Here is a 49,664-nt window from a genome sequence, read left to right as displayed (position 1 = left end):
TCCAACCTCTCAAAGCCTTTTGTTCGTTCAAAAAATATTTGCTGATGTCAATAAAGAAATAAAAGTAATTGCTAATACCGAGAAAAAAGCAGAAAAAGCGGGTTATGGTTATAGTAAAAGGATGTAGGCATAAGAAAATAAGAACACCATAAAATCGTTTTTAGCTTATTTATAGTATTTTAAAAACTCTATATTATCCAATTAGAACAGAGCCTTTTTTAAACTCCTTATCAGAAATTTTAATCGTTTTTAGCGTTTGAGCGTTTCACAAAATACAAGCGGTTGCAATTTTTAGCAGTGTCTTATTAAAAATGATTTTTATCTCTCTCTTTTCAAAAGAGAGAGTTTTTAATTTTAGCGGATCTTTAGTGGGTCTCAGCTGAACTTTTAATAATCACGGTGTTGTAGTCAGGCTGGACGGGGCGTTGGTTAGGCGAATTTTTCATGCGTTTTTTGATTTCAGCCAATTGTTTGGCAGAGACTTCCAAAGGCTCTTCTATGACAAACCATGCCACCCCCTCTGTGCAAGGAGGAGCGGTGAGAGAGCCGTTAAAATGGTAGTAATTGATGCTTTTAGGCAAGAAAGCGTCTAATGCCACCTCTTTAAAATTTTGTTTCTTTTGAATGCCTTCTAAAATAGGATCAAGGTTGGGGTTTTCTTTCCCTTCTTCAAAACCAATCGCCAACACTAACAAACGCCCTTTAGCGTCTTTATGCACGAAATGCGCGCTCAAAGGCCTATTTTTATTATTGATTAAAAACTCCATAGGGGCGTGGAAATGCACATTATCCAGCACATAGTCATGCCCTCTATAATTGATGTGGTTAGTCGGCTCAAACGAAGCCTTTAAAGTGTGATGAGTGAAAAAGATCGCTTTAGGTTTAGAAGCGGCGTATTTGAATTGCAAATCGGCTTTATCTTGCGTGTGGTAGTAATGCTCAATGTTGATGGGCGATTGGCTTTTACCGCTTTTGCACACTTCAAAATCTTTGTGCAATTTGTCCCAGCGGTGCGGGCCGTTTTCTTTATTTTTATAATCCCATTTGGTATTTTCAGCGCCTATAAGAGAAGTTGCCAGTGCTAAAGCGATCAAAAAAGTTTTTTTCATTTTAATTATCCTTTATTCTAAAATTCTAAAATATTAAAAAGCAATTAATTCTAGCGCTCAATAAACAATGATCGCAGTTACAAAAAATAGATTGGTTAAAAGTTGGAAATGATTTTAAATTCTGTTTTATATAGTAACAACTCCATTAAATTAATGCTCCTATGGAGCGGAAATATTTGTTTTAACCACCCCCCAATTTACAAGCGATTAAAATTTTTGTCCTATACTCCAAGCTTTCAAATTGAATAAAATTTAACCCCTTAAGATTTAAATGATGATAACCAAACAATCGTATCAAAAGTTCGCTTTAATGCGGGTTTTTGTGTTTTCGCTTTCGGCGTTTATTTTTAACACCACGGAGTTTGTCCCTGTCGCGCTCTTATCAGATATTGCGAAAAGTTTTGAAATGGAGAGTGCAACAGTGGGGCTTATGATTACTGCTTATGCGTGGGTGGTGTCTCTTGGCTCATTGCCCTTGATGCTGCTTAGCGCTAAAATTGAAAGGAAACGCTTATTGCTTTTTCTTTTCGCCCTTTTTATTCTCAGTCATATCCTTTCAGCGTTAGCGTGGAATTTTTGGGTGCTTCTCATTTCTCGTATGGGTATCGCTTTTGCCCACTCTATTTTTTGGTCCATCACGGCTTCTTTAGTCATTCGTGTCGCTCCAAGAAATAAAAAACAACAGGCTTTAGGGTTATTAGCGTTAGGGAGTTCGTTAGCGATGATTTTAGGGTTGCCGCTTGGGAGGATCATTGGGCAAATCCTGGATTGGCGCTCTACTTTTGGCGTGATCGGGGGCGTTGCGACTCTTATAATGCTGCTGATGTGGAAATTGCTCCCGCATTTACCGAGTAGAAACGCAGGCACGCTCGCAAGTGTCCCTATATTAATGAAACGCCCGCTTTTAATGGGGATTTATTTGCTTGTGATCATGGTTATCTCTGGGCATTTCACCACTTATAGCTATATTGAGCCTTTTATCCTTCAAATCAGCCAATTTTCTCCTGACATTACGACGCTAATGTTGTTTGTGTTTGGGTTAGCAGGCGTGGTGGGGAGTTTTTTATTCGGCCGTTTGTATGCGAAAAATTCAAGAAAATTTATCGCTTTTGCAATGATTTTAGTCATTTTCCCGCAACTCTTGCTTTTTGTGTTTAAAAACTTAGAGTGGGTGGTTTTCTTACAAATTTTTTTATGGGGGGTTGGGATCACTTCGCTTACGATTTCCTTGCAAATGAGGGTGTTGCAATTAGCGCCTGATGCTACGGATGTTGCGAGCGCGATTTTTTCGGGGAGTTATAATGTGGGGATTGGATCAGGAGCGCTGTTTGGCAGTATTGTGATCCACCAATTAGGGCTAGGGTATATTGGCTTTGTGGGTGGGGCTTTGGGTTTGTTGGCGCTGTTTTGGCTTAGATTCATTACGATAAAGTTTAAAAAAACTTAAAGGGCGTTAAATGGACTACCCAATAAAGAAAAATCCCTTTTGTGTTAAAAACCATTTTTTAAACTTTAATGGTGCTGCTTAAATCCAATTGCGCGAATGGGTAGATTGCCTCTCTTTTTATGTTAAAATAAAAGAATTTGTCATGGATTTTAAGCGGTGTGGGGTTTAAATGCTCAAAAAAAAGATTGATTTGCATAAAGATTCTATTAGAAAGCTCTTTTTTTATTACTTCATCCCTTTAGCTTTTTCTATGATCTCACTTTCTACTTACTCTATGGTAGATGGCATGTTTGTGGGCAAGAAACTGGGTAAAGAAGCTATCGCTGCGGTCAATATCGCATGGCCTATTTTTCCAGGACTCATTGCGTATGAATTGCTTTTTGGTTTTGGGGCAGCGAGCATTGTGGGGTATTTTTTGGGTCAAAATAAAACCCATAGGGCTAGGCTTGTGTTTAGCAGCGTGTTTTATTTTGTCGCTATAAGCGCCTTTATTTTGAGCATGGCGCTACTGCCTTTTAGCGAAACTATCGCGCGTTTTTTTGGGAGCAATGACGCTTTATTGAGCATGTCCAAACGTTATATTGAAATCATTTTAATGGGCTCTGTTTTTATGGTTTTGCACCCTTTAGCGGATGTCTTTGTGGTGAATGACAAACGCCCCGTTTTAGCGATGGTGGCGATGTTGATTGGCTCGTTAGCGAATATCTTTTTCAATTATTGGTTTATTTTTGTGTTGGAAGTGGGGGTTCAAGGCAGCGCGATAGCCACCGTGATAGGGCATGCGATAGGGGTTTTAGTCTTAATGCAGCATTTTTGGCGCAAAAAAGGGCAATTGTATTTCATCAAACGATTTTCTTTGTCTTCGGTCATTTCTTCAGCTAAAAGCGGTGTGCCTCAAAGCACGGCGGAATTTAGCGCTTCTATTATGATTTTATTGTTTAATACCGCTATCATGCACACGGCTGGGGAAAGGTTTGTGAGCATGTATGGGATCGTTATGTATAATGCGATTATCTTTTTTACGACTTTGTTTGCGATTTCTCAAGGCATCCAACCGATTGCGAGCTTTAGCTATGGGGCTAGAAATTTAGAGCGCGTGAAAGAGGTGTTTGTTTTTGGTTTGAAAGCGGCGTTTTGTATAGGGATTTTTTTCTATGGCGTTTATTATTTTTTAGATGAATTTTTAATCAAGCTTTATTTACAGCCAAGCGAACAAGACGCGCTCTTTATGCAAGAGACTAAAAGAGCGATGAATATTTACTACGTTGGCTATGTTTTTTTAGGCATGACTTTGTTATGCGCGGTGTTTTTCCAATCTATTCAACGCACTAAAAGTTCGTTTATCATCACCCTTTCGCACACGCTAGGGTTTATTATTGTCCTATTGCCGATTTTAAGTTATTTCTATGGGATTGATGGGGTTTGGGTAACTTACCCTATCGCGCAATTTTTAGCGTTTTTAGTAGCGTTAGGGGTAACTTATTGTGAAATCAAAAAAGGGGTTTTCACCACTTATAAAGAGCAAAATCTCGTTATTTTGAAAACTTAATCAATAAATAAGGTAAAATTAAGACATGCATGCAGAATTTTTCACTTTCGCGCTCATTATGCTTTTAATCGTGATAGCCCCTTATGTGTCTAGAATCTCTCGTTTGCCTATCACGGTCGTGGAGATTTTATTTGGGTCTGTTGGGGCGTATGTGGGTTTTATTGAGCCTACTAAGGGCTTTGAAATCATGTCCGAAATTGGCTTTTTATTTTTAATGTTTTTGTGCGGTTTGGAAGTGGAAATTTATTTGTTTAAAAAATTAGGGGTTTCTCTTTTAAAACGCATTTTTGCTTATCTGTTGATTTTATACATGCTTTCATTCATCCTCACTTTTAGCCTTAATTTAGAGCCTATTTTTATGGTGATTTTCCCTATTATCAGTTTGGGCATGATCATGACTTTAGTCAAAGATTATCGTAAAGAGATTTTGTGGCTTGATTTGGTTTTGAAAGTGGGCGTTATTGGGGAATTGTTAAGCATTTTTGGTTTGGTGGTCGTGGATGGGGTGTATTCGCATGGTTTGGGCATGGATTTGATTAAAGATTTAGGCATTCTTATTGTTTTTTTAATCTTAATTATCGTGGCGTTTCAAATCTTTAAGACTTTGTTTTGGTGGTTCCCGCATTTAAAGCTTTTTGTGATGCCTAAAAGCAGTCAGTTTAACCAAGATGTGCGTTTTTCGCTCATGCTCTTTTTTTCCTTAGTTGCGATCGTGGTGTGGCTCAAAATAGAAATGGTTTTAGGGGCGTTTCTAGCAGGGTTAGTCGTTTCTACTTTTTTCCCTCACAAATCAGAATTGATCCACAAGCTCAATGATGTGGGGTTTGGGTTTTTTGTGCCTTTGTTTTTCATCCATGTAGGCTCTACTTTAGACTTAAAATTAGTGTTTTTAAACCCGCATTTGATTCTCCAAGGGATATTGATTGTCATAGCGATGTTGAGTTTGCACTTGATCACTTCAACCTTATTGTGGCGTAAATACTTTAAAGAAGCTAAGCATTTATTTTCATTCGCCTTAGGGGCTTCTATGCCTTTAACTTTTTTAGTAACCACCGCAGCAGTGGGTTTAAAAGCGCAAGCGATCTCGCAAAACACCTACTACGCATTGCTCATGGCGGCTATTTTTGAAGGGGTGTTATTCACCATTGCGATCAAAATACTCAACAAAAAAGCTTAAATGAAAGCTTAAGCGTCTAAATATCTAGCGTCGCTAAAGCTGCTCGCTTGGACATTATTGAACGCATTCTCTAAGCTATCAAAGAAACGAGGGTGCAAGTTTTGCATTTCTTTTAAGAAATTTTTAGTGGCTAATCGCGCGATAGGTGGCTTATCAGAGGTGGGCTGTTTGGCCGGGCAATTGCAATCAGGAGCGACGGGGATATTTTGAGAAGTGACAAAATGAATGCTACTAGCTTCTCGAACCTTAATCAAAGGGCGGATCACCAACAAGCCGTTTTCAGCCCTATAAATGGGGGGCATGCTCCTTAAACTCCCGTTATAAGTGAAATTCATAAAAAAGCTCTCCACCGCATCATCTAAATGGTGCGCGATAGCGATTTTATTATAGCCTTCTTCTAAAGCCTTAGAATACAAAGTCCCTCTCCTCAAACGAGAACAAAACGAACAAAACGAGCTTTTTTCACGGCGTTTTTCGTTGATGGTGGCAGCGATTTGGGTGTAAATGATCTCATGCTCAATGCCTTGCTCTTGGCACAAATCACTCAACCATTTCAAATCTTCGCCCAAACCATAATGCACGGTAACCGCTTTAAAATCAAATTTGAAAGGGGCATGTTTTTGCATCCTGGCTAAGATGCAAGCGAGCATGATAGAATCCTTGCCCCCACTCAATCCTAATAAGATTTTATCGCCTTCTTCTATGAGTTTGTAAGTGGCGTTGGTCTTGCCCACAATGTGTAAGACTTTTTTAGAAATTTCATAGGCCATTTTTGATCCTTGATTGTTTTATTTTCTAAAGTTTTGCACTAAGCGAATGATTTCTTCTTCGCTAATGTGATCGGAATTATATTTCACAATAATGATTTCTTCGCTAATATTAACATACCATTCAATGATTTTGTCCTCTAAAGTTTCAAATTTTTCCTCATTATAAGCGTCTAAGGGGAAATAGACATTTTTTTGCTTGGAAGGGTTGTTGAGTAAAAAGAGCGATAGTCCCCAAATAAGCCCTAAAGCTACAACGATTAAGCTTGTGTTAGAAACGCCTAAATGATGATAACTCAACCCCCCACTCACGCCCCCAACAAAGCTCCCCAAATAGCCAAAAGTAGTGAATTGCCCTAAAACCTTGCCTTTTTCATGCGCTCTGGCGAATTTGGACGCTAAAGATTGCATGATAGGCTCTAAGGTGGCAAAGCCAATAAAGAAAAACGCCACCCCAACAATAAAGAGCCATAAATATTTTCCTAAAAAGCTAGAGTCGGCTAAAAACAAGCACAAATAACTCACCACAAACAACAGCGCACCAGAAAGAATCACCCCTTTAGGCTTGTTGTATTTTTCAGCCATAACGCTCGCTATCCCCATGCTTAAAACCCCTAATAAGGCTCCAGGCACATACACAAAAATTAAAAAGCTTTCATCTTTATGAAATTCATTCACTAAAGCTAAAGGGATCAGCACAAAAATAAGCGTCATGAACGCTTTTTCAAAAAAAGAGCTTAGATACAAAAGATACAAGGCTTTAGAGTTGGGTTGGTAAGCTTTGATGTTTTTGATCTGGTAAGAAATTTTAGAGGCGTCTTTGACTTTTAAAAGCATCAATAAACTCAATAAAGTTAAGATCGCCGTGAGCAAGAAGAGCCATTTTGCCCCCCCAAAGAACGCCACAACCCCAGGACCTATGGCCATGCTTATGGTGAAGCTAATGAAAATAAACGCTCCCATGATCGCCATCGCTTTGGTGCGCTCTTCTTCTTTCACTTCATCCGCCACCATCGCGCTAACAACCCCCCCTAAAGCCCCCATGCCTTGAATGAAGCGCCCTATAACGAGCCAAACAATATCATTTGCTATGAAGCACACTAACGAGCCAGCTAAAAACAACAACAAGCACACCATAACCACCACTTTACGGCCTATCTTGTCGCTAAGAATGCCCATGGGGGTTTGAAAAACAATTTGCGTAAGATACGCTCCGCCCACAGCCAACCCCACGAGTAAGGGACTGCTTGAATGGAAACTATCCGCATACAAACTAATGACCGGCAAAACAATAAAAAGCCCTAAAAACCGCAACGATGACACTAACGCTAATGGAAAAATTTTCTTAAACATGCGACTTATTTTACAAGAAAATATCTAATTTTTATCATTAATTTAGGGAAGTAGGATTGATAATAAAAGTTTAATGTAATTTTAATGGATTTTTAAGAAAATTTTTTGTATAATCTTATTCTTTTATTTTTTTGTCAAGGTAGCTCAGCTGGTTTAGAGCGCTGGTCTCATAAGCCGGAGGTCGGGGGTTCAAGTCCCCCTCTTGACACCATGATTTTGATTTAAACTTCATTTAATATTCATTTAATCTTTTTTTTAGCAAACCTAAACTACAATAACTCTGCATCTTTTAATTTCTTACATTAGGGATTTGACGATGATTTTTAGCTCTCTTTTTAGTGTTGTAGGGATGGCGGTGCTTTTTCTTATTGCTTGGGTGTTTTCTAGCAATAAAAGGGCTATTAATTATCGCACGATTATTAGCGCGTTTGTGATTCAAGTGGCTTTAGGGGCGTTGGCTTTATATGTGCCTTTGGGTAGGGAAATGTTGCAAGGCTTAGCCAGCGGCATACAAAGCGTGATTGGCTACGGCTATGAGGGGGTGCGTTTTTTATTTGGCAATCTCGCTCCAAACGCTAAGGGCGATCAAGGGATAGGAGGCTTTATCTTTGCGATCAACGTTTTAGCGATCATTATCTTTTTTGCTAGCTTGATTTCACTTCTATATTATTTAAAAATCATGCCTTTATTTATCAATCTCATCGGTGGGGCGTTGCAAAAATGCTTAGGCACTTCTAAAACAGAAAGCATGAGTGCAGCGGCTAATATTTTTGTAGCGCACACCGAAGCGCCCCTAGTCATTAAACCTTATTTGAAAAGCATGAGCGATTCAGAGATTTTTGCGGTCATGTGCGTGGGCATGGCTAGCGTTGCGGGGCCTGTGTTAGCCGGGTATGCGAGCATGGGCATTCCTTTGCCTTATTTGATCGCTGCTTCGTTTATGTCCGCTCCTGGAGGTTTGTTGTTCGCTAAAATCATTTACCCGCAAAACGAAACCATTTCTAGCCATGCAGATGTTTCGGTAGAAAAGCATGTCAATGCCATAGAAGCTATCGCTAATGGGGCAAGCACAGGGCTAAATTTAGCCTTGCATGTGGGAGCGATGCTTTTAGCCTTTGTGGGAATGCTTGCGCTCATTAACGGGCTTTTAGGGGTTGTGGGGGGGTTTTTGGGCATGGAGCATTTGTCTTTAGGGTTAGTTTTAGGCACGCTTTTAAAACCCTTAGCTTTTATGCTAGGCATTCCGTGGAGTCAGGCTGGGATTGCTGGAGAAATCATAGGCATTAAAATCGCGCTCAATGAATTTGTGGGCTATATGCAATTTTTGCCTTATTTGGGCGATAACCCTCCTTTAATCTTGAGCGAGAAAACTAAAGCGATCATCACTTTTGCGTTGTGCGGGTTTGCTAACTTAAGTTCAGTCGCTATGCTGATTGGGGGGCTTGGCAGTTTAGTGCCTAAAAAGAAAGATCTCATTGTAAGGCTTGCTTTAAAAGCGGTGCTTGTAGGCACGCTTTCTAATTTCATGAGCGCGACTATCGCTGGGTTATTCATAGGGCTAAACGCTCATTAAAAGGACAAAACATGCAAAAAAGAGTGGTAATCTTATTATTGGATTCTTTTGGTATAGGGGCTAGCGAAGACGCTAGAGATTTTGGCGATTTGGGGGCGAACACTTTAGGCAATATCGCTAAGGCTTGTTTTAACAACTTGGCTGATTCTAACGATCGCCATGGGGCTTTGAAACTGCCTTATTTAGAAAGTTTGGGTTTAGGGTTGAGCGCTTTAAAAGCCGCAAATGAATTGCCCTTAGGCTTTGAATCCCAACCTAATTTAATAGGGGCTTACGCTTACGCCAAAGAACTTTCTAGCGCTAAGGATACGATTTCTGGGCATTGGGAGATGATGGGCGCGCCCGTTCTTTTTGAGTGGGGGTATTTTAAAGACAAAAATGATTCGTTTCCTAAAGAGATTTTAGATGAAATTGTGCGTAAAACTAAGATTAAGGGCTATTTAGGGAATTGCCACGCATCAGGGACAGAAATCATTAAAGATTTAGGCGAAAAGCATTTAGAAACTTTATACCCCATTTTTTACACTTCAGCGGATTCGGTGTTTCAAATCGCTGCGCATGAAGAAAAGTTTGGGCTTGATCATTTATACGCTCTTTGTGAAGAAGCGTTTCAAATTCTAGAGCCTTTAAAGATCGCTAGAGTGATCGCACGCCCCTTTATTGGCACCAATAGAGAGAATTTCAAACGCACCGCCAATCGCAAAGACTATGCGATAAAGCCCCATAAAAAATTGCTTTTTGAAACATTCATTGAAGAAAAGCGAGGCGAAGTCATCAGCATTGGAAAAATCGCTGATATTTACGCTCATGTGGGGATCACTCAAAAGTTCAAAGCCGGTAGTTTGATGGAGCTATGCGATGTTACTTTAGAGCAGGTCAAAAACGCCCCAAATAACAGCTTGATTTTTACGAATTTTGTGCATTTTGATAGCGATTATGGGCATCGGCGCGATATTAGCGGGTATGCTAACGCTTTAGAGTATTTTGATACGCGTTTAAAAGAGGTTTTAGACAATTTAAAAGAAAACGATTTGCTCATTCTTTGCGCCGATCATGGGTGCGATCCCAGCTTTAAAGGCACCGATCACACACGAGAATACATTCCTGTTTTGTTCTATCACAAGGATTTACAACCAGCCTTTTTAGGCAAGAGCGAGTCGTTTGCGGATATTGGGCAGAGTATCGCTCACTTTTTGGGATTAAGCCCCTTAGATTATGGCAAAAACTTATTAAACTTTAAAGGACAACCATGACCCCTCACATCAACGCCAAAATCGGCGATTTTTATCCTCAATGCCTTTTATGCGGCGATCCTTTAAGGGTGAGCTACATTGCGAAAAAATTTTTACAAGACGCCAAAGAGATCACGAATGTGCGTAACATGCTAGGCTTTAGCGGGAAGTATAAGGGTAAGGGGATTTCTTTAATGGGGCATGGCATGGGCATTGCGTCATGCACGATTTATGTAACCGAACTCATTAAAACCTATCAGGTTAAAGAGCTTTTAAGGATTGGCACTTGCGGGGCGATTAGCCCAAAAGTTGGCTTGAAAGACATTATCATGGCCACTGGAGCTTCAACGGATTCTAAAACCAATCGGGTGCGTTTTTTAAACCACGATTTGAGCGCAACGCCTGATTTTGAATTGAGCTTAAGAGCGTATCAAACAGCAAAGCGTTTGGGCATTGATTTGAAAGTGGGCAATGTTTTTTCAAGCGATTTTTTCTATTCTTTTGAAACGCATGCCTTTGATTTAATGGCCCAATACAACCACTTGGCTATTGAAATGGAAGCGGCAGGGTTATACGCCACGGCGATGGAATTGAGTGCTAAGGCTTTATGCTTATGCTCGGTTTCGGATCACTTAATCACTAAAGAAGCCTTAAGCCCTAAAGAAAGGGTGGAAAGCTTTGATAACATGATAATTCTGGCTTTAGAGATGATGACGCAATGACGATTGAAAATAAGTTTAAAGAGCAAAAACTCATTCGCTCTACTGAGTAAAATCATCAAATTTAGCTCTTTATATTATAGCTTTAGTGTGGAGATTATTTTTGACCATACTTTAAAAAACATATGTAATGTATAAAAAATATTCTTTTTAAGTCTGTGTGCATCCGATAGGTTTTTTATTATGATTTTTAATAAAATTTTCTAAAATCACATTCTCAGCCCTTTTAGAAGTTGAAAAACTATCTTGGTAAGTTTTACCAAATAGGGTATAGGTAGGTTGTTCTGGAAAAAATGCATACACTTGTACGATTTTATTAATCTTTAAGAGCGATTGCAATACAAAATAATTTGTTGTGTTGCAAGTGCCATTTTTACGATATTCTATTTTGCCACAATTATAAGATTGTATTCGCTTCGTGATGGGTGTAATGCTATGACCGATTTTAAAAATTTTACCTTGAATAACAAACACATATACAAGTCCTTCGTTTTTCATATTCTTTTCATCAATGGCGTTGATTTCTAATTTTTCCAAACTATTATTGGGGACTAATTCGCATAACAAATTAAAATACTCTTTGTATTCAAAGTCCTTGTAATCAATTTCATCTTTTAAATCATTAACACTCTTTAAAATTATATCGCTCTTTCTTTTTGCCATAATACGCCCCATTAAATTTTTGGATAAATTCTAATTCTTGCTTGTTTAGAACAATACTTTCCAATAAAGGTAAATGCTGTAACACTCTAATGTTATTAAAATTTCCATAACGAGTGAGATTATTAAGAAATAAATAAATTTCATTATCTAATTCGGTTTTAATTTTTAAGGCCTCTTCGTAGTTTTTGCAACGCACAAACGCAATGCTTTGTGTCATACCGCAATTATCAATAAATGTGCTGTATTGATTAGTTAAAGATAAAAAGACTTTATAGCCTTCTTGATATTTGTGAGAGATTTTACTATATACGACTTGACTAGGGGTATGGATAAGCTTATAAGGATAGTCCTTATTTTGAATGGGCGATAAAAATTCCTTTTTGGTTGTTCTGTGTAGAAAGCTTGTTGTTTCTATTTTGTAGGTGGGTAAATGAGTGTTATTGATTGTCTTATCTAAAATGCTACAAACCAATTCATTTAAATATAATGGAATAAAATTCAAACGAGTTTTAAGAGATACTCTTTGTTTGTCTTTTAAGGTGTAATGATTTTCAACAATAAAACTTTTTTGATTAGGGATTTTTTGTAATAAAAACCAAGTGAAAGATGATCCGACTTTTTTAAAGTATTTTTTAGCTCCACCAATATTAAGATGGATAAATTGATATTGTGAGAGTAAGTTGGGTAAAACATTCCTATCTGAAAAACTCATCCAATGATTAGGCACAATAAATAAAATATAACCCCCATTTTTTGTAAGCTCTAAGGCTTTTTTAATAAAGTCTCTTGCCAGATTATGATTTTTAGAAGTGCGACCTAGTGCATTAAATTTAGCAAAAGGCGGATTAGCCACGATTAAGTCATAAAGAGTAGCCCTATCAAATTTTAAAAAATCCTTACAGCTTAAATGGATATTGTTCCCAAAATATTTTTTAACATGCTCAATGCGTTTAGGGTTAATCTCATTAAAATACAGATTGCTTAAAGAAGTCTTAGTCTCTAAATAAGCAAAAAAATTCCCATTCCCACAACAGCAATCTAAAATTTTTAAATGTTCTTGTTTAAAAAAATCGCTTGGGATAGCGTCTATCATTTCTTTCACACAATCTAATGGGGTGCAAATATCATTAGAATTAACAAAATGACTTGTGTCAAAATTGAGTGTGTCAAAATACGCTTTAATTTGCGAAAAACTATGTAATTTGATGCGTTCGTGATTTAAAAAAGGGCGTTTTTCTATCAAAGGGAGAGCTAACACTATTTTTGAACCTTTTTAATTTTATTGGCGTTTCCTAAGTCCATTATATCATATCCACCTTTATAATTTCATTAGCGTTTATTTTCTATTTTTTAAGAAATAAGCTTTTGATTTTCTTTTATAAAAAAATCTATCGTTTTTGGCGGAGTTTTTTAAAATCTAGTATTCCGAGCAAAGAGTGCTAAAAAGAATATTGGGGCTAATTTAAAGAGTTTTATAACCCCATAAGTTAAGGATAAAATTTAAAGGAAAACCCTTAAAGCTAAAAGCCTTAAGGGAACTTTTGAAAAACAAAAGCTATCGTTTTACAGAAACTTCGTTTGACAAAACTACCGCTTCAATAAAACAACAACTTTACACCCCAAAAACGAAATTTCAAGGTATAATGTTTTCCAAGAGTTTTTGCCATGTTTGGTAGCCATGACAAACTCCTTTTATGGATTTATCCCCATAATCCGACTTATGGGGGTGTTTATTTTACAACAATCTTTCTAAAACCAAATCCCAATTAAATCAAAAACACTCTTACAAGCTTGATTGAACGCATCAAAACACCCTAAAACTTTTTTTGAAATCCAATAAATTTATGATAAAATTAAACGCATTGTAAATAAATTCTCATTTTGATACATTTTGCAATAAAACATTACTTTAAGGAACATTTTATGAAAAAAACGAAAAAAACAATTTTGCTTTCTCTAACTCTTGCGTCATCATTGCTCCATGCTGAAGACAACGGCGTTTTTTTAAGCGTGGGTTATCAAATCGGTGAAGCGGTTCAAAAAGTGAAAAACGCTGACAAGGTGCAAAAACTTTCAGACGCTTATGAAAACTTGAACAAGCTTTTGGCTAATCATGGCCATTCCAATCCAGAATCGATTAACGCAAACAGCGCCACAGCGATCAATCAAGCGATTGGTAATTTAAACGCAAACACGCAAAATTTAATTGATACAACAGACAATTCCCCTGCCTATCAAGCCACGCTTTTAGCGCTAAAATCCACGGTGGGGTTATGGAATAGCATAGCCTATGCAGTCATATGCGGAGGCTATACGGATAAACCCAATCACAACACCACGGAAACTTTTTACAACCAACCAGGACAAGGTTCAAATTCGATCACTTGCGGTAGTAATGGTTTAGGGACTCTTCCAGCGGGCAAAAATTCTCATCTGTCCATTGAACAATTTGCAACGCTCAATAAAGCGTATCAAATCATCCAAGCCGCTTTGAAACAAGGTCTCCCTGCTTTAAGCGATACAAAAAAAACGGTGGAAGTAACCATTAAAACAGCAACCAACGCTCAAAACATTAATGTCAATAATAACAATAATAATGCTGCTGATGCTACAATTGAAACAAAGAATACTTATATTAACGATGCGCAAAATCTTTTGACCCAAGCGCAAACCATCATCAACACCCTTCAAGACAATTGCCCGATGTTGAAAGGGAAATCTTCTAGTAGTAATGGTGGAACTAATGGTGCAAACACCCCTTCATGGCAAACAAGCGCTAACCAAAATTCGTGCAGTGTTTTTGGCACGGAATTTAGTGCTATTTCAGACATGATTAGTAACGCTCAAAACATCGTTCAAGAAACCCAACAGCTTAATACTACCCCACTAAAAAGCATCGCGCAACCCCATGATTTCAACCTCAACTCCCCTAATAGTATCGCTTTGGCTCAAAGCATGCTCAAAAACGCTCAATCTCAAGCAACGGTTTTAAAACTGGCCAATCAAGTGGGGAGCGATTTCAATAGAATTTCTACAGGAGTTCTTAAAAATTATATAGAAGAATGCAGCGCAAGCGCTTCAAATGAAAGCGTTTCTAATGACACTTGGGGGAAAGGTTGCGCGGGCGTGAAACAAACTCTAACTTCGCTAGAAAGTAGCAACGCTTCTTTTTCTAGCCAAACGCCTCAAATCAATCAAGCGCAAACCCTAGCTAACACCCTTATTCAAGAACTCGGTCATAACCCTTTCAAACGAGTGGGCATCATTAGCTCTCAAACCAATAACGGGGCGATGAACGGCCTTGGGGTGCAAGCGGGCTATAAGCAATTTTTTGGAGAAAAGAAAAGATGGGGGTTAAGGTATTATGGTTTCTTTGATTACAACCACGCCTATATCAAATCCAATTTCTTCAACTCGGCTTCTGATGTATGGACTTATGGGGTGGGTAGCGATTTATTGTTTAATTTCATCAATGATAAAAACACCAACTTTTTAGGTAAAAACAACAAGATTTCTTTTGGGCTTTTTGGAGGCATCGCGCTAGCAGGGACTTCATGGCTTAATTCTCAATTTGTGAATTTAAAAACCATCAGCAATGTCTATAGCGCTAAAGTGAATACGGCTAATTTCCAATTTTTATTCAATTTGGGCTTGAGAACCAATCTCGCTAGACCTAAGAAAAAAGATAGTCATCATGCGGCTCAACATGGCATGGAATTGGGCGTGAAAATCCCTACCATTAACACGAACTACTATTCTTTCCTAGACACTAAACTAGAATACCGAAGGCTTTATAGCGTGTATCTCAATTATGTGTTTGCTTATTAAAAACCCTCTTTTTAAAAAAGGGGGGGGTTAAACTTCTCAAAAATCTCTCAAGCTAAAAATTTTTAAAAAACGATGATTAAACCCTAAAAAAGAAACTTTAAGGTATAATGTGTTTGCCATTTTCAGTTTTCCATGGCAAACTCCTTTTTAGAATTTATCCCCATAATCGCACTTATGGGGGCGTTTGTTTTACAACAATCTTTCCACATTTAAAAAACGCTCCCTCAAAAACCATTAAAGAGTGGAATTACCTTACAAGATGAGCTTTTTTGCGGTTTTTATTAAAAAATTTTTTAGCGGAGTTTTTCTAAAAAAAGGGTTTTTTTACTCACTTCTCTTGATTTAAACAACACAATCAAGCGTCTTAAGGCAATTTAAAATAAAATAGTGGTAGCATAGCTCTAAAGCCCCTTATTAAATTAATCTATACCAAATAGTAAGGAGTTATCTAACATGGGGTTTTTCAAGCTTAAAGAGCACAACACTAACATTGCCACCGAGTTTAGAGCGGGTTTAACGACCTTTATCACCATGATTTACATCGTGCCCTTAAACGCTCTTATCCTTTCTCACGCCAACATGCCTTATGAAGCCCTTTTAAGCGCAACGGCCATTATCACTATCTTATCGAGCGTGTTTAACGGGTTATGGGCAAACACCCCCATAGCCATGAGCGTGGGCTTAGGGTTGTCAGCTTATTTTAGCTTTGGATTGGTTCAGGGGCTAAAACTCCCTTGGCAGAGCGCTTTAGGCATCGTAGCGCTCTCGGGAGCGATTTTTGTGATTTTGTCTTTCACTAAATTTAGAAGTTGGGTCATGCGAAGCATTCCTAGCGATTTAAGGCGTGCGGTGAGCGCGGGGATAGGGGCTTTTATCGCGTTTATTGGCCTTAAAGAAATGCATATCGTCGTTACCCATAAGGCTACGCTTGTAACCTTAGGCGATTTTGGCGATCCGCATGTGTTATTGGGGGTTGTGGGGATCATTCTAACTTTTGCGCTCTACACACTCAAAATCAGGGGTTCTTTTATCATAGCGGTCTTAATCACTTCCATTCTCGCATGGGTTTTAAAGCTGGCTCCTTACCCTAGCGAATTTTTTTCCATGCCCGCTAGCATTAGCCCTATCGCCTTTCAATTAGATTTTAAGGGCATTTTTTTTGATGCGAGCGGGGCTTTCACTTTAGCGTTAGTGCCAGTCATCATCACTTTTTTTGTAACCGATTTGTTTGATTCCTTAGGCACGCTTGCAGGGATTGGCCACAAGACTGATTTTTTCAATGATGAAGAAAAAAACAAGGAATTAGAAAGGACTTTAGAAGCGGATGCGGTGGCTTCTTTAGGGAGTGCGGTGGTGGGCGTTTCTACCACGACGGCTTTTATAGAAAGTGCAAGCGGGGTTGAAGAGGGCGGGCGCACAGGGCTTACGGCGGTTTTTACCGGGCTATTTTTTGTTTTAACGCTCTTTTGCTTACCCCTTTTGAAAGCCATTCCTGGCAATGCGATTTATCCGGTGCTAGTGATAGTGGGGGTTTTGATGTTTAGCGTGCTAGAGGGGGTGAATTTTAAGGACATGGCCATTAGCGTTTCCACTTTTTTAACCGTGGTGATGATGCCTTTAACTTTTTCCATTACTGACGGCTTGGCCTTTGGCTTTTTATCTTATGGTATCATCAAATTAGTTCAAAAAGACTTCAAAGCCATCAATTCCGGCATTATCATTCTCTGCATCATTTCTGTTTCTGTATTTATCTTTCGTTAAGCTCTTTTTAAAGAGCTTGGCATTTTTTACCCATTTTGTGGCTCTTTTCCTTGATTTGAATCGTTTATTATCTCAAAACAATTACAATAGCATTATTATTATTGTATCAATTCAATAAAAGGAAATGGTATGCAAAAAACTTCTAACACTTTGGCGCTGGGGAGTTTAACAGCGTTATTCTTCTTAATGGGTTTTATCACGGTTTTAAACGACATTCTAATCCCGCATTTAAAACCCATTTTTGACTTGACTTATTTTGAAGCTTCTCTCATTCAGTTTTGCTTTTTTGGGGCGTATTTTATCATGGGAGGAGTTTTTGGGAATGTGATCAGTAAAATCGGCTACCCTTTTGGCGTGGTGCTTGGCTTTGTGATCACAGCGAGCGGGTGCGCGTTGTTTTATCCAGCGGCGCATTTTGGCTCTTATGGGTTTTTTTTAGGAGCGTTGTTTGTTTTAGCGAGCGGGATCGTGTGCTTGCAAACCGCCGGTAACCCTTTTGTAACCTTGCTTTCAAAGGGTAAAGAAGCCAGAAACTTGGTTTTAGTCCAGGCGTTCAATTCGCTTGGCACGACTTTAGGGCCTATTTTTGGGAGCTTGTTTATTTTTAGCACGACTAAAATGGGCGATAATTTAAGTTTGGTGGATAAATTAGCGGACGCTAAAAGCGTTCAAATGCCTTACTTGGGCTTGGCGGCGTTTTCGCTCCTTTTAGCGCTCATCATGTATCTTTTGAAATTGCCTGATGTGGAAAAAGAAATGCCCAAAGAAACGACGCAAAAAAGCTTGTTTTCGCACAAACACTTTGTTTTTGGGGCTTTAGGGATCTTTTTCTATGTGGGAGGCGAGGTTGCGATTGGCTCATTCTTGGTGTTGAGCTTTGAAAAGCTTTTGAATTTAGACCATCAAGCGAGCGCGCATTACTTGGTGTATTATTGGGGAGGCGCGATGGTAGGGCGTTTCTTAGGCAGTGCGTTGATGAATAAAATCGCTCCTAACAAATACCTGGCTTTCAACGCTTTAAGCTCTATTGTTCTCATCGCTTTAGCCATTCTCATTGGAGGCAAGATCGCTCTATTCGCTTTGACTTTTGTGGGCTTTTTCAACTCTATCATGTTCCCTACCATCTTTTCTTTAGCCACGCTCAATTTAGGGCATCTCACTTCTAAGGCTTCTGGAGTGATTAGCATGGCGATTGTGGGAGGGGCGTTAATCCCCCCTATTCAAGGCGTGGTTACAGACATGCTAACAGCAACCGAGTCAAATTTGCTCTACGCTTATATCGTGCCGTTGTTGTGCTATTTTTATATCCTTTTCTTTGCTCTTAAAGGGTATAAACAAGAAGAAAACTCCTAAAAAAAGGAGGGGGTTTCTCTTTTATTTTTTGTTTTCCTTTTAGCTTGTTTGTAAAAATTTAAAAATACTAAATTAAATAAGGTTTTATTTGTCAGTATTTGATGAGGACAGAGCTTTTTTAACAACTTGAGACAAAAACACAAACAGGGTTTTTAAAATTTTTAAGATGCAATCACAAACACTGCTAATGAATAAAAAAATCCCCTAATTACAAAAGATTAAGAGATTTTAAGAACGAAGCAAAGAATAAAGACTAGTAAATGGGTTTAGCGTCTTTAAATTTATATTCCGTAAGAAACCCAGTGCCATCAAAATTACCCACCAAAGAGATCTTTGCAATATCACCCACTTGGCAATCGGTTTCTAAAATAAGATAAGGCACTTCATCTTTACCGATTAAAGTGATCACTCGGCCCTTTTTTTCACGACTTTGCTTGGGGAACTCTTTAGAATCAAGGCCTGTGGTATTATCGCCGGTTTGGAGCATTCTAAAAGCATAGCACATGCCATCATTGATTTGAGCGCTATAAATTTTGCCTTTTTTAACTTCTTTTTTAACCCCCGGTTTAACCGCAATGCGTATTTCTGAGTGGATCTCAGCTTCTTGCATTTTGCCCTTATAATCTCGCACCTGAACCTTATGCACGCCATTAGGGTCTCCCTTTTTAAGCAGAGAATCCTCATAGCTGAATTTTTGAATGTCTAAATCCCCATCAACAAAACTCCTAGCATCAAGCTGAACGCTCAAAAGCCCTAGCAACCCAATTACTGAAAATTTCAAACAACGCTTATAAAAACAACTCATCAACAAATCCTTTCAATGTAAAATCAAACAAATATATCTCAAAATTAAAAACAAAAAGATCACAAAACCGCTCATTTAGCAACAAAAACGCACTCTATTAAGAATTCAAAGCCTAAAGAAATCATTCAAAAATAATTTCTTCCGGTTTGATTTCATCGCCATAAACAGGCTCTAAAGTTTCCTTGTAAGCTTCTTTTAAGAAGTCGCTAGAAATGAGGGAATCAATTTCGTTGTTCAACCATTCTAAAAGCTTAGGGTTGCCTTTTTTAATCGCTGGAGCGATCACATCCTTATCGCCAAGGCTTGTAATGCCTAATTTAAACTCAGGGTGTTGTTTCGCCCAAGCGAGCAACAAAGTGTTGTCATGGGCTAGAGCGGTAGCCTTATTATTTAAAAGGGCTAAAAAAGTCTCTGTGTTTTGCTCAAATTTCAAAAGTTTGATATTGGGGTAATTTTTAGTGAAATAAAAATCCGCTGTCGTGCCTTTATTCACAATCAACTCTTTATCCTTCAACTCTTCTATATTTTTAATGACCCCATCTTTAGAAATCACCCCCAAAGCGACTTTCATATACGGCTTAGCGAAATCCACGACTTTTTCTCTTTCTTTAGTGCGCGTGAAATTAGCCATGATAATATCCACTTTATTGGCTTTTAAAAATTCCACCCTAGCTGAAGCTTCTACAGGAATAAACTCAATCTTATTTTCATCGCCCAATAAATCAAGGGCCATGCGTTTAGCAATGACTACATCATAGCCTTGATATTGTCCCTTAGAATCCACAGATCCAAAAGGAGGCTTATCGCTAAAAACCCCCACTTTTAAAACCCCTCTTTGTTTAATAACTTCTAAAGCGTCCTTTTTTTCTTTATGGCTATCAGAGCATGCATTAAAGACTAAAGCGATTAAAACTAAAAATAGCCCCCATACCTTAAAAAGCCCATTCGTTTTCATAAAAACACCTTTTTTTGAAATTAAAATCATCTTTTTAGCAAACTTTATTTAACAGCTCCCTAAAAAATGGAAAGTTTCTAAAAATTTTTGCGCTCTTTGAGATTTCGGGTGGTTAAAAAATTCTTTAGCGCTGTTTTCTTCAGCGATTTTACCGCTATCAAAAAACACGATTTTGCTAGCGATTTTTTGCGCGAATTTCATTTCATGCGTTACAATCACCATGCTCATGCCCGTTGTGGCTAATTCTAAAATCACTTCTAAAACTTCTTTAACCATTTCAGGGTCTAATGAGGCGGTTACTTCATCAAAAAGCATGATTTTTGGCCGCATGCACAAAGAGCGCACGATCGCTACTCGTTGTTTTTGCCCGCCGCTCAATTCTTTAGGGTAAGCTTGTTGTTTATGCTCCAAACCCACTCGTTTTAAAAGCTCTACGGCTTGAGAAATGACCTCATCTTTGGATCGTTTTTGCACTTTCATAGGAGCGAGCAAGATATTATCCAGCACGTTTAAATGCGGGAACAATTCATAATTTTGAAACACCATACCTATTTTTTGGCGCATTTGATTCCAGTTAGTGGCTGGCGTATTAAGGTTAGTGTTTTCAAAAAGGATTTCACCCTCATCAATCTTTTCAAGCCCGTTTAGGCATTTTAAAAAAGTGCTTTTCCCGCACCCGCTAGGCCCTAAAACCACTGCCACTTCACCCTTATTTAAAGTGAAATTGATGCCGTCTAAAACCAAATGGTTTTGATAGGTTTTTTTTAACCCTTTGGTTTCTAAAATCACGCTCATTTTACCCTCTAATGTGTTGGAATTTTTTTTCTAAATAGGAACTATACAGGCTCAAACTATAGCATAAACTAAAATAAAACATTAAGATAACGCCATAAACCACAAAGCTCGCATTGGGCATGCGTAAGAGGTTAAGCTCTATGATTTGCTGGCCCACTTTTAACAAATCAATCGCTCCAATGAGAGAGACTAAAGCCGTGGTTTTAATCATGCGCGTGAATAAATTAAGGCTTGAGGGCAATAAAGACAAAAAGCTTTGGGGGAAAATAACATTAAAAATCACCCTTTTTGAATCCATGCCTAAAGCCAGAGCGCTTTCTACTTGGTGTTTGCTCACGGAAGTTAAAACCCCTCTAGTCAAATCCATCATTTCAGCACCACCCCACAAGCTAAAAACAATAACGCTTGCCAAAACAGCGCTAATATGCAAATCAAACCAGCTCGCTAACCCAAAATACACAATAAAAAGCCATGCTAAAAGCGGGATAATGCGAATGCTTTCTAAATACACACGACACGCCAAAACCATTATTTTAGAACCAAACGCCATCAAACTCCCCAAAAGCATTCCAACAATGATTGAAACAACCGCAGAGCTAAGAGCGATCAAAAGAGTGATCTCAAACCCTTCTAACAAACGCTTAAGGTTGTCTAATTCTAACAAAACTCCCATTTTAAGCCACTTTCTTTTTAAAAAAACGCTCTAAGATCACAAACAAAACGCTTAAAGGGAGTAAAGCGATCAAATAAGTGAGGCTTAACATCAAAAGGCTTTCAGTCGTTTTATAATAAATGCCAATAAAATCTTTCGCCACAAACATGATATCGGTTAGGGCTATCGCGCCCACCACCGAAGTTTCTTTGAGTAAAAAAATCACATTCGCCCCTATAGAAGGCATAGAAACGCTTAAACTTTGAGGCAGAATAATATAATACATCATTTTCAAAGGGCCAAACCCCAAACTCAAAGCACTTTCTCTTTGAATGGAAGCTAAGCTTTTAAACCCAAGCAAAAAACTTTGACTCATATACCCCCCACCCAAAAACCCTAACGCTAAAATCGCACACTCTAAAGCGCTCAAACCGATTTCATTCAACCCGTAATACAAAAAGAAAAGCTGGATGAGTAGGGGCGTGTTCCTAGCGATTTCGCCATAGGTATAGACAATAGGAGAGATGAAGCGCGTTTTAAAATACAAAACGATCGCACACAAAAACCCCACCAAAAGAGAGAGTAAAATCCCAAAAAAAGAAATATAAAGCGTGAGTTCTAACCCCTTAAGAAACATAGGGATGGAGTGAAACATAAAATCCCAATCTAATGCCATAACGCTTACCTTAAAATTGATGGTGCTTAACGCACCACATTAAAAACAGCTCTTATTCACCCCAATTGTTAGAAGTTTGGAAAACCCAAGCCTTTAAGCGGGAAGTTTATGAGCTATTTTGCCACTATTCAAAGAAAATTTGGATTATAATAAAAAAACTGGCTGAAATTAACAACAATGATTAAACAATCATTAAATGGAGAGGACATGCAAAAAAGTTTAGTTTCTTTGGCTTGGGTTTTTGCCGCTATTTTAGGGGCGATCTGTTTAGGGGTGTTAGCCTTACACAAGGGCGAGAGCATTAACACGCTATGGCTTGTAGTAGCGAGCGCTTGCATTTATAGCATAGGCTATCGTTTTTATAGCCATTTTATCGCTTATCGGGTGTTAAAGCTAGACGATAGCAGAGCCACGCCCGCATGTATAAGGAATGACGGAAAGGATTTTGTGCCAACCGATAAAGCGATCACTTTTGGGCATCATTTCGCCGCTATTGCTGGGGCTGGCCCTTTAGTAGGCCCGATACTGGCCGCTCAAATGGGTTACTTGCCCTCTATCTTATGGATTTTGATAGGCTCGGTTTTAGGGGGTTGCGTGCATGATTTTGTGGTGCTTTTTGCTTCCATTAGGCGCGATGGCAAGTCTTTAGGCGAAATGATCAAGCTTGAAATGGGTCAATTTGTAGGCATGATCGCTAGTTTAGGGATTTTAGGGATCATGCTCATTATCATTGCGATTTTAGCGATGGTGGTGGTGAAGGCTTTAGCGCATTCGCCTTGGGGCTTTTTTACGATCGCAATGACTATTCCCATTGCGATTCTTATGGGGCTTTACATGCGGTTTTTCAGGCCGCATAAGATTTTAGAAGTTTCTGTTATCGGCTTTATTTTGTTGATTATAGCGATTTATGCGGGCAAATACATTTCTTTAGATCCTAAATTAGCGTCAATCTTCACCTTTGAAGCCAGCTCTTTAGCGTGGATGATCATGGGTTATGGTTTTGTGGCTTCTATTTTACCGGTATGGTTTTTACTCGCTCCACGAGATTATTTAAGCACTTTTTTAAAAATTGGCGTTATAGGGGTGTTGGTTGTGGCCATTGTTTTTGTCGCTCCGCCTTTACAAATCCCTAAAATCACGCCCTTTGTAGATGGCAGTGGGCCTGTGTTTGCAGGAAGCGTGTTCCCTTTCTTGTTTATCACGGTGGCTTGCGGGACGATTAGCGGCTTTCATGCTTTAATTTCTTCAGGCACGACCCCTAAAATGCTCGCTAAAGAAAGCGACGCCAGGCTAGTGGGCTATGGCTCTATGGTGATGGAGAGCGTTGTGGCTCTTATGGCGTTGGTGTGTGCAGGGATCTTACACCCAGGGCTTTATTTCGCTATCAATTCCCCAGAAGTGAGCATCGGTAAAGATATAGCTGATGCGGCTTCGGTGATTAGCTCATGGGGGTTTAATATCAGCGCTGAAGAAATCCGTGAGATGACCAAAAACATCGGCGAAAGCTCCATTTTGAGCCGCACCGGTGGGGCGCCCACTTTTGCGATCGGTTTAGCGATGATCGTGTATCACATTTTAGGGGATCCAAGCGTGATGGCGTTTTGGTACCATTTTGCGATTTTGTTTGAAGCTTTGTTCATTTTAACCGCTGTGGATGCTGGCACACGAACCGCTCGTTTTATGATCCAAGATTTGCTCGGTAATGTTTATAAGCCTTTGGGTAATCTTAGCTCTTATAAGGCTGGGATTTTTGCCACTCTTTTGTGCGTGGCAGGGTGGGGGTATTTCTTGTATCAAGGCACGATCGATCCTAAAGGGGGGATTTATACGCTATGGCCTTTATTTGGCGTGAGCAACCAGATGTTAGCGGGCATGGCGTTGTTGTTGGTTACGGTGGTGTTGTTTAAAATGGGGCGTTTTAAGGGGGCGATGGTAAGCGCCTTGCCGGCAGTTTTGATTTTAGCAATCACTTTTTATAGCGGTATTTTAAAGGTGATGCCAAAGAGTAATGATAGCGTGCTGAATAACGTTTCGCATGTGGCGCAAATGCAAATCATTAAAGAAAAAATCGCGCTCACTACCGATGAAAAAGCGCTAAAAACGCTCCAAAAATCCTTTTTTAACCATGCGATTGATGCGATTTTGTGCGTGTTTTTCATGCTTGTAGCGCTTTTAGTGCTGATCGTGAGCGTTAGGATTTGCTCAAACGCTTATTTTAAAAATCAAATTTACCCGCCACTAGCTGAAACGCCCTATATCAAAGCCGCTTGAATAAAAAAGGGGTTTTTAGCCCCCTTTAAATCCATAAAAAAAGTTTGACCCTGTTCGTGAAGCACCCAAACACTAAAGATATTTGGGATTTCTGTTTTAGTTTTTAAAAAGCTATCGTTTGCTTTTTAAAAGCTCAATTTTGAAGATGATGAAGATAATGGATATTTTGCTTAATGGGTATGATTTAAAAAAGGGCTTTTGCTTGAAAAGAAATTTTATATATAGAGATTAGAGAAACAGCGTTAAAAAACGCTTATCCTATCATGGGAGACAGCATCAAAATGATGCCTACTATATTTTGTGATCATAGCATCAAAAAGACGCATACCATAATCATAGGGTAGCATCAAAAAGACGCCTACCATAATCATAGGGTAGCATCAAAAAGACGCCTACCATAATCATAGGGTAGCATCAAAATGATGCTACTAGGGCCGTGTATAACGCGCTCCTGTCAGAATAAAGGGCGGGGAAGTCTTTAGGCACAGGCCCGTTTTCACCCGGTTTAAAGCCTTTGTTAGTATGCACGCCATAATACGCAAGATCCACGCTACCGCTCAAGTATTCAGTGAATTTATAACCTAAAGAGATCATCGCTCTCGCTTCCCAAGAGACCACTGAATTGGAGTATTGTGTGGCGAATTTCCATGTGAATTTTTTGGCAAAATGAGTGCCGCCACAAGAAAGGAGAATGGTAGCGGCGTCTCTTTTAAGGGCTGTGCCTGTAAAACCCGCATAGACGCTGTTACTCCCCATGATCACACCGCTTGGATTCCCCATGTTGCCTATCCAACCATTAGCGTTTTGAAAGACTTTATAAAAAGCGATTGAAACATTGTAATTGTTGATGTCAAAGCGTTGGCGGATAATGAGGTTTTGCCCGTTTTGGGTGGCAGGCGTGTCGTATCTATAGACTGGGCTTCCATTGGATTTAACGATCATCCAAGGGTAGTAAATGGGGAAAAACCCTATGATAGCCGTATCAGAGCGAAAGCCTGTGCCGCTAAAATTGGGGTTAGAGTCCCAACCAATCTTGACGCCTGGAGCGTTAAAGATTTGAGGCGAAAGGTAATAAAAGCCTTCTATGAGGAAACGATGAGGTTTATAGGTGAGTTGCACCGCATGCGTGCCATAAAGCACCTTTCGCCCATGGCTGTCATAACCTCCCTTATCGTTTTTGGTGAAGCCTCCGCTATAAGTGGTCCTAGCGGCAAACCAATCCATTAAAAACGAGCCGTAAGCGAACGCCCTCCCAAAAGAGCTAAACCAAGTCAAGCGTGCATGCTTGTATTGCCCAGAGAGTTGGAAGCCTTGTGTTTGCCCGCTTTTATAAGGCATGGTGGAGAGGTAGCGTCCGGCTTTAAATTCAAAATAATTCTTATAGGCATATTCTAAATACGCATCGCTAAAGACATAGTCACGAACATTTTTATTGTGTTTCATGTTTTGTGTTTCAAGGCTATCGGTTTGTAAGATATTCGTATAGCCCCCCATAAACCCATCATAATAACCAAAGAGGTTGTAAGCCACAGAGCCGTCTTCAAACTTCTTTGTGCCGTCATAGAAAATAGACCCTACCATGCCTCCTATTTTGCCTTTTAGAACATGATCTGAAACCTTTTTGGGGAGTAGGTTAAAACCAAGCCCTAAATAACCCGCAATCGTTGCGAATTGCTGCATAGGGTAGATGCCTCTTTCTTTATTGATTTTGTGTTGGTTAAAACCGATAGTGCTAGATTGATTCACAAAGCCATCGAGCTTGGCTTCAAAACCTTGCAAAGAAGAGCTTAAAAATGCTCCAAAGAATAAAACCTGACTTGCCTTTTTCATGCATGCCTCCTAAAATAAGATTAGTAAATGCAAATATTTTTAAAGATAAATCTATTCTTTGATTTTTATTATTCTTAGCTTTGAAGTAATTATAATATGTAAAATAATGCATATGATGAGAAAATCAAGCTTTTAAAAGCTAAAAACGATCAATTTGTGGAAATTTTACTCTCTTTAAATTCAAATAGCTAACACATGGCGCTAAAATCCGTTATTCTTAACGGATCATTGTGGATAGATCCATTAAGAATGAGGTTATATTCTGTCGTAAAACAAACCTATTGGTTATAATTTTTATACAATTCTATTAAATGCTTGGTGGAGCTGTCAAAAAAAGCGTTGCTTTTGTGCCCTTCTAATTCTTGCAAAATCGGCACGGCTAATTCTTTCCCAAGCTCCACGCCCCATTGATCAAAGCTGTTAATATCCCAAATAACCCCTTGCACAAAGACTTTATGCTCATAAAGAGCCACCAACGCCCCAATATTGCTTGGCGAAATTTTTTCTAATAAAAGGATATTAGAGGGGCGGTTGCCAAAAAACACCCTGTGGTGGGCTAAATCTTTGGCTTCATCTTTGTCTAAGCCTTTAGAAAGCAGTTCGCCAAACGCTTCTTCGTAACTTTTGCCTTTCATGAAAGCTTGCGCTTGCGCTAAAACATTGCTGAATAAAATCTCATGATGGCCTTTAGCGTTAGGCTTTTTGTCTAAAGAGGCGATAAAATCAATGGGGATTAAATGCGTGCCTTGATGCAAGAGCTGGAAAAAAGCGTGCTGAGCGTTAATGCCCATATCACCCCAAACAACAGGGCAGGTGTCATAGGGGATTGTTTCGCCTTTTTTACTGATGCGTTTGCCATTACTCTCCATATCCAATTGCTGGATGAATTTAGGGAAATGCCTTAAATACTGATCATAAGGGGCGATCAAGTGGCTTTTGGATTGGAAAAAATTGATATACCACACGCCAATTAATCCCATTAAAACGGGCAAATTGCTTTCAAAAGGGGCGTTTCTAAAATGCTCATCCATTAAATACGCTCCTTTCAAAAGGGCGTTGAAATTTTTCTTCCCTAAATAGATCATAATGGATAAGCCAATGGCTGACCACAAGCTATAACGCCCCCCTACAAAATCCCAAAATTCAAACATGTTATGCTCATCAATGCCAAATTGTTGCACGGCTTCTTTATTGGTGGATACCGCTACAAAGTGTTTAGCGATATGCTTTTCATCGCCGCTTCTTTCTACAAACCATTTTCTAGCGGTTAGGGCGTTGGTTAAGGTTTCTTGAGTGGAAAAAGTCTTAGAAGCCACGATAAAAAGCGTGCTGGCCGGATTGATTTTTTCCAAAACGTCTAAAATCTGTGTGCCATCCACATTAGACACAAAATGCATTTTTAATCTCGGGTGGCCGTAGCGTTTTAAGGCGGTGCAAACCATTAAAGCGCCTAAATCTGACCCCCCAATGCCAATATTGACAATATCAGTGATCACTTGATTGGTATAGCCTAGTCTTTTACCGCTCCTCACGCTATCGCTAAAGGCTCGCATGCGTTTTAAAACGCTCCTAACACTCTTTAACACTTCCATGTTGTCTAGTAAAATTTCAGTGTCATTCAAGCTTCTTAAAGCGGTGTGTAAAACGGCCCTTTTTTCAGTGGTGTTGATCTTTTCGCCCTTAAACATCGCTTCAATCTTTTCTTTTAAAGAGCAGTCGTTCGCTAATTCAAAAAGAAGCTTTAAAGTGGTATCGTTCAGGCGGTTTTTGGAATAATCCAAGCTCAAGCTTTCAAATTGCACGAAATAACGGCTCGCTCGCTCTTTGTCTTTAGAAAACCAATCGCGCATATGCGCCTCTTTGATTTCTTCATAATGTTTGAGTAATTTTGGATAAGTTTTTAATTGGGTTAGCATCAATACCCCTTAATGAAAAGATATAACATTGCATTATAGGCTAGTTTTAATTACAATTTTCAAATGTTAAGGAAAAACATTTTAGCTTACTATGGGGCGAATTTTCTCTTAATCATCGCTCAAAGCTTGCCCCATGCGATTTTAACCCCCTTGTTGCTTTCTAAAGGGCTTAGTTTGAGTGAAATCTTGCTCGTGCAAACCTTTTTTAGCTTTTGCGTGCTGGTGGCTGAATACCCAAGCGGCGTTTTAGCGGATTTGATGAGCCGGAAAAATTTATTCATTGTTTCTAATGTTTTTTTAATCACTAGCTTTTCGTTGGTGCTGTTTTTTGATAGCTTTATTTTCATGCTTTTAGCATGGGGGCTGTATGGTTTGTATAGCGCATGTTCTAGCGGCACGATTGAAGCTTCACTCATCACAGATATTAAAGAAAACAAAAAGGATTTGTCCAAGTTTTTAGCCAAAAACAATCAAATTACTTATTTAGGCATGATTATAGGGAGTTCTTTGGGGTCGTTTTTGTATCTCAAAGTCCATGCGATGCTGTATATTGTGGGGATTTTTTTAATCATGCTTTGTGCGCTAACGATCATCATTTATTTTAAAGAGAAAGAAGGGGATTTTAAAAGCCAAAAAAGTTTGAAACTCCTTAAAGAGCAAGTCAAAGGCAGTCTTAAAGAGCTTAAAGATAACCCCAAGCTTAAAATTTTGTTAGTGGGGCATTTGATCACGCCCATCTTTTTTATGAGCCATTTTCAAATGTGGCAAGCGTATTTTTTAAAACAAGGCGTTAAAGAGCAATACCTTTTTGTGTTTTATATCGCTTTTCAAGTGATTTCCATCCTCATTCATTTTTTAAAAGCTTCAAATTACAGCCAAAAAATCGCCCTGAGTTCGCTTTTGGTGTTGCTTAGCGTTAGCCCCTTATTGCTTAGCAATATCCCTTATTGTTTCATAGGGGTGTATGCACTCATGGTGGCGTTTTTCACTTACATGAGTTATTGCTTAAGCTATCAATTCTCCAAATTCGTTTCTAAAAACAACATTTCATCGCTCTCATCGCTTTTATCAAGCTGTGTGCGCGTAATCTCTGTGTTAGTTCTATTGCTCAGTAGTTTGGAACTGCGTTACTTTTCGCCCCTAACTATCATCACCATGCATTTTGCCTTGACGCTTATCATGCTCTTTTTCTTTTTGTATAAGGCTAAGCCGTTTGATGAGTGAGCGGCTTTAAGAGCGCAACCTTTTAGCGATTTCTTGCGCAACATCATAGCCATGATTGAGTGCGGTAGCGATGCTCGCTCCTGATTTGAATAAAATATCGCCCACGATGAATAAATTAGGGATATTGTTGCTCTCTAAATTTTCTTTCACTACAGGGATATTGGTGCTAGGATCTAATTCTAAGGAACAGCGTTTAAAAAATTCTAAAGGGGTAGAGCCGCCGATCGCATACAGCAAGCGATCAAAACTTTCGCTCGTGTTATCGGTGAAATTAACCTTAATTTGAGCACCATCTTCTTCTAGGCTTTCAATATCCACTCCAAGCTTGCTTTTGAGCGTGTTGTTGTTTAGGACTTCTTGCAAGTTTTTAGCGTTGTCTTCGTTGATGCGGCTGAATTCTTTTTTGCGGTAATTGAGGGTGGTAGGGGTGGTTTTGCACAAAGCAATGGCGTATTCCACCGCTGAGTTGCCTCCGCCGATCACAAGGGTTTTTTCATTTTCCTTACAATCGTTGATGCTAAAAACCACTTGTTTGGAGAGCGCAACAGGGATTTTATAAGCAGTGGGGCGGTTTGGCTGGCCCATTTTCCCGATCGCAACCACCACAAATTTAGCATGATAGGTTGTGTTAGAAGTGGTGGTGATTTTAAAGTATTCGCCTTCTTTTTTCACGCTCTCAATATCGGTTTTATAGCTTGGCGTGATATGATGCTCTTTTAAAAGGTTAGTGAAATTCTCTAAAGTTTCTTCTTTAAAGCTGTCTTTAAAAGGGATATGCCCTCTAAGCTCTACGACTTGCTTTTTATAATCTTTATCAATCCTTTTACCGGCTTTATAAAACTTCTCTAACATGCCTGAATGGCTTTCGGTTTTTTCGCATAAAAGCACTTTTTTAACGCCGGCTATTTCGCATTCTATCGCTGTGGCAATGCCCCCAGGCCCTGCACCCACTATCAACACGTCTAAAATTTCTTGGCTCATTCCTATCCTTTTTATTTTAATTTTTTAATTCTTTTGGCGTTTTTCTTGTAAAATCGCTTCGTTCAAATCGCTCGCGCTGTCATACAACACGCTTTCAAGCATGCGTTTTTCATCGTCAAACTGACCGCTTTTAACCCCCCATAAAAACGCTATTAAGCCTACCAATCCCATAAGCACTGAGACAACTAACATGATGGTTAAAATTTCTGTATTCATCTCTATATCTTTTAGGTTATTAGGATAACGCTGTCATTATACTAAAAGATAGCGTTTAAATCACCAACAGGTTGAATAAGTTTGGATAACATGAAAATAAAAACGAATCAAAAGAGGGTTTTGATGCAAGAAGCGTTGTTGCGTTTTCAAGAGGGTTTTAAGGAGTGGGGTTATCTTATTTTGTTTTTGTATTCTTTAGGGGGCGGGTATGTGGGGATTGTCATCGCTTCTGTTTTGAGTGCTACCACGCACGCTTTGGATATAAAAATAACCATTCTTGTCGCTTTTTTAGGGAATATGGTAGGGAGTGGGGCTCTTGTAATCTTTGCCCGCTATCAAAAAAGAGAGTTTTTAAAGTATTTCCAAAAGCATAGAAGAAAGCTTGCTTTGGCGAGTTTGTGGGTGAAACGCTACGCCTTTTTAATGATTTTTATCAATAAATATTTGTATGGGATTAAAAGCGTTGTGCCTTTGGCAATTGGTTTTAGCAAATACCCTCTAAAAAGATTTTTATGGCTTAATGTTTTATCCAGTTTTTTGTGGGCGTTAATCGTGGGGAGCGTTTCTTTTCAAGCGAGCGATTGGGTGAAAACGCTGTATGAAAGGCTTTCTCATTACACTTCGTTTTTTGTCATAAGTTTTGTTCTTATAGCGCTTTTAATATGGTTTTTATTGAAACGATATTCGCGCAAAATGGGTTTTTAAGCAAGATGTTTAATTAAATGCGCTAGACTACGCCCACAAGCATTCGCTAAAAGTGGGTGCGTTAATATCTTAAAAACAAGGATTGAGAATATGGGAAAAATTGGTATCTTTTTTGGGACAGACAGCGGGAACGCTGAAGCTATCGCTGAAAAAATCAGCAAGGCTATTGGTAATGCTGAAGTGGTTGATGTGGCTAAAGCTTCTAAAGAGCAATTCAATAGCTTTACAAAGGTTATTTTAGTCGCTCCAACAGCGGGTGCGGGCGATTTACAAACAGATTGGGAAGACTTTTTAGGCACATTAGAAGCGAGCGATTTTGCGACTAAAACCATTGGGCTTGTAGGCTTGGGCGATCAAGACACTTACAGCGAAACTTTCGCCGAAGGCATTTTCCATATCTATGAAAAAGCTAAAGCCGGCAAAGTGGTAGGGCAAACTCCCACTGATGGTTATCATTTTGAAGCTTCTAAAGCGGTAGAAGGCGGTAAATTCGTGGGTCTTGTGATTGATGAAGACAATCAAGACGATCTCACTGATGAGAGGATTTCAAAATGGGTAGAACAAGTTAAAGGTTCTTTCGCTTGATCTTTATAAGCCCTAAGTTTTAGGGCTTTTTTAAACTTCTTTTTATACCTTTAATGCTAGAAATAGACAGCCAAACCCCGCTAGAATCAGACTTTTTATTATTAGAAAAAATCGCAAATGTTTTAGCCCCCACTCAAACCATTGAGCTTATTTTGGTGAGCGGTGAAACCATGCGAGAAATCAACAGGGATTTAAGGGGTTGCGATTACGCTACCGATGTTTTGAGCTTCCCTTTAGAAGCGATTCCTCACACCCCTTTAGGGAGCGTGGTGATTAATGCGCCATTAGCTCAAACTAACGCCCTGAAATTAGGGCATAACTTAGAAGAGGAGATCGCTCTTTTATTCATTCATGGGGTGTTGCACTTGTTAGGCTATGACCATGAAAAAGATAAGGGCGAACAACGCCAAAAAGAGAGCGAACTCATTAAAATTTTTAACTTGCCTTTGAGTTTGATTGAACGCGCACAGGATTAATTTTAGATGGCTCTAATGCTGACAAATAAAGCTTTTAATTTTTAAGAATGGTATTTTTAAGATTTGAAAAAATGCTTTTTGGAATTTTTCAAAGCCCTTCATAATAATACGACTGCGTGATGCCTTTAATGAGAGTTAAGGGATCGTTGGTATTAGAACTCAAATGCTTTTTTAAAAGCGTTTTGATTTCCAAATCATTCACAGGACTCCTTTTTATAGCACTCAAATAAGCGGCTTTATCAATCCTATCCCAAAGCGCAATTTTTTTTAATTCCTTTTTAAGCAACAAATCAAGCCATATTCTAGTCGCTCTGCCATTACCCTCCAAAAAAGGGTGAGCGATATTCATTTCCACGTATTTTTCTATGATTTGATTGAAATTGCTTTGCGGCATGCTCTCAATTCTGGGTAAAATCAAATCCAAATACAAGCAGTTAGCGAACCTGAAATTTCCTTTAGAAATATTTTTATCCCTGATTTTCCCGGCAAATTCATACAGCCCTTCAAACAAAAACCGATGGATTTCTTGCAAGCCCTTGATCGTGCCTACTTCTATGGTGTCAATCAGACCGCTTTGGATCAAATGCTTGGCTTTTTCTAAACTCTGTCTGTCTAAATGCATCGCACTGTTTTTTTAAGAGTGTAATTTTTAGAGGTGCATTTTTTTCACGCTTTCATGGCAAGCTTCTATAAACGCTCCCCTAACCCCTTTTTTTTCTAAAACGCTCAAGCCTTCAATCGTTGCGCCTTTAGGGGTGCAAATTCGCTCTATAATCATCTCTGGGCGTTCTTTTTCTAACAGCTTGGCAAAGCCTTTGAAACTCATTTCCACCAATTCTAAAGAATCTCTAGCGTTCAAGCCCTCTCTAATGCCGGCATCTTTCAAACCGCTCGCTACCAAGCTTAAAAAAGCGAGCGCGCTCCCATTGGTCGCTATACTGGCATCCACCTGCTCTTCATTGCCCACTCGCACGCAATTCCCAAAACTCTCAATAATACTCAAAGCTTTCTCGCTTATTGAAGGCGCAACCGATTTTTCACACACCGCCGTAGAAGATAGGGCGAACTTGCTCGCAATATTAGGCATGCATTTTAAGTAATGTAAAGAATCAATCGCATTGCTTAAAGTTTCAAAATTCACCCCGGCTAAAGCGCTCAAAACGCTTTTAGCCTGCCCTTGATAATTAAAATCCTTAAGGTTATAAGGCTTAAAAAGTAAAAACACGAATTTTTGGTGTATATCAATAGCGTCTTTATAGGGAATGATGCGTGCTTGAATGTTTTTTTCTTGTAAAAAGGGGGCGATTTTTTCAGGGTTTCGCCCGGTAATTTCTAAAATAAAACGCTTGGATAAAATTTCATGAGAGCCTTCTAAAATCGCTTGAGCCATATTCCCATAGCCGATGAATTGTAAGATTTCCATGACGTGCCCTTTTTTAAAACCCCATGATGTAATTGATATAGAAAGTATAAAGCCTCCTATAGCTCACATCAGCCCCGGCGCTATTCAAATACGCTTGATTGATGAGAGGCACTTTGATCCCAAATTCCACGCTCTTTTGGCTGATAACCCCTTGATTGTGGAATTTCTTAGCGAAACGCTTAAACTCCGCGAAATTGGTGCGCACCCCAAAATTCAGCGCCACTTGAAAATTCGTTGAATGGATGTCATTAGCACTCCCCCAATTGTCAATGATTTGTTGCCTTAAGGAGCTAAGCCAAGTTGCACCGCCTAATTGGACCCCAGCAAACAGCCCAAAATTCAACGCTTTAGTGTTGTAAGTCCTCCTGAACAAGTTCCATAAAAAATCCGTACCTACCCCATAAGCAAAGATATTCGCTTTCACGCTTTGATTGGCTAGACCTATTTCACTAAAGCCGTAATCAAAGAAAAAATAATGCCTAAAGCCCAATTTCCTAGCCTTACCAAAGAAATATTTATAGCCCAAACTAACCCCTAAGCCATTGCTCATGCCGTGTTGGGTGCTTTTAGCGGCCGCATACTGGCTTAAAACGGGTTGAGAGCCGTAGTTATTGGCTTGATTTTGCGCGTTTTGAACCTGATTTCTAGCATTAATCATCGCATCAATGAGTTTTTGTTGCACCATGAAGAATGTTTTATCCCCTAAAAGCTGCCGTAAGGTTTGCGAGAATGACTGAATGGTGGTGGTGTTAGAAGTGATTTCTTGGAGCAAAGTTAAAATCGCATTAGGGCTAATATCGTTTTGCAAGGCTTGAAACCCTTGAGAAATAGCGCTCGTGATGGCTTGAAAAGCGCTTTTGAGACTCTCATTACTAGCGTTATTATCATTATTTTGGATAAACCCGGCAGTCTTAATAAATTCAGTGAGCAAATTAATTAAATTGTTCGTATCGCTCACCCCATTTATAGGGATTGCCCCTAAAAGGTTGATAAGCCCACCGGTGCAAGTAGCACCACTACTACCACTACTACCATTACACAAATTACTGAGACTGCTGCTATTACTTTTTAACGCTTCAAAGAATTGTTTTAAGCCGTTTTCAACGCCTTTGTTATTCCCTGAACTAGCGATAATGTTGGCTATTTTTTGGGCGTCGCTATAGACTTTTTGCAAGTTGCTGTCGGTTGTGGTGGTGGTTGTGCTTGTGGTGCTTTGTTGTTTGTTGGGTTCATAACAATTGCTCCCACTGCCTCCATTGCTTCCGTTGGTGCTACTGCATGGCGTATAGCCGTTATTACTGCCACTACCTCCGCTACTACTATAAGTCCCCAATTTCCCATCGCTGGCGTCTGTGAGCATTTGGTAGGCTGTGTTGATTTGACTAGTTCCATTTCCGCTTCCGCCACTCGCACCATTGCCCCCATTAACCCCCTTAAGATTTGTGATGATTTGATTGAGCAAACCGCCGCTAGTGAGCGTGATTTGTTGGACATTGTAGGTGATGCTGTTCCCACCGTTGTTCCCGCTTTGAGTTGTTGCTTGTGTTTGATACCCTAAAGCGTTTTGCAACCCGCTGTAATAAGCCTTAGAATCGGACCATTGCTGATAGCACCAGTTACTATTACTCCCATTTGTTCCACTCGCGCATGCGTTATTATTGTTGGTTGCCCCGCTTGTTTGTTGGGTTTGTTGGCTTTGAGCGATTAAAGCGTTCATGTCTGTAGGCACTTGCTGGTCAATCGTATTGATGAACTGGTAGAAATTCGCTCTCAATTGGATGCGTAAATCTTGGTTAGTGTTAGCGGTCATATCTTGCGATTGATTCCCAGTAGTGTTGTAAATCGCATTCGCCCATGCTTGGATATTGCTTTCTTGGTTTTGAAAAGCGCTTTGAACGCTTTGTTGGAAATTACTGACATTTTGCAACACGGTGTTCAAGGCTCCCATTACCGTGTTGTTAGGGGATTGTGCGGTTGCCCCACTGCTTTGAGCTAAGTTGGTTGTCTTGGTTTCTTCTTCATTATTCACAACCACCATCGCTTTTAGTTTAGAAGCGTTGCTTTTAGTTTGAGTGGTAGTATTACTCCCGTTAGAGCTTAAAATATTTTGCAATTGGGCGTTCCCGCTGAGACTCAAACCCCCAGAAGAGCTGGTATTATTGCATGCGCTTGTTCCGGATTGCATCCCATTAGGGCATAAGATCTTAGCGTTGTTTTGCAAATTTTGTTCTGAAGTTTTTAAAGAGTTATAAACGCTCCACACTTGAGAAACAAGGTTGAAAGAATTCACGCCGATCTGCTCTTTACCATTAATGGTTTGGACTTGTGAAGTGGCGACTAAAGAATTGTCAAAGCTGCTTGTATTATTTGTGGAGCTTGCCGCTGAGCATGAAATCCCGCTAGAAGCATTGCCAGAAAGGCTTCCGGTGGCAGTCATGCAATCATACGCGCTGATATTTTGCCCTTGAGCGTTGGTAACCGTGCCAATTTGGTAATTATTAGAAGTGTTTTTGAGCAAGTTTTTAGGCTCATTAAAACTAATCCAAGTAATTTGTTTTAAAGCGTTGTTGTATTGTTCTATCGTGCTTTCATAGGCTTGAAAATTCAAGGCGTTGTGCAAGTTGTTTAAATTGTAAGTGGTGTCATTGATCGCATTGTTGTCTAAAGTGTTGATAGCGACGCTTTGGAGTTTTTGGGCAATGGCTTGGACTTGTTGGTTGGCCTGGTTGTTTGAAGTGGGGGTTGCGGCTAAAGGGGCTAATTCTTGGATAAATTGTTCTAAACATTGGACTTGGCTAGTGCAACCATTGGGGTTATTTTGGGAGTTGCTTGCGTTATTACTCAATGTCCCTTGTAAAGTGTTCATTAAAAGGGTGTTGTTGTATTGTTGTTGGTTGTTGCTGTTTGAAGAAGTAGAGCCTAAAATGGAATTAGTTGGATAGAACACGACTTGTCCCGGTGGGTTTAGCACCACATGCGTTGTGGTTGTCGTAGGGAAATATCCTACCCCTAAAGTGTTTAAGGCGTTGATAAGAGCGCTCACATAAGTGGTATTGTTGCTAGAAGCGTTCACCGCGCTGGTTAGATTGGTGATTAAGGATTGCACATAAGTGGTGCTAGTGGTTTTAGTGATGCTGTTTTCAATTTCTTGCAACAATTCTGTCATGGATTGCGCGGTGTTTTGGAGCTGGGCTTTGACTTCTTGGGTGTTGTTGCTAGGATTAAGGCTATTCACAGAGCTAATGATGCTAGAACTTAATGCAACGCCTTCATTAAAAGCGCCTTGAGTGTTGGAAAGGAGTTTGGCTGTGATTTGTGAAGAGTGGGCTTTTAAGGGGTCAGAGCTTCCTTTAAGCCCTATGATTTGTTGGGAAATGCTAGAGATTTGACGGCTAGAATAAAAATCTTTTCTTTTGCCAATTTGGTTTAAGATATTAGAAATGCCTTCTAGTTGGTTGCCTACGGTATTGCTCACCCCATAACCTAAAGCGTCAATGACGCTTTGAGAGCTTAAAGTAATCAAACCGGTGGTAGGGCCTGCAACATTAATCGCGCTTTGAGTAACGCTATTAATAATGCTTTCATTTTCTAAGAGTTGTTTGTTATTGATAAATTGTTGCGTGCCACCGATTTGATAGCCTACAGACATATACCAGCCATTGTCTTCAGCTAAGAGGGAGCTGATTAAAAGGAGCGGTATGAGTTTTTTAGCTTTTTTTATCATCTATTTTCCCTTATTGTATTCAATTAAAAACCTATGTTGTAGCCCACATAAAAACTAAAAGCTCTTCTATACTTCGCTGTAACGCCTTCTGATTGGTAATAGGTGTGATAAAGCACCGGTATTTTAAGGCCAAATTCCACCCCTTGAGAAAAACGAGATCTTCTTTGCTTGGCGATCTTGGAAAAATTAGTCCTTATACCTAGATCAAAAAGGAGTTGGAAAGAAGTGTCCTTAGGTTTGAGGTGGTTGCCATCCACTTGATCTAAAAAATTCGTTTTCCAGGTTTGCCCTGCAAATTGAATGCCGGCAAAAAAACCTATATCTATCGCTTCAGTCCCCCTTTTTCGGGTGAAAACATTATAGAGGAAGTCTGTGCCTGCACCATAGCTAGAGAGCGTGGCTTTCACTAAAGAGGGGTTTGATCCAAATTGCGCGTAACCAAAATCATAAAAGCCATAATACCTAAGCCCAAACATGCGCTTTTTGCCAAAGAATTGCTTATAGCCCATTTTCACGCCAAAGCCGTTCATGTTATTAGAATTAGAGTTATGCTCCAAAAAATTCCTAGCAAAGCCCATTTGATAGACTTGATTCACTTTGGTTTGCATTTCATCAATCACCCCGCCAATCACTGCTTTAGAGCGATAAAGCCCGTAAGCCATTAGAGTTTTTGCCGTGGGGGAATAGGGGTTGGATAAGATCTTGTCTATTTGCGCAGGGGTGGGGGCGTTTGTGGCTTGCTCTAGTTGGTTGATGATCACTTTTTGTTCTTGTTGGGCTTGTTGTGGGGTTAAACTATTTTGTGGGGTTGGATTATTGGTATTAACTTTCCCCCCATAGCTAGGTAAAAAATTCAAACCCTTGTTGTTCAAATCCAAATAGGGGGCGACCCAATTGGTGATGAAATTCCCATACGCTTGGGTGTTGTTGAGCAAGCTTTCCCCATAGTTGATCGCGTCTTGCATTTGCTTATAATCTGAAGTGCCTGTGAGTTTAGCGGCCTTGTTGGCAAAAACTTGCATGCCTGAAAAAATCATAGAAGCGGTGATGCCATTAGCGATGATGCTGTCAGCTAAATAATAGACTGCAGAGCTAGGGTGGTAGGTGTATTGGCCATTACCTGATCCTACCGTCGCTCCAGCGGGTAAGGTTTTTAAGGGGGCTTGCGTGTTGTTAGCGTCATTTTTGGTGTAATAGCCCGGGCCACTAAAACTTTGGTAGCCTTGTTGGGAATCGCTGCCATTAGGGGCTTTGTTGTAAGTGAAGCCAAATTGCTTTTCATTCGCTAAACCTCCTAAAATCCCTGCTTGCATCAAAGCTTGGAAGATGTTTTGGGCGTTTTGGGCGATGGATTTGGCTTCGTTAGTAGCGGTGCATTGGTTTTGGCTGCTGCAGATGTTTTGACCATTATTTGAGGTGGCTAAGCCGTCTTGCAAAAGGTGTTGCAACACTTCAGGGCTAAAATTCACTGAACCATTGCTATTAAAAGATTTATTCGTTAGAGTTTGGTTATACCAAAGCGTGGTTAAAGCGTTAGTAATATCATTGTTTAAAGCGTCCATGACAGTGGCTAAACCTTCAGGTAAAGCAATAACGGTGCTTTGATTGCCAAATTTGACATTAAAAACTTTGGCGTTAGCAAGATTTTCAGGGTTACGGATTAAAGTCTCGCCGATGAGTTGGGTGAGTTTGTCTAAATTATTGACTAAAGATTGCATATCAAAGGTGGCATTGACATTGCCTCTGGGGGGGTTGTTGCCCGTATCGCCATTTTGGGCGTTTTGTTGATAACCCCCCGCATAAAGCAAACATCTTTTGGAAGGATCAGGGCAGAGCATTTGCATTAAAACTCTCGTTTGTTGGCCCATCGCTTCTAAATAATAGGCTAAAGGCACCGCCGCAGATTCTAGAGCGATAGCGTTTTGGCGGATATAAGTGGATGCGTCTTGACTGGCGTTAAGCCCTGAGTTATCCACCCTTTGAACGGCTAAAGAAGTTTGATAACTCACCCCCATAAAAAACCCATCATCTTCTGCCGCTAAAGGGTTAAGAAAAAATAAGGGGAGCAGGCTAGAATAGATAAGCCATTTTTGATTGAATTTTTTCATTTAGGGGGTTATCCTTTTCTTTTTAAAAGATTTGAGCTATCCTAGTTTTATTTTATCTATCATTTAGTTTAGTGATTAGTCGCTTAATTATTGATTAAAATGGGCTGTTTTAGGCGCTTAAGATTTTTTCAATGATGGTTTTAGCGCCATCTTTGGCGATCTTTTTTTGCAATTTATCGCTGATAAGGGTTAGATTTTTCTTGTCTTGATCGTCTTTTTGGTTGAGTTTTCTAATGACTTCAAAGAGTTTTTTAGGCAATAGTTCGTTTTGAGGCACAATGTAGCACAAGTTTTCTTTTTCAAATTCTAAGACATTGTAATACTGGTGGTTGTTGCTCGCAAAAGGATAAGGGATAAAAATCGTGGGTAAGCCATTAGCGCACAATTCCCACACGCTACTAGCCCCCGCTCTACTCACGCACAAATCCGCTTTTTGCATGACTTCTATAATATTATTATGGAATGCAAAGAGCGCTATCTTGTCTAATAACCCTAATTCTTGGTAGTAGATGCGCATTCTTTCATAAGAGTTTGAGCCACAAATATGCGTGATTTCAATCCCTTGTTTGGTGAGTTTAGGAGCGTTAAGCAGTGCAAATTCATTGATGGCTTTTGCCCCTTGCGAACCGCCTAAAAATAAAATATGCTTGATTTCAGTCCGAGTCCTAGCGTGATCAAAAAAAACATTTTGCACGGGATAGGAGGTTACAACATGATTACCCTTATCTTTAAACGCATAGCTTGAAAACACGGCTTTAGCTTTAGGGGAAAGGTAGCGATTGAGAGAGCCTTTGATTGCATTTTGCTCATGGATATAAAGGGGTATTTTATTGAGTAAGCTTGCAAAACTCGCAGGCCCTGCGCTAAAACCCCCCACGCTAATGGTGTGCGTGATCTGGTGTTTTTTTAAAATTTCTTTAGCCTTAAAAGCGGCTTTAGCTTGCAAAAATAAAGAGCCTATTTTTTTAAAAAAGCTTTTATTGACCACGCCTTGCGTGTTGAAAAAATAGCGTTCGCTAAACAGGGGGCTATTTTCAAACCATTCTTTATCTTGCCCATAAGTTGAGCCTAAATAAATCGCCTCTATGCCTTGCTTTTCTAATTCTATGGCTAAGGCTTTAGCGATAGAGAGATGCCCCCCTGTGCCTCCCCCTGTAAGAGCGAATTTCATGCTAAAACCCTTAAGCTCGTTCTCTTTCTTTAACCACAAAGCTTTTTAAAGGATCTCTAAAGCCAAAATCCGGATAATCCATCATAGAAAGCGCCACTTGAGCGCCAAAGCCATTTTTGGAATTAAACACTAAGGGGGCTAAGAAATTAACCATAGAATCTTCTAAATTTTTTTGCAACACGACCACGCAATACACCTCCACTTTGGAATGAGAATCTAATTCTAGCAGTAATTCTATGTATTTGGGTATCACAAAGCTGTATTCCCTCAAACAATAAGGATTCACTAAGACCATATCCAACGCCATGGGCGAGTTCGTTTGACTAACCAATCGGCTGAATAAGGAATCAATTTTTTCCAAACGCACTTCATTGATATGCTCAAATCCTAAAATAGGGGCTTTTAAAAAGTAATTCACTGGACTATCCTTTTTAATTTAAATGCTTTGTTGTATAATTTTAAAAAAATACGCAACAATTAAAAGCGTAAAAGCAAAAGGCGTTCCAAAAACCAACCATTTTTTAAGGAACGCTCTATTTTAAGATAATTTAGGAAAATTTAGGAAAATAATGAAACAAGAACCCACCACCTACCAGCCAAAAGAAATAGAAAAAAAGATTTATGAAATTTGCTCTCATAGGGGGTATTTTGAAATTGATGGCAATGAAAAAATCCAAGAAAAAAACAAACGATTTTGCTTGATGATGCCCCCTCCTAATGTGACCGGTATCTTACACATAGGGCATGCTTTAACTTTAAGCTTGCAAGATATTTTAGCGCGTTACAAGCGCATGGATGGGTATAAGACTTTGTATCAGCCCGGGTTGGATCACGCCGGCATTGCGACACAAAATGTCGTGGAAAAGCAGCTTTTAAGTCAAGGGATTAAAAAAGAAGATTTAGGGCGTGAAGAGTTCATTCAAAAAGTGTGGGAATGGAAAGAAAAGAGCGGGGGAGCGATTTTAGAGCAAATGAAGCACTTAGGCGTGAGTGCGGCCTTTTCTAGGACTCGTTTCACGATGGATAAGGGCTTGCAAAGAGCGGTCAAATTGGCGTTTTTGAAATGGTATGAACAAGGTCTCATTATTCAAGATAATTACATGGTGAATTGGTGCACTAAAGACGGGGCGTTGAGCGATATTGAAGTGGAGTATGAAGAGCGTAAGGGGGCGTTGTATTATATTAGATATTATTTAGAAAATCAAAAAGATTATTTGGTGGTGGCCACCACACGCCCTGAAACTTTGTTTGGCGATAGTGCGCTTATGGTCAATCCTAACGATGAGAGGTACAAGCATTTAGTGGGGCAAAAAGCGATCTTGCCTTTAATCAATCGCACAATCCCTATTATCGCTGATGCACATGTGGAAATGGAGTTTGGCACAGGGTGTGTGAAGGTTACCCCTGGGCATGATTTTAACGATTATGAAGTGGGCAAACGCCACCATTTGGAAACGATTAAAATCTTTGATGAAAAGGGGATTTTAAACGCGCATTGCGGGGAGTTTGAGAACCTGGAGCGATTAGAGGCCAGAGGCAAGGTCGTAGAAAAATTAAAAGAAAACGCCTTATTGGAAAAGATAGAAGAGCATGCCCATCAAGTGGGGCATTGCTATCGTTGCCATAATGTGGTAGAGCCTTATGTGTCTAAGCAATGGTTTGTCAAGCCTGAAATCGCTCAAAGTTCTATTGAAAAAATCCAACAAGGTTTGGCGCGATTTTACCCCTCTAATTGGATCAATAATTATAACGCTTGGATGAGGGAATTACGCCCTTGGTGTATCAGCAGGCAATTGTTTTGGGGGCATCAAATACCGGTGTTTACTTGTGAAAATAACCACCAGTTCGTAAGCCTTGATACCCCTTTAAGTTGTCCTACTTGCAAGAGTGAAAAACTAGAGCAAGATAAAGATGTGCTAGACACATGGTTTAGTTCAGGGCTATGGGCGTTTTCCACTCTAGGGTGGGGGCAAGAAAAAAGCGGTTTGTTTAACGAAAACGATTTGAAAGATTTCTACCCTAACACCACGCTCATTACCGGGTTTGACATCCTCTTTTTTTGGGTGGCCAGAATGCTTTTTTGCAGCGAATCGCTTTTAGGTGAATTGCCCTTTAAAGACATTTACTTGCACGCCTTGGTTAGGGACGAAAAGGGCGAAAAAATGAGCAAATCTAAAGGCAATGTGATAGATCCTTTAGAGATGATAGAAAAATACGGCGCGGATAGCCTGCGTTTCACTTTAGCCAATTTGTGCGCTACGGGTAGGGACATTAAGCTTTCCACTACGCATTTAGAAAATAATAAGAATTTCGCCAACAAGATTTTCAATGCGGCGAGTTATTTGAAGCTCAAACAAGAATCTTTTAAAGATAAAGAGCGTTTGAACGAATACCAAACGCCTTTGGGGCGTTATGCGAAATCGCGCTTGAATCTTGTCACTAAAGAGGCGCGTAACGCTTTAGATAACTATCGTTTTAATGACGCCACGACTTTATTATACCGCTTTTTGTGGGGGGAATTTTGCGATTGGTTCATTGAATTTTCTAAAGTGGAAAATGAAGCGATAGACGAGTTAGGGAGCGTGTTAAAAGAGGCTTTAAAACTCTTGCACCCTTTCATGCCCTTTATCAGCGAATCTTTATACCACAAGCTCAGTAACACGGATCTAGAAAACGCTCATTCTATCATGGTCATGCCTTACCCTAAAGATTTGGCGCAAGATGAAAAACTAGAGCATGAATTTGAAGTGATCAAAGATTGCATCGTGTCTTTAAGGCGTTTGAAAATCATGCTAGAAACCCCACCGATTGTTTTAAAAGAAGCGAGCGTGGGATTAAGAGAAGCCATAGAAAACACAGAGCGTTTGCAAACTTACGCCCAAAAATTAGCGAGATTGGAAAAAGTCAGCGTGATAACTTATAAGCCTTTAAAAAGCGTGAGCGATGTGGGGGAATTTTGCCAAACTTATGCAAATTTAGAAAATCTTGATTTAAGCCCGCTTGTTGCGCGTTTAAAAAAGCAGCTAGAAAAACTGGAAAAAGAAAAACTAAAACTCAATTTGCACAATGAAAATTTTGTCAAAAACGCGCCTAAAAGCGTGCTAGAAAAAGCGCAAGAGAGTTTAAAAACGCTTTTAGAAAAAGAGGGTAAGATCCAACAAGAATTGGATTTGTTAGAACAACCATAATCAAAGGATAGAAAATGTTTCAAGCATTAAGCGATGGGTTTAAAAACGCGCTCAATAAAATCCGCTTTCAAGATGATGAAAAAGCGCTAGACAGAGCGTTAGACGAATTGAAAAAAACGCTTTTAAAAAATGATGTGCATCATAAAGTCGCTAGAGAATTGCTCAAAAAAGTGGAAAGTCAAACGAAACTTAGCGGCATCGGTAAGCAGCAATTTTTAGACGCTTTAGAAAAGAGTTTGTTAGAAATTTTAAGCACTAAAGGGAGCAGTGGTTTCACTTTCGCTCAAACGCCCCCCACCGTGGTTTTAATGGCCGGTTTGCAAGGGAGCGGTAAGACAACCACCACCGCTAAACTCGCTCATTATTTAAAAACCAAAAATAAAAAAGTGCTTTTATGCGCATGCGATTTGCAACGCTTAGCGGCAGTGGAGCAATTAAAGGTTTTGGGCGAACAGGTGGGCGTGGAAGTGTTTTATGAAGAAAATAAAAGCGTGAAAGAAATCGCTAACAACGCTTTAAAAAGGGCTAAAGAAGCGCAATTTGATGTTTTACTCGTGGATAGCGCGGGGCGTTTAGCCATTGATAAAGAGCTTATGCAAGAATTAAAAGAAGTCAAAGAAGTCTTAAACCCCCATGAAGTGCTGTATGTCGCAGACGCTTTGAGCGGGCAAGATGGGGTCAAAAGCGCGAACACCTTTAATGAAGAAATAGGCGTGAGTGGGGTGGTGCTAAGCAAATTTGATAGCGATTCTAAAGGGGGTATCGCCTTAGGCATCGCTTACCAATTAGGCTTACCCTTGCGGTTTATTGGGAGCGGGGAAAAAATCCCTGATTTAGATGTGTTTGTGCCTGAAAGGATTGTGGGGCGTTTGATGGGGGCTGGAGATATTGTCTCGCTCGCTGAAAAAACCGCCAGCGTTTTAAACCCCAATGAAGCCAAAGATTTAAGCAAAAAGCTCAAAAAAGGGCAATTCACTTTCAATGACTTTTTAAACCAGATTGAAAAAGTGAAAAAATTAGGCTCTATGAGTTCTCTGATCTCTATGATTCCAGGTTTAGGGAATATGGCAAGCGCGCTAAAAGACACGGATTTAGAAAGCTCTTTAGAAGTGAAAAAGATCAAGGCTATGGTCAATTCCATGACCAAAAAAGAGCAAGAAAACCCCGAGATTTTAAACGGCAGCCGAAGAAAAAGGATCGCTTTAGGGAGCGGCTTAGAAGTGTCTGAAATCAACCGCATCATCAAACGCTTTGATCAAGCGAGCAAAATGGCGAAACGCTTAACCAATAAAAAGGGCATTAGCGATTTGATGAATCTAATGAGTCAGGCTAAAAACCAAACACCCCCTAAAATGCGCTAACTTTTAAGCATGTTTTAGGCGCTTTTGTTGTATAATCTCAAATTTAATATGAATATTTTAGGAGATTTTTGTAATGACAGTCATTAGACTCACGCGCATTGGGAGGAAGAAAAAGCCTTTTTACAGAGTGGTGGTAACCGATTCTAGGAAAAGAAGGGATGGAGGTTGGATTGAATCCATTGGGTATTACAACCCTTTAAGCGAGCCTAAAGATATTAAGATTGATAAGGAGCGCTTGAATTATTGGAAAGGCGTGGGGGCTAAAATGAGCGAGAGGGTGGAAAAACTTTCTCAAAAAGCCTAAGGTTTTGTGAGGCTAAATGCGCGAATTAGATCCTTTGAACACGCCTTTTTCTCAAGCTGAGTGTAAGGACTATTCGTATTGCGTGGCAACTTTTTTAGAAAAATATTTAAAAAAGGTTGTTTCTTTCCCGCAAGCTTTGAGCGTGGAGTACACGCTTTTAGAAGATAAAGTCAAACAAATCACTATTTATACCCACCCATCAGACATGGGGCATGTGATCGGTAAAGAGGGCAAAATGGTGAGCGCGATTAAGGCGTTTGTTTCTGGCGTGAAAGCCAAAGACGGGTTTTCTTATAAAATCGTTGTTTTTGCTAGTAAAAATGGCGATAAAAGTCCCCATGTTTTAGGCGATCAAACGCCTTAAATGGTTTCTATGCTTTTAGTGGGCAGAATTGGTAAAAGCGTGGGGCTTAATGGGGGGTTAAAGCTTCATTTAGAGAGCGATTTTCCGGAGTGTTTAAAAAAAGGCGTTAAGGTGGGCGTTGCTCCCTTGAACGCTTTTTCTTTTGATTCTTCTTTTAAAGAATATACAATCCATTCTTATGAACATGCTAAAAACCTGTTGTTTTTAGAAACTATCCACACGCTAGAAAAGGCTAAAGAGCTGACTAATTTAGGGCTTTTTATGAGCGAGGCAGAGAGTAAAAAACTCTGTGTTTTAAAAGAGGGGGAATTTTTTTATTGCGATTTAGTAGGGCTTAGCGTGGTGGAAGAAAACGAGATTCTAGGGAAAGTCATAGAAATCCAAAGGATTTCTCAAATAGATTATTTTCTGGTTGAAACCACGAGAAGTTTGGTTGAAAAAGGTTTGGCTAAGATTTTTTTAATCCCTTATAGGGATTTTTATGTCAAAGAAATCCTTTTGCAAGACAAAAAAATAACCACCCATAACGCTAAAGCGCTTTTAGAGAATAGTTGAGTGAAATTCAGCGTTTTAACCCTTTTCCCGCAACTCGTATGGCCTTATTTTGAAGATTCTATTTTAAAAAGAGCGTTAGAAAAAAATCTTTTTGAATTAGAAGTATTAAACCTTAGAGATTTTAGCGCTAATAAATATCAAAAAGCGGATCACACGCTCATTGGTGGGGGTGCAGGGCAAATTTTAGACCCTGAGATGATAGAAAACGCGCTCCATTCTGTTAAAAACCCTAAACACACGATTTTTTTAAGCGCGGTGGGCAAGCCTTTCAAGCAAACAGACGCGATGCGTTTGGCTCAAAAAAAGCATGTCGTTTTGGTGTGTGGGCGTTATGAGGGCTTTGATGAACGCTCTATTGAACTTGGTGCTGATGAGGTTTTTTGTATAGGCGATTTTATTTTAACAGGGGGCGAGCTTGGGGCGTTGTGTTTGATAGATAGTATCGCTCGCCACATTCAAGGGGTTTTGGGTAACGCTCAATCTTTAGAAAATGAGAGCTTTGAAAACCATTATTTGGAAGCCCCTAATTTCGCTAACGCTGTTTTTAAATCCAAAGGAATCAATAAAATCCCTGCACCTTTAGAATATTCTAAAGGAAATCATGCTAAAATCAAGCAACTAAAACTTGATTTGTCAAAATTAAGGACGAAATTTTACCGCCTTGATTTATTCAAACAGCACAAATCATGAAATTGACATTAAGGAAAACACATGAAAAACCGCTACATTCAGCAGTTTGAAGACGCTCAATTGAAAGACAAGACCATGCCAGCATTTAAAGCCGGCGATACTTTAAGGCTTGGTATCACCATTAAAGAAGGCGAAAAAACACGAACTCAGTATTTTGAGGGCGTGTGCATTGCGATTAGAGGCAATGGCGTGGATAAGACTTTTTGCGTGCGTAAAATAGGGGCTAACAATATCGGCGTGGAGAAAATTTTCCCTTTTTATAGCGAAAGTTTGGCGAGCGTTGAGGTGTTGCGTGTGGGTAGGGTGCGCCGCGCGAAGCTCTACTATTTGCGCAATAGGAGAGGTAAGGCAGCAAGGATTAAAGAAGTCCGCCATTAACTTCTGTTAAGATTCTTTTATCCATCATGCTGATGGGTAGAACGCTCTTTAGGGGTTGAAATCCGTTTTTTAACCGCTTTTTTAAGATTAGGGTAAAACTTTTTAAATGGATTGGATTGGCTTGAAAAAGAGTTTTTTAATCCCTTTTTAGTTTTACCACCGACTTTTTTAAAACTCTAAACTCTTTTTAGCGTTAGCGTTTGTTTTTTTTTCAAGGCAAGGCTTTAACCGCTTCTTTTCTAGCTTGCTGTTTGTTAAACTGAATTTTTGGCTCTAATGGGGCGTTGGTTGTCAAATTTTAAAAAAGGTTAAAAAGCGGTTTTTACCATCAAAATACAAAAAGCTTGACGCAAGTTAAACGATAACTCCTTAAAAAAAGCGATCAGGTTAAGGGGGATTTAAAGGGTTTGAAAGAACATTAAAGTGCGAAATATCCCCTCATATTCTCAAGAAAGTTTTACTATAAAGTTTTTAAAAAATGAAAGAAATTAATTAAGGCTTTGAGTGTCTGTTTGATGAGAACAGAACCTTTATTTTAAAAAACAAGGCATGTTTAAATCCCCATGCTATACTCAGCCCTTATGGCAAAATTCATATTTTGGGAGAAAGCATGGAAAAAACTGAAACCACGATTTTTGTGGATTGGGAAAATCTTCTCGCCGATTTGAAAGCAATCCAAGAAACGGATGAGCGTTTAAAAGAGCCTAATTTTAGTTTCAACAATCCCGATCAACTCTTAGCGCTAATCCGTTCGTTTTTGGAGCCTGAAGAGAAATTGAAGCGGATCTATTTTTATGTATCTGAGCCTTTCCCAGAAGTTGAACCTAGAATCAAGGGCAATAAAAACGAAGAACTTGAGGAGTATAAAGAGAAGAATCCTAAAGATTATGAGGAAAGAGTGAATAAATCAGGGATTATCCAATCTTTCAACCATGCGATCGCCCAACAAAATCAAGTGAAATTACGAGTCGGGCGGGTAAAGTTCAAATTCGTATATAAGTTCGAAGACAAAGAAGTCTATAATGGTCTAGAAGCCAAGATTTTCATACCTTACTTAAAGTTGCGTCAAAAACAAGTTGATGCGCTGTTGGCGCACGATATTACCAAGCTGTATTGCACCAAACAAGGAGGGTGTATTTTGCTGTTCAGCAGGGATACTGATTTTGTGCCTGTGTTAGAAGCCGCTTGGGAGAAAGGCTTTGAAGTCTTCATCGCCAACATTCAAGAAAGCCCCAATTCTGTCCCTTCAGACTTGAAGAAGTCTTGCAATGTGAGAGAACGCAGTGTCGCTGACATTGTAGATAACTTGCCCAAAAATCAGCACACCCCCAAGAAAAAGAACTTTTCCCCCAACGAGCCTTTTAACAACCCATTTAAAGACCAACTCTTTAAGAAGAACTAACACGATCCCCCCACCAAGGGGACAAAAAAGCACCCATTTTAAAAGGGTTAGCTTAAGCGGATTTTTCTAATCCATGATTTCATTTTTTGCTCTACTATGGAGTGATTTTTGAAAACGGAGATAAATTAGCGCTTATAATAGTGGTTTTATGGGGAATGCACGCGTGTTTTTGGCGGTAGTCGGTGGTATTGAGATTTTTCAAAATCCGATCGTTTTAAAATTTTAACTTACTCTGTCAAAAATTTTTATAGTTTAAGCAAACCTTAAGCTTTCTATGACTATACTTTCATTTCCTTGTTTCAGCAAGGGCTTTTAAAAAGCCGCTTGATACCTTACAAGGATAGCTGATTAAAAGCAAACGATCTTTGAAAACTAAGC

The 49,664-nt window shown here is 39.5% G+C and carries 43 protein-coding genes and 1 tRNA gene; 24 read left to right on the top strand and 20 right to left on the bottom strand.

What is annotated here, in order from left to right; genetic code table 11:
• The coding region (locus tag EAL49_RS07315; RefSeq protein WP_120828798.1) for a DUF874 family protein at nucleotides 1-127 on the top strand (127 nt) is incomplete at its 5' end.
• 238 nt (nucleotides 128-365) lie between these two features.
• Here EAL49_RS07315 and EAL49_RS07310 read toward each other — a convergent pair.
• Nucleotides 366-1,109: a carbonic anhydrase gene (locus EAL49_RS07310; RefSeq protein ID WP_120829637.1), complete on the bottom strand. Its 744-nt coding sequence runs from the start codon at nucleotides 1,107-1,109 to the stop codon at nucleotides 366-368.
• A gap of 271 nt (nucleotides 1,110-1,380) precedes the next feature.
• On the opposite strand from EAL49_RS07310, the gene EAL49_RS07305 reads away from it, so the two are divergent.
• The 3 genes from EAL49_RS07305 (at nucleotide 1,381) to EAL49_RS07295 (ending at nucleotide 5,282) form a co-directional block, all read left to right on the top strand.
• Nucleotides 1,381-2,556: a sugar transporter gene (locus tag EAL49_RS07305; protein ID WP_120829636.1), complete on the top strand. Its 1,176-nt coding sequence runs from the start codon at nucleotides 1,381-1,383 to the stop codon at nucleotides 2,554-2,556.
• Between the two features lie 169 nt (nucleotides 2,557-2,725).
• Entirely contained in the window at nucleotides 2,726-4,105 is a 1,380-nt protein-coding gene (locus tag EAL49_RS07300; RefSeq protein ID WP_120829635.1) for an HP1184 family multidrug efflux MATE transporter, read from the top strand.
• Nucleotides 4,106-4,130: 25 nt separating this feature from the next.
• Nucleotides 4,131-5,282, top strand: coding sequence for a cation:proton antiporter (locus tag EAL49_RS07295; protein WP_120829634.1), 1,152 nt, complete (start codon nucleotides 4,131-4,133; stop codon nucleotides 5,280-5,282).
• Nucleotides 5,283-5,290: 8 nt separating this feature from the next.
• Here EAL49_RS07295 and EAL49_RS07290 read toward each other — a convergent pair whose 3' ends face one another.
• Together EAL49_RS07290 and EAL49_RS07285 are read right to left on the bottom strand one after the other, a co-directional pair.
• Complete coding sequence (locus EAL49_RS07290; RefSeq protein ID WP_000312850.1) at nucleotides 5,291-6,052, bottom strand: tRNA 2-thiocytidine(32) synthetase TtcA; 762 nt, start codon at nucleotides 6,050-6,052, stop codon at nucleotides 5,291-5,293.
• 18 nt (nucleotides 6,053-6,070) lie between these two features.
• On the bottom strand, nucleotides 6,071-7,363 hold the full coding sequence (locus tag EAL49_RS07285; RefSeq protein ID WP_341466556.1) for an MFS transporter: 1,293 nt from the start codon (nucleotides 7,361-7,363) through the stop codon (nucleotides 6,071-6,073).
• Nucleotides 7,364-7,535: 172 nt separating this feature from the next.
• Here EAL49_RS07285 and EAL49_RS07280 point away from each other — a divergent pair.
• From EAL49_RS07280 to deoD, 4 genes are all read left to right on the top strand, one after another.
• Nucleotides 7,536-7,613, top strand: a tRNA-Met gene (locus tag EAL49_RS07280).
• 105 nt (nucleotides 7,614-7,718) lie between these two features.
• Nucleotides 7,719-8,975, top strand: a complete 1,257-nt coding sequence (locus EAL49_RS07275; RefSeq protein ID WP_120829632.1) for a NupC/NupG family nucleoside CNT transporter — start codon at nucleotides 7,719-7,721, stop codon at nucleotides 8,973-8,975.
• An 11-nt stretch (nucleotides 8,976-8,986) separates the two neighbouring features.
• Nucleotides 8,987-10,228: a phosphopentomutase gene (locus EAL49_RS07270; RefSeq protein WP_120829631.1), complete on the top strand. Its 1,242-nt coding sequence runs from the start codon at nucleotides 8,987-8,989 to the stop codon at nucleotides 10,226-10,228.
• Nucleotides 10,225-10,929 (top strand): purine-nucleoside phosphorylase, encoded by a 705-nt coding sequence (gene deoD / locus EAL49_RS07265; protein WP_000187703.1) that lies wholly within the window; start codon nucleotides 10,225-10,227, stop codon nucleotides 10,927-10,929. The genes EAL49_RS07270 and deoD overlap by 4 nt, the downstream gene beginning before the upstream one ends.
• Nucleotides 10,930-11,076: 147 nt before the next feature.
• On the opposite strand, the gene EAL49_RS07260 is transcribed toward deoD, so the two are convergent.
• Complete coding sequence (locus EAL49_RS07260) at nucleotides 11,077-11,589, bottom strand: GIY-YIG nuclease family protein (RefSeq protein WP_101001938.1); 513 nt, start codon at nucleotides 11,587-11,589, stop codon at nucleotides 11,077-11,079.
• A complete protein-coding gene (locus EAL49_RS07255) occupies nucleotides 11,549-12,847 on the bottom strand; it encodes an Eco57I restriction-modification methylase domain-containing protein (RefSeq protein WP_101001939.1) in 1,299 nt (432 codons plus the stop codon). The genes EAL49_RS07260 and EAL49_RS07255 overlap by 41 nt, the downstream gene beginning before the upstream one ends.
• 665 nt (nucleotides 12,848-13,512) lie before the next feature.
• On the opposite strand from EAL49_RS07255, the gene EAL49_RS07250 reads away from it, so the two are divergent.
• From EAL49_RS07250 to EAL49_RS07240, 3 genes are all read left to right on the top strand, one after another.
• A complete protein-coding gene (locus EAL49_RS07250) occupies nucleotides 13,513-15,417 on the top strand; it encodes an outer membrane protein (RefSeq protein ID WP_120829630.1) in 1,905 nt (634 codons plus the stop codon).
• 453 nt (nucleotides 15,418-15,870) lie between these two features.
• The gene (locus EAL49_RS07245) at nucleotides 15,871-17,178 is read left to right on the top strand and encodes an NCS2 family permease (RefSeq protein WP_120829629.1); all 1,308 of its coding nucleotides are present in this window, start codon (nucleotides 15,871-15,873) and stop codon (nucleotides 17,176-17,178) included.
• A gap of 129 nt (nucleotides 17,179-17,307) precedes the next feature.
• Nucleotides 17,308-18,531: a sugar MFS transporter gene (locus EAL49_RS07240; protein ID WP_021435599.1), complete on the top strand. Its 1,224-nt coding sequence runs from the start codon at nucleotides 17,308-17,310 to the stop codon at nucleotides 18,529-18,531.
• 253 nt (nucleotides 18,532-18,784) lie between these two features.
• Here EAL49_RS07240 and EAL49_RS07235 read toward each other — a convergent pair whose 3' ends face one another.
• The 5 genes from EAL49_RS07235 to EAL49_RS07215 all read right to left on the bottom strand — a co-directional run bounded on the left by EAL49_RS07235 (nucleotide 18,785) and on the right by EAL49_RS07215 (nucleotide 22,414).
• A complete protein-coding gene (locus EAL49_RS07235; RefSeq protein WP_120829628.1) occupies nucleotides 18,785-19,336 on the bottom strand; it encodes a hypothetical protein in 552 nt (183 codons plus the stop codon).
• Nucleotides 19,337-19,457: 121 nt separating this feature from the next.
• Nucleotides 19,458-20,291, bottom strand: coding sequence for a transporter substrate-binding domain-containing protein (locus tag EAL49_RS07230; protein WP_120829639.1), 834 nt, complete (start codon nucleotides 20,289-20,291; stop codon nucleotides 19,458-19,460).
• 48 nt (nucleotides 20,292-20,339) lie between these two features.
• A complete protein-coding gene (locus EAL49_RS07225; protein ID WP_120829627.1) occupies nucleotides 20,340-21,086 on the bottom strand; it encodes an amino acid ABC transporter ATP-binding protein in 747 nt (248 codons plus the stop codon).
• A 1-nt stretch (nucleotide 21,087) separates the two neighbouring features.
• Entirely contained in the window at nucleotides 21,088-21,759 is a 672-nt protein-coding gene (locus EAL49_RS07220) for an amino acid ABC transporter permease (RefSeq protein ID WP_120829626.1), read from the bottom strand.
• A gap of 1 nt (nucleotide 21,760) precedes the next feature.
• Nucleotides 21,761-22,414 carry an amino acid ABC transporter permease gene (locus EAL49_RS07215; protein WP_120829625.1) on the bottom strand — a complete coding sequence of 218 codons (654 nt, stop codon included), beginning with the start codon at nucleotides 22,412-22,414 and terminating at the stop codon, nucleotides 21,761-21,763.
• Nucleotides 22,415-22,591: 177 nt separating this feature from the next.
• Between EAL49_RS07215 and EAL49_RS07210 the strand changes: the two genes are divergently transcribed.
• Nucleotides 22,592-24,685 (top strand): carbon starvation CstA family protein, encoded by a 2,094-nt coding sequence (locus EAL49_RS07210; protein WP_205586100.1) that lies wholly within the window; start codon nucleotides 22,592-22,594, stop codon nucleotides 24,683-24,685.
• Between the two features lie 414 nt (nucleotides 24,686-25,099).
• Here EAL49_RS07210 and hofH read toward each other — a convergent pair whose 3' ends face one another.
• On the bottom strand, nucleotides 25,100-26,515 hold the full coding sequence (gene hofH / locus EAL49_RS07200; protein WP_120829623.1) for an outer membrane beta-barrel protein HofH: 1,416 nt from the start codon (nucleotides 26,513-26,515) through the stop codon (nucleotides 25,100-25,102).
• A gap of 278 nt (nucleotides 26,516-26,793) precedes the next feature.
• On the bottom strand, nucleotides 26,794-28,431 hold the full coding sequence (gene pgi / locus EAL49_RS07195; RefSeq protein ID WP_120829622.1) for a glucose-6-phosphate isomerase: 1,638 nt from the start codon (nucleotides 28,429-28,431) through the stop codon (nucleotides 26,794-26,796).
• A gap of 63 nt (nucleotides 28,432-28,494) precedes the next feature.
• On the opposite strand from pgi, the gene EAL49_RS07190 reads away from it, so the two are divergent.
• Complete coding sequence (locus tag EAL49_RS07190; protein ID WP_120829621.1) at nucleotides 28,495-29,655, top strand: HP1165 family MFS efflux transporter; 1,161 nt, start codon at nucleotides 28,495-28,497, stop codon at nucleotides 29,653-29,655.
• Nucleotides 29,656-29,661: 6 nt separating this feature from the next.
• Here the strand turns inward: EAL49_RS07190 and EAL49_RS07185 are convergent, their stop codons facing one another.
• Both EAL49_RS07185 and ccoS read right to left on the bottom strand, forming a co-directional pair.
• On the bottom strand, nucleotides 29,662-30,636 hold the full coding sequence (locus EAL49_RS07185; protein WP_120829620.1) for an NAD(P)-binding domain-containing protein: 975 nt from the start codon (nucleotides 30,634-30,636) through the stop codon (nucleotides 29,662-29,664).
• Between the two features lie 24 nt (nucleotides 30,637-30,660).
• Complete coding sequence (gene ccoS, locus EAL49_RS07180; RefSeq protein WP_001090949.1) at nucleotides 30,661-30,852, bottom strand: cbb3-type cytochrome oxidase assembly protein CcoS; 192 nt, start codon at nucleotides 30,850-30,852, stop codon at nucleotides 30,661-30,663.
• Nucleotides 30,853-30,975: 123 nt separating this feature from the next.
• Between ccoS and EAL49_RS07175 the strand changes: the two genes are divergently transcribed.
• From EAL49_RS07175 to ybeY, 3 genes are all read left to right on the top strand, one after another.
• Nucleotides 30,976-31,557, top strand: coding sequence for a DedA family protein (locus EAL49_RS07175; RefSeq protein WP_162973137.1), 582 nt, complete (start codon nucleotides 30,976-30,978; stop codon nucleotides 31,555-31,557).
• Between the two features lie 90 nt (nucleotides 31,558-31,647).
• Nucleotides 31,648-32,142 (top strand): flavodoxin, encoded by a 495-nt coding sequence (locus EAL49_RS07170; protein ID WP_000516078.1) that lies wholly within the window; start codon nucleotides 31,648-31,650, stop codon nucleotides 32,140-32,142.
• Between the two features lie 53 nt (nucleotides 32,143-32,195).
• Nucleotides 32,196-32,618, top strand: a complete 423-nt coding sequence (gene ybeY / locus EAL49_RS07165; RefSeq protein WP_075650237.1) for an rRNA maturation RNase YbeY — start codon at nucleotides 32,196-32,198, stop codon at nucleotides 32,616-32,618.
• 88 nt (nucleotides 32,619-32,706) lie between these two features.
• On the opposite strand, the gene fic is transcribed toward ybeY, so the two are convergent.
• From fic to fliW, 6 genes are all read right to left on the bottom strand, one after another.
• On the bottom strand, nucleotides 32,707-33,240 hold the full coding sequence (gene fic / locus EAL49_RS07160) for a protein adenylyltransferase Fic (protein ID WP_120829619.1): 534 nt from the start codon (nucleotides 33,238-33,240) through the stop codon (nucleotides 32,707-32,709).
• A 27-nt stretch (nucleotides 33,241-33,267) separates the two neighbouring features.
• Nucleotides 33,268-34,041 (bottom strand): pyrroline-5-carboxylate reductase, encoded by a 774-nt coding sequence (gene proC, locus EAL49_RS07155; protein ID WP_120829618.1) that lies wholly within the window; start codon nucleotides 34,039-34,041, stop codon nucleotides 33,268-33,270.
• A 13-nt stretch (nucleotides 34,042-34,054) separates the two neighbouring features.
• Nucleotides 34,055-37,765: a Hop family outer membrane protein HopL gene (gene hopL / locus EAL49_RS07150; protein ID WP_120829617.1), complete on the bottom strand. Its 3,711-nt coding sequence runs from the start codon at nucleotides 37,763-37,765 to the stop codon at nucleotides 34,055-34,057.
• Nucleotides 37,766-37,788: 23 nt separating this feature from the next.
• A complete protein-coding gene (gene hopI, locus EAL49_RS07145) occupies nucleotides 37,789-39,873 on the bottom strand; it encodes a Hop family outer membrane protein HopI (protein WP_120829616.1) in 2,085 nt (694 codons plus the stop codon).
• Between the two features lie 109 nt (nucleotides 39,874-39,982).
• Entirely contained in the window at nucleotides 39,983-41,044 is a 1,062-nt protein-coding gene (gene murG, locus EAL49_RS07140; RefSeq protein WP_033769921.1) for an undecaprenyldiphospho-muramoylpentapeptide beta-N-acetylglucosaminyltransferase, read from the bottom strand.
• A gap of 10 nt (nucleotides 41,045-41,054) precedes the next feature.
• The gene (gene fliW / locus EAL49_RS07135) at nucleotides 41,055-41,462 is read right to left on the bottom strand and encodes a flagellar assembly protein FliW (RefSeq protein WP_001105859.1); all 408 of its coding nucleotides are present in this window, start codon (nucleotides 41,460-41,462) and stop codon (nucleotides 41,055-41,057) included.
• Nucleotides 41,463-41,613: 151 nt separating this feature from the next.
• Between fliW and valS the strand changes: the two genes are divergently transcribed.
• From valS to EAL49_RS07090, 8 genes are all read left to right on the top strand, one after another.
• On the top strand, nucleotides 41,614-44,232 hold the full coding sequence (gene valS / locus EAL49_RS07130; protein ID WP_120829615.1) for a valine--tRNA ligase: 2,619 nt from the start codon (nucleotides 41,614-41,616) through the stop codon (nucleotides 44,230-44,232).
• Between the two features lie 14 nt (nucleotides 44,233-44,246).
• The gene (gene ffh, locus EAL49_RS07125; RefSeq protein ID WP_120829614.1) at nucleotides 44,247-45,593 is read left to right on the top strand and encodes a signal recognition particle protein; all 1,347 of its coding nucleotides are present in this window, start codon (nucleotides 44,247-44,249) and stop codon (nucleotides 45,591-45,593) included.
• Nucleotides 45,594-45,666: 73 nt separating this feature from the next.
• Nucleotides 45,667-45,897 (top strand): 30S ribosomal protein S16, encoded by a 231-nt coding sequence (gene rpsP / locus EAL49_RS07120; protein ID WP_000216125.1) that lies wholly within the window; start codon nucleotides 45,667-45,669, stop codon nucleotides 45,895-45,897.
• Between the two features lie 16 nt (nucleotides 45,898-45,913).
• Entirely contained in the window at nucleotides 45,914-46,261 is a 348-nt protein-coding gene (locus EAL49_RS07115) for a KH domain-containing protein (protein ID WP_001208538.1), read from the top strand.
• Nucleotides 46,262-46,816, top strand: a complete 555-nt coding sequence (gene rimM / locus EAL49_RS07110) for a ribosome maturation factor RimM (protein ID WP_000254261.1) — start codon at nucleotides 46,262-46,264, stop codon at nucleotides 46,814-46,816.
• On the top strand, nucleotides 46,817-47,506 hold the full coding sequence (gene trmD, locus EAL49_RS07105; RefSeq protein ID WP_108593103.1) for a tRNA (guanosine(37)-N1)-methyltransferase TrmD: 690 nt from the start codon (nucleotides 46,817-46,819) through the stop codon (nucleotides 47,504-47,506). It abuts the gene before it with no gap.
• Nucleotides 47,507-47,527: 21 nt separating this feature from the next.
• A complete protein-coding gene (gene rplS, locus EAL49_RS07100; RefSeq protein ID WP_120829613.1) occupies nucleotides 47,528-47,884 on the top strand; it encodes a 50S ribosomal protein L19 in 357 nt (118 codons plus the stop codon).
• 610 nt (nucleotides 47,885-48,494) lie between these two features.
• Nucleotides 48,495-49,286, top strand: coding sequence for an NYN domain-containing protein (locus EAL49_RS07090; RefSeq protein ID WP_120829612.1), 792 nt, complete (start codon nucleotides 48,495-48,497; stop codon nucleotides 49,284-49,286).
• Nucleotides 49,287-49,664: the final 378 nt, after the last annotated feature.

This window comes from Helicobacter pylori (assembly GCF_003637665.1).
Lineage (GTDB): Bacteria > Campylobacterota > Campylobacteria > Campylobacterales > Helicobacteraceae > Helicobacter > Helicobacter pylori_CK.
The sequence above is the reverse complement of the archived record's forward strand: the minus strand, read 5'-3'. Positions and strand labels throughout refer to the sequence as shown.

What these genes read in the sequence shown, in the direction of transcription:
- EAL49_RS07310 (WP_120829637.1), bottom strand. Translation starts at nt 1,109, where the DNA reads ATGAAAAAAACTTTTTTGATCGCTTTAGCACTGGCAACTTCTCTTATA.
- EAL49_RS07305 (WP_120829636.1), top strand. Translation starts at nt 1,381, where the DNA reads ATGATGATAACCAAACAATCGTATCAAAAGTTCGCTTTAATGCGGGTT.
- EAL49_RS07300 (WP_120829635.1), top strand. Translation starts at nt 2,726, where the DNA reads ATGCTCAAAAAAAAGATTGATTTGCATAAAGATTCTATTAGAAAGCTC.
- EAL49_RS07295 (WP_120829634.1), top strand. Translation starts at nt 4,131, where the DNA reads ATGCATGCAGAATTTTTCACTTTCGCGCTCATTATGCTTTTAATCGTG.
- EAL49_RS07290 (WP_000312850.1), bottom strand. Translation starts at nt 6,052, where the DNA reads ATGGCCTATGAAATTTCTAAAAAAGTCTTACACATTGTGGGCAAGACC.
- EAL49_RS07275 (WP_120829632.1), top strand. Translation starts at nt 7,719, where the DNA reads ATGATTTTTAGCTCTCTTTTTAGTGTTGTAGGGATGGCGGTGCTTTTT.
- EAL49_RS07270 (WP_120829631.1), top strand. Translation starts at nt 8,987, where the DNA reads ATGCAAAAAAGAGTGGTAATCTTATTATTGGATTCTTTTGGTATAGGG.
- deoD (WP_000187703.1), top strand. Translation starts at nt 10,225, where the DNA reads ATGACCCCTCACATCAACGCCAAAATCGGCGATTTTTATCCTCAATGC.
- EAL49_RS07260 (WP_101001938.1), bottom strand. Translation starts at nt 11,589, where the DNA reads ATGGCAAAAAGAAAGAGCGATATAATTTTAAAGAGTGTTAATGATTTA.
- EAL49_RS07250 (WP_120829630.1), top strand. Translation starts at nt 13,513, where the DNA reads ATGAAAAAAACGAAAAAAACAATTTTGCTTTCTCTAACTCTTGCGTCA.
- EAL49_RS07245 (WP_120829629.1), top strand. Translation starts at nt 15,871, where the DNA reads ATGGGGTTTTTCAAGCTTAAAGAGCACAACACTAACATTGCCACCGAG.
- EAL49_RS07240 (WP_021435599.1), top strand. Translation starts at nt 17,308, where the DNA reads ATGCAAAAAACTTCTAACACTTTGGCGCTGGGGAGTTTAACAGCGTTA.
- EAL49_RS07235 (WP_120829628.1), bottom strand. Translation starts at nt 19,336, where the DNA reads ATGAGTTGTTTTTATAAGCGTTGTTTGAAATTTTCAGTAATTGGGTTG.
- EAL49_RS07230 (WP_120829639.1), bottom strand. Translation starts at nt 20,291, where the DNA reads ATGAAAACGAATGGGCTTTTTAAGGTATGGGGGCTATTTTTAGTTTTA.
- EAL49_RS07225 (WP_120829627.1), bottom strand. Translation starts at nt 21,086, where the DNA reads ATGAGCGTGATTTTAGAAACCAAAGGGTTAAAAAAAACCTATCAAAAC.
- EAL49_RS07220 (WP_120829626.1), bottom strand. Translation starts at nt 21,759, where the DNA reads ATGGGAGTTTTGTTAGAATTAGACAACCTTAAGCGTTTGTTAGAAGGG.
- EAL49_RS07215 (WP_120829625.1), bottom strand. Translation starts at nt 22,414, where the DNA reads ATGGCATTAGATTGGGATTTTATGTTTCACTCCATCCCTATGTTTCTT.
- EAL49_RS07210 (WP_205586100.1), top strand. Translation starts at nt 22,592, where the DNA reads ATGATTAAACAATCATTAAATGGAGAGGACATGCAAAAAAGTTTAGTT.
- hofH (WP_120829623.1), bottom strand. Translation starts at nt 26,515, where the DNA reads ATGAAAAAGGCAAGTCAGGTTTTATTCTTTGGAGCATTTTTAAGCTCT.
- pgi (WP_120829622.1), bottom strand. Translation starts at nt 28,431, where the DNA reads ATGCTAACCCAATTAAAAACTTATCCAAAATTACTCAAACATTATGAA.
- EAL49_RS07190 (WP_120829621.1), top strand. Translation starts at nt 28,495, where the DNA reads ATGTTAAGGAAAAACATTTTAGCTTACTATGGGGCGAATTTTCTCTTA.
- EAL49_RS07185 (WP_120829620.1), bottom strand. Translation starts at nt 30,636, where the DNA reads ATGAGCCAAGAAATTTTAGACGTGTTGATAGTGGGTGCAGGGCCTGGG.
- ccoS (WP_001090949.1), bottom strand. Translation starts at nt 30,852, where the DNA reads ATGAATACAGAAATTTTAACCATCATGTTAGTTGTCTCAGTGCTTATG.
- EAL49_RS07175 (WP_162973137.1), top strand. Translation starts at nt 30,976, where the DNA reads ATGCAAGAAGCGTTGTTGCGTTTTCAAGAGGGTTTTAAGGAGTGGGGT.
- EAL49_RS07170 (WP_000516078.1), top strand. Translation starts at nt 31,648, where the DNA reads ATGGGAAAAATTGGTATCTTTTTTGGGACAGACAGCGGGAACGCTGAA.
- ybeY (WP_075650237.1), top strand. Translation starts at nt 32,196, where the DNA reads ATGCTAGAAATAGACAGCCAAACCCCGCTAGAATCAGACTTTTTATTA.
- fic (WP_120829619.1), bottom strand. Translation starts at nt 33,240, where the DNA reads ATGCATTTAGACAGACAGAGTTTAGAAAAAGCCAAGCATTTGATCCAA.
- proC (WP_120829618.1), bottom strand. Translation starts at nt 34,041, where the DNA reads ATGGAAATCTTACAATTCATCGGCTATGGGAATATGGCTCAAGCGATT.
- hopL (WP_120829617.1), bottom strand. Translation starts at nt 37,765, where the DNA reads ATGATAAAAAAAGCTAAAAAACTCATACCGCTCCTTTTAATCAGCTCC.
- hopI (WP_120829616.1), bottom strand. Translation starts at nt 39,873, where the DNA reads ATGAAAAAATTCAATCAAAAATGGCTTATCTATTCTAGCCTGCTCCCC.
- murG (WP_033769921.1), bottom strand. Translation starts at nt 41,044, where the DNA reads ATGAAATTCGCTCTTACAGGGGGAGGCACAGGGGGGCATCTCTCTATC.
- valS (WP_120829615.1), top strand. Translation starts at nt 41,614, where the DNA reads ATGAAACAAGAACCCACCACCTACCAGCCAAAAGAAATAGAAAAAAAG.
- ffh (WP_120829614.1), top strand. Translation starts at nt 44,247, where the DNA reads ATGTTTCAAGCATTAAGCGATGGGTTTAAAAACGCGCTCAATAAAATC.
- rpsP (WP_000216125.1), top strand. Translation starts at nt 45,667, where the DNA reads ATGACAGTCATTAGACTCACGCGCATTGGGAGGAAGAAAAAGCCTTTT.
- EAL49_RS07115 (WP_001208538.1), top strand. Translation starts at nt 45,914, where the DNA reads ATGCGCGAATTAGATCCTTTGAACACGCCTTTTTCTCAAGCTGAGTGT.
- rimM (WP_000254261.1), top strand. Translation starts at nt 46,262, where the DNA reads ATGGTTTCTATGCTTTTAGTGGGCAGAATTGGTAAAAGCGTGGGGCTT.
- rplS (WP_120829613.1), top strand. Translation starts at nt 47,528, where the DNA reads ATGAAAAACCGCTACATTCAGCAGTTTGAAGACGCTCAATTGAAAGAC.
- EAL49_RS07090 (WP_120829612.1), top strand. Translation starts at nt 48,495, where the DNA reads ATGGAAAAAACTGAAACCACGATTTTTGTGGATTGGGAAAATCTTCTC.